This window comes from Sediminihabitans luteus (genome assembly GCF_002797595.1).
GTDB classification, from domain to species: Bacteria; Actinomycetota; Actinomycetes; order Actinomycetales; family Cellulomonadaceae; genus Paraoerskovia; species Paraoerskovia lutea.
The window spans coordinates 282,378-338,643 of the sequence record NZ_PGFE01000003.1 but is presented as its reverse complement, the minus strand read 5'-3'; the positions used below and the strand labels follow the sequence as shown (position 1 = coordinate 338,643).

General features: G+C 74.3%; 50 protein-coding genes (2 of these 50 only partly in view). 27 read left to right on the top strand and 23 right to left on the bottom strand.

Annotation, left to right across the window (positions count from 1 at the left end; all coding sequences use genetic code 11):
* The 7 genes from CLV28_RS11205 to CLV28_RS11170 all read right to left on the bottom strand — a co-directional run.
* Positions 1-488: the 5' portion of a GNAT family N-acetyltransferase gene (locus CLV28_RS11205; RefSeq protein WP_100423392.1), read on the bottom strand. It extends 52 nt beyond the left edge of the window; 488 of the gene's 540 nt are visible here — the first part of the coding sequence; it begins with the start codon at positions 486-488; its stop codon lies beyond the left edge, outside the window.
* A 61-nt stretch (positions 489-549) separates the two neighbouring features.
* On the bottom strand, positions 550-2,220 hold the full coding sequence (locus CLV28_RS11200; RefSeq protein WP_170062659.1) for a collagen-binding domain-containing protein: 1,671 nt from the start codon (positions 2,218-2,220) through the stop codon (positions 550-552).
* 117 nt (positions 2,221-2,337) lie between these two features.
* Positions 2,338-2,946 (bottom strand): hypothetical protein, encoded by a 609-nt coding sequence (locus CLV28_RS11195; protein WP_100423390.1) that lies wholly within the window; start codon positions 2,944-2,946, stop codon positions 2,338-2,340.
* Between the two features lie 2,338 nt (positions 2,947-5,284).
* Positions 5,285-6,097, bottom strand: a complete 813-nt coding sequence (locus tag CLV28_RS11185; protein WP_157802616.1) for a DUF2306 domain-containing protein — start codon at positions 6,095-6,097, stop codon at positions 5,285-5,287.
* Between the two features lie 87 nt (positions 6,098-6,184).
* Positions 6,185-6,826, bottom strand: coding sequence for a response regulator transcription factor (locus CLV28_RS11180; RefSeq protein ID WP_100423389.1), 642 nt, complete (start codon positions 6,824-6,826; stop codon positions 6,185-6,187).
* On the bottom strand, positions 6,823-8,223 hold the full coding sequence (locus CLV28_RS11175) for a sensor histidine kinase (protein WP_100423388.1): 1,401 nt from the start codon (positions 8,221-8,223) through the stop codon (positions 6,823-6,825). The genes CLV28_RS11180 and CLV28_RS11175 overlap by 4 nt, the downstream gene beginning before the upstream one ends.
* Before the next feature lie 75 nt (positions 8,224-8,298).
* On the bottom strand, positions 8,299-9,195 hold the full coding sequence (locus tag CLV28_RS11170; protein ID WP_100423387.1) for a helix-turn-helix transcriptional regulator: 897 nt from the start codon (positions 9,193-9,195) through the stop codon (positions 8,299-8,301).
* A 101-nt stretch (positions 9,196-9,296) separates the two neighbouring features.
* Here CLV28_RS11170 and CLV28_RS11165 point away from each other — a divergent pair, with 101 nt between their 5' ends.
* The 4 genes from CLV28_RS11165 to CLV28_RS11150 all read left to right on the top strand — a co-directional run bounded on the left by CLV28_RS11165 (position 9,297) and on the right by CLV28_RS11150 (position 14,056).
* Positions 9,297-10,697 (top strand): MFS transporter, encoded by a 1,401-nt coding sequence (locus CLV28_RS11165; RefSeq protein ID WP_100423386.1) that lies wholly within the window; start codon positions 9,297-9,299, stop codon positions 10,695-10,697.
* A 74-nt stretch (positions 10,698-10,771) separates the two neighbouring features.
* Positions 10,772-11,653 (top strand): aldo/keto reductase, encoded by an 882-nt coding sequence (locus tag CLV28_RS11160; protein WP_100423483.1) that lies wholly within the window; start codon positions 10,772-10,774, stop codon positions 11,651-11,653.
* A gap of 45 nt (positions 11,654-11,698) precedes the next feature.
* The gene (locus CLV28_RS11155; RefSeq protein ID WP_203968034.1) at positions 11,699-12,721 is read left to right on the top strand and encodes a zinc-binding dehydrogenase; all 1,023 of its coding nucleotides are present in this window, start codon (positions 11,699-11,701) and stop codon (positions 12,719-12,721) included.
* 255 nt (positions 12,722-12,976) lie between these two features.
* A complete protein-coding gene (locus CLV28_RS11150; protein WP_211281470.1) occupies positions 12,977-14,056 on the top strand; it encodes a Fic family protein in 1,080 nt (359 codons plus the stop codon).
* Between the two features lie 28 nt (positions 14,057-14,084).
* Here CLV28_RS11150 and CLV28_RS11145 read toward each other — a convergent pair whose 3' ends face one another.
* On the bottom strand, positions 14,085-14,945 hold the full coding sequence (locus CLV28_RS11145; RefSeq protein WP_100423383.1) for a 3-hydroxyacyl-CoA dehydrogenase family protein: 861 nt from the start codon (positions 14,943-14,945) through the stop codon (positions 14,085-14,087).
* 121 nt (positions 14,946-15,066) lie between these two features.
* Between CLV28_RS11145 and CLV28_RS11140 the strand changes: the two genes are divergently transcribed.
* Positions 15,067-15,696 (top strand): TetR/AcrR family transcriptional regulator, encoded by a 630-nt coding sequence (locus CLV28_RS11140; protein ID WP_157802615.1) that lies wholly within the window; start codon positions 15,067-15,069, stop codon positions 15,694-15,696.
* On the opposite strand, the gene CLV28_RS11135 is transcribed toward CLV28_RS11140, so the two are convergent.
* A complete protein-coding gene (locus CLV28_RS11135) occupies positions 15,672-16,034 on the bottom strand; it encodes a VOC family protein (protein WP_100423382.1) in 363 nt (120 codons plus the stop codon). The genes CLV28_RS11140 and CLV28_RS11135 overlap by 25 nt on opposite strands.
* A 196-nt stretch (positions 16,035-16,230) precedes the next feature.
* Positions 16,231-16,650, bottom strand: a complete 420-nt coding sequence (locus tag CLV28_RS11130) for a (R)-mandelonitrile lyase (RefSeq protein WP_100423381.1) — start codon at positions 16,648-16,650, stop codon at positions 16,231-16,233.
* Positions 16,651-16,883: 233 nt separating this feature from the next.
* Between CLV28_RS11130 and CLV28_RS16335 the strand changes: the two genes are divergently transcribed.
* The 6 genes from CLV28_RS16335 to CLV28_RS11100 all read left to right on the top strand — a co-directional run bounded on the left by CLV28_RS16335 (position 16,884) and on the right by CLV28_RS11100 (position 22,648).
* On the top strand, positions 16,884-17,801 hold the full coding sequence (locus CLV28_RS16335) for a cold-shock protein (protein WP_100423380.1): 918 nt from the start codon (positions 16,884-16,886) through the stop codon (positions 17,799-17,801).
* A gap of 322 nt (positions 17,802-18,123) precedes the next feature.
* Positions 18,124-19,977 (top strand): molecular chaperone DnaK, encoded by a 1,854-nt coding sequence (gene dnaK, locus CLV28_RS11120; RefSeq protein ID WP_100423379.1) that lies wholly within the window; start codon positions 18,124-18,126, stop codon positions 19,975-19,977.
* Positions 19,974-20,627, top strand: a complete 654-nt coding sequence (gene grpE / locus CLV28_RS11115; protein ID WP_100423378.1) for a nucleotide exchange factor GrpE — start codon at positions 19,974-19,976, stop codon at positions 20,625-20,627. The genes dnaK and grpE overlap by 4 nt, the downstream gene beginning before the upstream one ends.
* Positions 20,628-20,749: 122 nt before the next feature.
* Positions 20,750-21,745 (top strand): DnaJ C-terminal domain-containing protein, encoded by a 996-nt coding sequence (locus tag CLV28_RS11110; protein ID WP_100423377.1) that lies wholly within the window; start codon positions 20,750-20,752, stop codon positions 21,743-21,745.
* A 42-nt stretch (positions 21,746-21,787) separates the two neighbouring features.
* Positions 21,788-22,204 (top strand): heat shock protein transcriptional repressor HspR, encoded by a 417-nt coding sequence (locus CLV28_RS11105; protein WP_280522696.1) that lies wholly within the window; start codon positions 21,788-21,790, stop codon positions 22,202-22,204.
* A 135-nt stretch (positions 22,205-22,339) separates the two neighbouring features.
* Positions 22,340-22,648, top strand: a complete 309-nt coding sequence (locus CLV28_RS11100; RefSeq protein WP_100423375.1) for a DUF1540 domain-containing protein — start codon at positions 22,340-22,342, stop codon at positions 22,646-22,648.
* Positions 22,649-22,728: 80 nt separating this feature from the next.
* On the opposite strand, the gene CLV28_RS11095 is transcribed toward CLV28_RS11100, so the two are convergent.
* Complete coding sequence (locus tag CLV28_RS11095; RefSeq protein ID WP_100423374.1) at positions 22,729-23,493, bottom strand: hypothetical protein; 765 nt, start codon at positions 23,491-23,493, stop codon at positions 22,729-22,731.
* Between the two features lie 268 nt (positions 23,494-23,761).
* Here CLV28_RS11095 and CLV28_RS11090 point away from each other — a divergent pair, with 268 nt between their 5' ends.
* The gene (locus CLV28_RS11090) at positions 23,762-28,435 is read left to right on the top strand and encodes a sigma-70 family RNA polymerase sigma factor (protein ID WP_100423373.1); all 4,674 of its coding nucleotides are present in this window, start codon (positions 23,762-23,764) and stop codon (positions 28,433-28,435) included.
* A gap of 46 nt (positions 28,436-28,481) precedes the next feature.
* On the opposite strand, the gene CLV28_RS11085 is transcribed toward CLV28_RS11090, so the two are convergent.
* The 3 genes from CLV28_RS11085 to upp all read right to left on the bottom strand — a co-directional run bounded on the left by CLV28_RS11085 (position 28,482) and on the right by upp (position 30,875).
* Positions 28,482-29,177 carry an NAD(P)H-binding protein gene (locus CLV28_RS11085; protein WP_100423372.1) on the bottom strand — a complete coding sequence of 232 codons (696 nt, stop codon included), beginning with the start codon at positions 29,175-29,177 and terminating at the stop codon, positions 28,482-28,484.
* 61 nt (positions 29,178-29,238) lie between these two features.
* Complete coding sequence (locus CLV28_RS11080) at positions 29,239-29,955, bottom strand: winged helix-turn-helix domain-containing protein (RefSeq protein WP_157802614.1); 717 nt, start codon at positions 29,953-29,955, stop codon at positions 29,239-29,241.
* Positions 29,956-30,239: 284 nt separating this feature from the next.
* Entirely contained in the window at positions 30,240-30,875 is a 636-nt protein-coding gene (upp, locus tag CLV28_RS11075; RefSeq protein WP_100423370.1) for a uracil phosphoribosyltransferase, read from the bottom strand.
* A 107-nt stretch (positions 30,876-30,982) separates the two neighbouring features.
* Between upp and CLV28_RS11070 the strand changes: the two genes are divergently transcribed.
* From CLV28_RS11070 to CLV28_RS11055, 4 genes are all read left to right on the top strand, one after another.
* Entirely contained in the window at positions 30,983-31,603 is a 621-nt protein-coding gene (locus CLV28_RS11070; protein ID WP_373314230.1) for a nucleoside deaminase, read from the top strand.
* Between the two features lie 80 nt (positions 31,604-31,683).
* Complete coding sequence (locus CLV28_RS11065) at positions 31,684-33,090, top strand: hypothetical protein (protein ID WP_100423369.1); 1,407 nt, start codon at positions 31,684-31,686, stop codon at positions 33,088-33,090.
* A gap of 84 nt (positions 33,091-33,174) precedes the next feature.
* A complete protein-coding gene (locus CLV28_RS11060; RefSeq protein ID WP_100423368.1) occupies positions 33,175-34,449 on the top strand; it encodes a molybdopterin-dependent oxidoreductase in 1,275 nt (424 codons plus the stop codon).
* Positions 34,449-34,901 carry a hypothetical protein gene (locus CLV28_RS11055; RefSeq protein WP_100423367.1) on the top strand — a complete coding sequence of 151 codons (453 nt, stop codon included), beginning with the start codon at positions 34,449-34,451 and terminating at the stop codon, positions 34,899-34,901. The genes CLV28_RS11060 and CLV28_RS11055 overlap by 1 nt, the downstream gene beginning before the upstream one ends.
* Positions 34,902-35,102: 201 nt before the next feature.
* On the opposite strand, the gene CLV28_RS11050 is transcribed toward CLV28_RS11055, so the two are convergent.
* Entirely contained in the window at positions 35,103-35,672 is a 570-nt protein-coding gene (locus CLV28_RS11050; protein ID WP_100423366.1) for a helix-turn-helix domain-containing protein, read from the bottom strand.
* Positions 35,673-35,748: 76 nt separating this feature from the next.
* On the opposite strand from CLV28_RS11050, the gene CLV28_RS11045 reads away from it, so the two are divergent.
* Entirely contained in the window at positions 35,749-37,443 is a 1,695-nt protein-coding gene (locus tag CLV28_RS11045) for an FAD-dependent oxidoreductase (protein WP_170062658.1), read from the top strand.
* 293 nt (positions 37,444-37,736) lie between these two features.
* Here CLV28_RS11045 and CLV28_RS11040 read toward each other — a convergent pair whose 3' ends face one another.
* Entirely contained in the window at positions 37,737-38,387 is a 651-nt protein-coding gene (locus CLV28_RS11040; RefSeq protein ID WP_100423364.1) for a hypothetical protein, read from the bottom strand.
* Positions 38,388-38,634: 247 nt separating this feature from the next.
* Between CLV28_RS11040 and CLV28_RS11035 the strand changes: the two genes are divergently transcribed.
* Positions 38,635-39,723, top strand: coding sequence for an OmpA family protein (locus CLV28_RS11035; protein WP_100423363.1), 1,089 nt, complete (start codon positions 38,635-38,637; stop codon positions 39,721-39,723).
* Complete coding sequence (locus tag CLV28_RS15560) at positions 39,720-40,352, top strand: hypothetical protein (RefSeq protein WP_157802613.1); 633 nt, start codon at positions 39,720-39,722, stop codon at positions 40,350-40,352. Before CLV28_RS11035 ends, CLV28_RS15560 begins: the two co-directional genes overlap by 4 nt.
* Before the next feature lie 2 nt (positions 40,353-40,354).
* Here the strand turns inward: CLV28_RS15560 and CLV28_RS11025 are convergent, their stop codons facing one another.
* From CLV28_RS11025 to CLV28_RS11015, 3 genes are read right to left on the bottom strand one after another with little or no spacing between them, the layout of a single operon-like run.
* A complete protein-coding gene (locus CLV28_RS11025; RefSeq protein ID WP_100423362.1) occupies positions 40,355-41,008 on the bottom strand; it encodes a methyltransferase domain-containing protein in 654 nt (217 codons plus the stop codon).
* Positions 41,005-41,784 carry a TIGR04282 family arsenosugar biosynthesis glycosyltransferase gene (locus CLV28_RS11020; RefSeq protein WP_100423361.1) on the bottom strand — a complete coding sequence of 260 codons (780 nt, stop codon included), beginning with the start codon at positions 41,782-41,784 and terminating at the stop codon, positions 41,005-41,007. The genes CLV28_RS11025 and CLV28_RS11020 overlap by 4 nt, the downstream gene beginning before the upstream one ends.
* Positions 41,781-42,482, bottom strand: coding sequence for a glycosyltransferase family 2 protein (locus tag CLV28_RS11015; RefSeq protein WP_100423480.1), 702 nt, complete (start codon positions 42,480-42,482; stop codon positions 41,781-41,783). The genes CLV28_RS11020 and CLV28_RS11015 overlap by 4 nt, the downstream gene beginning before the upstream one ends.
* A gap of 155 nt (positions 42,483-42,637) precedes the next feature.
* Here CLV28_RS11015 and CLV28_RS11010 point away from each other — a divergent pair, with 155 nt between their 5' ends.
* A complete protein-coding gene (locus tag CLV28_RS11010) occupies positions 42,638-43,390 on the top strand; it encodes a response regulator transcription factor (RefSeq protein WP_100423360.1) in 753 nt (250 codons plus the stop codon).
* Positions 43,387-44,544 carry a sensor histidine kinase gene (locus tag CLV28_RS11005; RefSeq protein ID WP_100423359.1) on the top strand — a complete coding sequence of 386 codons (1,158 nt, stop codon included), beginning with the start codon at positions 43,387-43,389 and terminating at the stop codon, positions 44,542-44,544. Before CLV28_RS11010 ends, CLV28_RS11005 begins: the two co-directional genes overlap by 4 nt.
* Positions 44,545-44,554: 10 nt before the next feature.
* On the opposite strand, the gene CLV28_RS11000 is transcribed toward CLV28_RS11005, so the two are convergent.
* Complete coding sequence (locus CLV28_RS11000; RefSeq protein WP_100423358.1) at positions 44,555-45,352, bottom strand: DUF899 family protein; 798 nt, start codon at positions 45,350-45,352, stop codon at positions 44,555-44,557.
* A 163-nt stretch (positions 45,353-45,515) separates the two neighbouring features.
* On the opposite strand from CLV28_RS11000, the gene CLV28_RS10995 reads away from it, so the two are divergent.
* Entirely contained in the window at positions 45,516-45,935 is a 420-nt protein-coding gene (locus CLV28_RS10995; protein WP_100423357.1) for a hypothetical protein, read from the top strand.
* Here CLV28_RS10995 and CLV28_RS10990 read toward each other — a convergent pair.
* Complete coding sequence (locus CLV28_RS10990; RefSeq protein ID WP_157802612.1) at positions 45,877-46,653, bottom strand: HipA domain-containing protein; 777 nt, start codon at positions 46,651-46,653, stop codon at positions 45,877-45,879. The two genes, CLV28_RS10995 and CLV28_RS10990, sit on opposite strands and share 59 nt — an antisense overlap.
* 8 nt (positions 46,654-46,661) lie before the next feature.
* Positions 46,662-47,729, bottom strand: a complete 1,068-nt coding sequence (locus tag CLV28_RS10985) for an NAD-dependent epimerase/dehydratase family protein (protein WP_100423479.1) — start codon at positions 47,727-47,729, stop codon at positions 46,662-46,664.
* A 104-nt stretch (positions 47,730-47,833) separates the two neighbouring features.
* Here CLV28_RS10985 and CLV28_RS10980 point away from each other — a divergent pair, with 104 nt between their 5' ends.
* The 3 genes from CLV28_RS10980 (at position 47,834) to CLV28_RS10970 (ending at position 50,622) form a co-directional block, all read left to right on the top strand.
* Positions 47,834-48,724 (top strand): MerR family transcriptional regulator, encoded by an 891-nt coding sequence (locus CLV28_RS10980; protein ID WP_100423355.1) that lies wholly within the window; start codon positions 47,834-47,836, stop codon positions 48,722-48,724.
* Positions 48,721-49,752, top strand: coding sequence for a transglutaminase domain-containing protein (locus CLV28_RS10975; RefSeq protein ID WP_100423354.1), 1,032 nt, complete (start codon positions 48,721-48,723; stop codon positions 49,750-49,752). Before CLV28_RS10980 ends, CLV28_RS10975 begins: the two co-directional genes overlap by 4 nt.
* 63 nt (positions 49,753-49,815) lie before the next feature.
* Positions 49,816-50,622, top strand: coding sequence for an S-methyl-5'-thioadenosine phosphorylase (locus tag CLV28_RS10970; protein WP_100423478.1), 807 nt, complete (start codon positions 49,816-49,818; stop codon positions 50,620-50,622).
* A gap of 189 nt (positions 50,623-50,811) precedes the next feature.
* Here the strand turns inward: CLV28_RS10970 and CLV28_RS10965 are convergent, their stop codons facing one another.
* Positions 50,812-51,672 (bottom strand): Sir2 family NAD-dependent protein deacetylase, encoded by an 861-nt coding sequence (locus CLV28_RS10965; protein ID WP_100423477.1) that lies wholly within the window; start codon positions 51,670-51,672, stop codon positions 50,812-50,814.
* 264 nt (positions 51,673-51,936) lie between these two features.
* On the opposite strand from CLV28_RS10965, the gene CLV28_RS10960 reads away from it, so the two are divergent.
* Complete coding sequence (locus tag CLV28_RS10960; RefSeq protein WP_100423353.1) at positions 51,937-55,674, top strand: right-handed parallel beta-helix repeat-containing protein; 3,738 nt, start codon at positions 51,937-51,939, stop codon at positions 55,672-55,674.
* Positions 55,675-55,909: 235 nt separating this feature from the next.
* Positions 55,910-56,266: the start of a glycosyl hydrolase family 18 protein gene (locus CLV28_RS10955; RefSeq protein ID WP_100423352.1), read on the top strand. It continues 1,380 nt past the right edge of the window; 357 of the gene's 1,737 nt are visible here — the first part of the coding sequence; its start codon is at positions 55,910-55,912; its stop codon lies beyond the right edge, outside the window.

Sequence of the window (56,266 nt, the reverse complement as noted above, 5' to 3'; positions counted from 1 at the left end):
ATCTTGAGGTACCGGGGCGCGAGGCCGATCTGCTCGAAGCCGTTCGTCGCGAGCACGCGCTGCGACCCGGCGTTGTGCACGAGCGTCGCCGCCTGCACCCGGTGCAGGCCGAGGTCGTCGCGCGCGACCCGCAGCGCGACGCCCACGGCCGCCGTCATGATCCCGCGGCCCTGCCGTTCGCCGTCGACCCAGTACCCGAGGTGGGCGTTGCAGAACGCGCCCCGGACGACGTCCACGAGGTCGACCCGACCGACCACCGCGTCGTCCGCGGCCAGCACGAGCGGGACGGCGGTGCCGGCGTCGTGCGCGGCGAGCGCCGTCCGCAGCCGTTCCGCCTGACCCTCGGGCGTGAAGAACTCGGCCGGGCGCTCGGGCTCCCACGGGGCGAGGTGCGTGCGGTTGCGGACCAGGGCCGCGGCGAGCGCCGTGGCGTCGTCGGGCGCGGCGAGGCGCAGGACGACGCCGTCGGTCAGCCGGGCGGGGAGCACCGGGTCAGCCTAGGCGCCCTGCGGGCGGGCCGACGACGGCGCGTCGTCGGCCCGCCCGGACTCAGCGGCGTCGCAGGCGCAGCAGCACCGCACCGGCTCCGACGAGCAGGAGCGCGGCCACGAACGGCACGAGCGGCGTGCTGCCCGTCCAGGGCAGGCGGTCGACGGTCGCGCCGAGCACCTCGGTCGACGGCGTCGGCGTGGGCGTCGGGGACGGCGTCACGCTGGGCGTGGGCGTGGGCGTGGGCGTGGGCGTCGGGGTCGGCGTCGGCGTGGGGGTCGGCGTGACCGGGGTCGCGGTGTTCGTCAGCGCGACGTCGACGACGTCGTCCGCGTCGAGCGTGAACGTCACGGCGCCGTCGGCGTCGGGGGTCGCGCTCGTGCCGTCGACGGTCCACGTCGGGTCGCCCCAGGTGACGTCGTCGATCGCGGGGAACGAGGGCTCCGAGATCGTGACCTCGGCGCCGTCGGTGAGCCCGTCGACCTCGGTCGGCTCGCCCACGGTCACGGTGAGCTCGCCCTGGTCGGTGCCGTCGACCGCGTAGTCGACCGTGAACTCGGTGCCGGCGGGCACGGACGACGCGGCGTCGCCCGCGAGCGACTTGGTCACGCTGAACCCTGCGGTCGGGGTGACCGTGCCGCACGGGATCTGCGCCGTGAAGAGGTACGAGTGGATCTCGCCGCCGGTCACGACGAGGTTGTCCGCGACGACCTGACCGTTGAGCGGGGCGGCGTTCAGCGTGAGGTCGGCGTTCGGGGCGTAGATCGACCCCTCGACCTCGGTGCCCGAGCCGTCGACCGTCACCGGGCCGTCGATCGCGGAGAGGTCCCACATGATGTCGTCCGCGTCGTCGGTCGGGTCGTCGAAGACCTTGCCGGTGATCGAGGTGGTCCCGGCCGGGACCTGGACGATCAGCGGGGTGTCGTCGGAGGGCTGGACGTCGCCGGCGATCTGGATCTCGTGGGCGCCCGCGATGTCGGCGTAGTCGACGACGTTGGGTCGGCCGTCCTCGAGCGGCTCGAGCACGACGCGGTCGCCGACGTCCTCCTGGACGCCCACCTGGTGCGCGGTGCCGCTCGGGACGAGGTCGGCGAGGCACTGGTCCGCCGCGCCCTGGTCGTAGCCCTGCTCGACGTACCCGGCGACGCTGTCGAGGTCGGTCGCGATCGTGTCGGCACCCTCGGGCCAGGGCTGGTTCTCGGCGTCGACCAGCGGGCCCTGCTCGGTCGAGCCGGCGGTCGTGTACCGGACCCAGCCGGCGCGCTCGTAGCCGTCGAACGCGGGGTCGCCGTCCACGATCTTGAGGTAGCCCGCGAGCTCGTCCTCCCGGCCGGCGGGGACGCCGGTGTCGGTGACCTGGACCGCTCCCGAGTCCTGCGTGAACGTCCCGGCCAGCACCCGCGTCGGGTCGCCGTCGACCGTCGGGATGGTGTAGTCGGCCGTGCCCGCCATGGCGTGCATGACCTGGTACGCGCCGCCGTCCTCGGGTGCGATCGTCAGGTCGCCGCCGACGGCGATGGTGCCCTCGAGCTCCTGGTTGAGCAGGTCGGCGTCGGTCCGGGCGTACACGGTGTAGCCGCCGGCGAGGTCGAACGGGTTGACGGCGGACGTCGCCGGGCCGGCGTCGTCGGCGGCCCAGGCGGCCGACGGGGCGGCGAGGGCCGCGAGCGTGAGCGCGGTGGCGGGGAGGAACGCGGCGGCGCGGGCCGTGCGCGAACGGGTGTGCAACATGCAGAGCCTCGGATCAGGTAGTGAGACTTTCAACTTACCGACCTTGTGGTAAGGAAAGTGCGTGCACGGCCGGGTGAACCCGTGCATCGTGACTCGACTCACACGTCGCCGCGGTGCTCAGCTCGTGGGGATGTCCTCGGTCGTGAGGACCTCGCGCGTCACCGCGTCGAGCACCACGATCGACCCCGACGCCCACGACGGGTCCGTCGCCGTCGCGTTGCCCGGCAGGTCGGTCCAGGCGTCGAGCGCGTCGCACCCGGCGCGGTCGATCCCGCCGAGCACCGTGCCGTCGTCGGTGAGCACCTGCACGGTCGCGGGGTGCGCCGCGACCTGGGACGGCCACTGCTCGGCCGGGAGCGGGGCGCCGTCGTCCCCGGTCGGCACCGCCGAGAACCAGCCCGCGACAGGACCCGGGCCCGCGTCGAGCACCTGCGGGTCCCCGCACGTCGTCACGACCACGCCACCGCCGAGGGGCTCGTCGGCGGCAGGGTCGACCGTGACCGTGGCGACCGGTGTCAGCGCGGGGTCGAACGAGTTCCAGTACGCGGTCGTCGCGACGGCCACGACCGCCACGAGCGCCGTCCCGACGCCCGCGACCAGCGCGACCCGCCGTGCGCGCGAGGTCTCGGGACGGTCGGACGCCGGATCCCCCGAGGCGTCGTCCGCGCCCGGGGCGTCGTCGTGCGCCTCGTCGAGCACGGTCATCAGGTCGGTGTCGCGGTCCATCACGAGTCCTTCGGAACAGGTCCCGTGCCCTCCTGGACCACACCGCGTGGACGCGCCGGAACCAGCACAGACTGCCACACCCGTCGGGGCGCTCGGCACGCCGCCGGCTCCGTGCGCGTCCGGCGGGCGGGACGCCGTTCGTGTCGAGCACAGGGATCGCTACGCTCGCCCCGCACCACACGACGAGGCGGCCGGACGGGCCGCCGCGCGGGTGCCGGACGACGAGGGCGGCGAGCGTGGCACGCAGGGGCGGCAGCACGAGATGGGCGAGCACGATCCGACGAGGGATCGCCGGGCTGCTCGGGGCGGGCGTGCTCGCGACGTCCCTCGTCGTCGCCCCGGCGGCCCAGGCCGCCGACGGCGTCGGTGAGACGTCGACCAGCCGGTTCGTCGTCTCTGCCGACGGCTCGCCCGTGCGTGCGACCGTCACGACGACCATCCGCAACACCACGCCCGACCAGGGCAACCGGTACTTCTTCTGGACGAGCTGGGGGATCCCCGTCCCCGCGAACGCGAAGAACGTGCGCGCGACCAGCGGCGGGTCGGCGCTGACCGTGACGACCGAGGGCTCCGAGGACCCGGCGACGGCCTACGCGACCGCGACGTTCTCGGCGCTGCGGTACGGCAAGAGCCGCACGATCGAATGGACGTACGACATCCCCGGGGCCAAGCCCCGCTCCGACGACTTCACGCGCGTCGGGCCCGGGTACGCGACCTTCGCCGCGCAGGGCACGGGTGACCCAGGGAACACCCGCGTCGAGGTGGTCGTGCCGTCCGGGATGACCTTCGACACCAGCGACGGAGAGTTCTCGAAGAAGTCCTCGGGCGGGCGGACGACGTACACCGCGACCGACCAGACGTTCGACGGCGGGATCTGGGCCGCCGTCGCGGCGAGCGACCCGGCGGGCGCGCAGGTCGGCAAGGTCACCGTCGGCGACACGACGATGTCGATCCTCAGCTATGCGGGCGACAAGGCGTGGCGGGACTTCGTGACCGACGGGGTCACGGAGGGCCTGCCCGCGCTCGAGGAGGCCGTGGGCCTGCCCTGGCCCGGCGGTGCCAAGCGGATCCGGGAGGACTCGACGCCGCTCGTGCTCGGGTACGGCGGCTGGTTCGACTCCGACGAGCAGGAGATCGTGATGTCGGAGGAGCTCGACGACCTCCTCCTCTTCCACGAGCTCAGCCATGCCTGGCTCAACGAGACGGCGCTCACCGACCGCTGGATCTCCGAGGGGCTCGCCGAGACGGTCGCGATGCGCGTCGTCGACGCGCAGGGCGGCAAGGCCGAGACCTGGCCCGCGCCGTCGCGCACGAGCGCCGACGCGATCCCGCTCTCGGAGTGGTCGTCCCTGCACCTCGGCACCCAGGACGCGGACACCGAGGCCTACGGCTACGCCGCGGCGCACACCGCGGTCGACGCGCTCGTGGGCGACCTCGACGACGAGGCGTTCGCGCAGGTCGTGTCCGCCGCCGTCGAGGGGGAGAGCGCGTACGACGCCGGCGAGAGCATCGCCAACAAGGGCGTGACCGACGAGCGTCGGTTCCTCGACCTCGTCGAGGCCGGCACGGGCACCACGGAGGCCGACGAGGTGTACCGCACGTGGGTCGTCGGACGCGGCGACACCACGCAGCTCGACGCCCGGGCCGAGGCACGCGAGGAGTACGCGGTGCTCGACGAGACCGACGGCGCCTGGCTTCCGCCGGTCGGGCTGCGCGCCGCCATGACGTCGTGGAAGTTCGACGTCGCGGGCGAGGCCTTCGCGGACCTCGACGGCGCGGCCGCGGCGGCACAGGACGTGCAGGCCGCCGCAGCGGCCACCGGCACGCCCGTGCCCGCCGCGATCCGCGACGACTACGAGCGCGCCGACTCCGCGGCCGGATACCGGCGGCTCGGCAGCACGTTGCCCGAGGCCGCGGAGGCCATCACCCTCGTGGGGACGGTCTCCGCGACCGTCGCGGCGAGCAGCGACCCGCTGACCGAGCTCGGCGAGATGACGCTCTCGCTCGACGCGACCACCGAGCATGCCCGCGAGCTGCTCGCCGACGGCGACGTGTCGGGGGCTGCCACGACGGCGCAGGGCGCGACCGACCGCGCGGCGCTCGCCCTGTGGGTCGGGCTGGGGGTCGTGTTCGTGATGCTCGCGCTCCTCGTGGGGATCGTGCTGCTGGTGGTCGTGCTCGTCCGGCGCGGCCGCCGACGCCGCGCCGCGGGGCCCGGTGCGCCCGGTGGGTACGGCGCGCCCGGCGGGCACGGCACGCCCGGTGCGTACGGCCCGCACGGGGCGTACGGAGCACCGGGCCCGATCGCGAGTCCCGGCCCCGGCGGCGCGCCCGGGCCCTACGGGACGATCGTCCCCAGTGCCGGGCCCGTGCCCGCGCCGGCACCGGCGCCGGCACCCGGACCAGCGCCGGTGCCCGCCCCTGCCGTCGCGCCCGTCGCGGCACCGGCGCCGACCCCGGCGCCCCCACCGCCTCCGCCCGCGCGCATCGACGTCTGACGCCGCACGAGCAGCTCGGCGACGATCAGGTTCGGCACCCAGCACAGGAAGGGCACGATCACGTACGCGCGGTCGAACGCGACGGCCGGGTCGAACGACTCGCCCTCGACGAGGGCCTGGGCGGCGATCAGGACGCCGGTCCACAGGCGCAGCGTCACCGCGGCGAACGTGAGCGCGAACGCGCGCGTCATCCACCGACGGTGCGCGGCGACGTCGTGCACCATCGCGGCCTGGACCCCGCGCCACGTCGTCCACAGCCAGAGCGCGCCGAGGCCGCCGAAGCCGAGCGTGCCCACGAGCCCTGCCTGGTTGAACGGTGCGATCACGAGGCTCGCGGTCCCGGCCACGGCGATCGCGCCGGCCACGACCCGACCCATGACGCGGTGCACGTGCGGGCGTCGGCGGCGCAGGCGCGGCCACAGCTGGACCGGGCTCAGCACGAGAGCGAGACCGCCCGCGACGACGTGCGCGTAGAACGCGACCCGCACGAGGGCGGGCGCGTCGACGTACCCGCGGGCCACGCCCGCGTCGTCCGCGGCGAGGTCGGCGAGCGACGTCGTCAGGTACGGCGTGACCGCGACGGCGGCGATGGCGAGGCCCACGAGCGTCGCGGTGACGGGCCAGGCCCGGCGGTCCTTCTTCGGTGTCCCCATGCGCCCATTGACCCAGCCGGGGCGGACGCCGGGCATCGGGGACGACCCTGGTCGTGACCCCGGTCCGTACCCCGGCCGCGCTCGGGGTCAGCCCACGATCCCGCTCTCGTAGGCGGCGATGACGAGCTGCACCCGGTCACGGCAGCCGAGCTTGCGCAGCACCTCGGACACGTGGGACTTGACCGTCTGCTCGCCGATGAACAGCGCGGCGCCGACCTCGGCGTTGGACAGACCGCGCGCGACCGCGAGCAGCACCTCGGTCTCGCGCGGCGTGAGCGCGTCGAGGCCGGGGGCCCGGGTGCGCGGCGCGCGGGCCGCGAAGTCGCCCACGAGGCGTCGCGTGACGCTCGGGCCGAGCAGCATCGAGCCGTCGGCGACCATCCGCACGCCCTCGACGAGCCGCTCGGCCGTGGTGTCCTTGAGCAGGAACCCGCTCGCGCCGGCCCGCAGCGCGTCGTACACGTACTCGTCGAGGTCGAACGTCGTGAGGATCAGCACGCGCGTGCCGGGGTGCTCGGCGCAGATGCGCGCGGTCGCGCTGATCCCGTCGAGGCGGGGCATGCGGACGTCGACCACCGCGACGTCGGGCGAGGTGCGCTCGACCGCGGCGATCAGCTCGACCCCGTCCGTCGCGGTCGCGACGACCTCGAGGTCGTCGGCCGAGTCGAGGATCGCCGCGAACCCGTGCAGGACGACCGGCTGGTCGTCGGCGACCACGACGCGGGTCATGCGTCGGACGTCCGTCCGGTCGCGTCCTGCCCCGGGTCGGTGTCGGTCGCGGACGACGCGACGCTGCCCGCGCCGTCCGCCGGCGGGCAGGGGAGCGCGACCCGCACGACGAAGCACCCGTCGAGCGTGCTGGCCTCGACCGTGCCGCCGAGCGCCTCGACCCGCTCGCGCATGCCGAGCAGCCCGCGTCCGGGCGTCGGTTCGCCCGTCGTGCGCGACGCGTTGACGACCTCGAGGCCGACGTGGTCGTCGTCGCGCGAGAGCCGCACGTGCGCGACCGCCCCGGGGGCGTGCCGGCGCGCGTTGGTCAGGGCCTCCTGCGCCGCGCGGTAGAGCACGTAGCCCTGCGCGCTCGGGACGTCGTCGCACGCGCCCTCGAGCTCGACCTGCTGCCCGGCCGAGCGCGCCTGGTCGACGAGCGCCACGATCTCGCACGCACCGGGCTGCGGGGCGCGCGCGCCGTCCTTCTCCGTCCGTTGCAGCACCGCCAGCACCTGGCGCAGCTCGTCGAGGGCGCTGCGCGCGTCGGTGGCGATGAGTGCGAGGACGGCCCGTGCGTCCTCGTCGAGGTCGGGGTGGACGAACGGCGCGGACTCGGCGCGCACGGCCACGAGCGACACGTGGTGCGCGACGACGTCGTGCAGGTCGTGCGCCAGGCGCGCGCGCTCGGTGGCGAGCGACTCCACCTCGAACGCCCGACGTGCGGTCGCGGTCGCCTCGGCCGTGCGCCGGCGCGATCGGGCCCCTGCGCCGATCGCGGCCGACGTCGTCACGACCGCGACGACCGCGATCAGGTAGAACGACGTGGTCTTCACTGCATAGTCGAACGTGCCGTCGGACGCGCTGACCATGCCGATGGGGGTGCTCGCCTCGACCCCGCTGAACGCGTACGCGACGGTCACGGCGACCGTCGCCGCGAGCGGGACGAGAGCGCGCCGCACGCCCTCGAGCGACGCGAGGACCGTGACCATGAGCAGGCCGAGCCACCATCCCCACACGAAGGTGCCGACGAGCGGGATCATGACGAACGGCCACGACGCGAGGAGGGCCGCGACGAGCGGCCGTCGACGCGCGAGGAGCACCGCGACGACCGAGCTCAGCGAGCCGAACCACGACAACGGCGCGACCCACGAGTCGAACCTCCAGGGACTGTGCGACGCGAAGTCCCCCAGCCAGCCCCCGACCCCCGACATCGTGAAGACTGTCCCGGTGTAGTCCGTGACCTCGATCTGCGGCAGGCCGACCGGGGTGATCGCGAGGAGGACGAGCAGCGCGAACGCGAAGATCACCGAGACCGCCCAGCGAGGGCCGATCAGGGCGAGCACCCAGGCGGGCGTCGCGAGCGAGGTGCGGGTGTCCGGGGCGGGCGGAGCCGTGGGGGCTATGGTCGTGGTCACGGGACGATCCTCCCGCAGCGGCCGTGTCGCGCGGCACCGTCGTCCGGGTGGACGCAGGTCCCCCGTGCGGGGGAGTCAGTCGACGCGAGCACCCTCCGCCGACGTCGTCGCGGCGAGCGACGCGAGCAGCGTGAGACCGTCCGCCGACGGCGAGCCGGGCACGGCGGTGTAGACGTTCATCTGGAGCCCGGGGTCGGCGGGGAGCTCGAGCGCCTCGTAGCCGAGCTCGAGCGATCCGACCGCGGGGTGGTGGAACACCTTGGTCCCCGTGCGGTGCAGGCGCACGTCGTGCGACGCCCACAGGCGACGGAAGTCCTCGCTGCGGGTCGAGAGCTCGCCGACCAGGTCGGTGAGGCCGCGGTCGTACGGGTTGCGGCCGGCCTCGGCGCGCAGGATCGCGACCGCGTCGTGCGCCATGCGGTCGGCCGCGTCGCCCCAGAACCGCGCGGCACCCGCAGGGTCGAGGAACTGGAACCGCGCGGTGTTCACGGGACGCTCGGGCGAGCGCGTCGGCGAGTCGTAGAGCGGCGCGTACAGGGCTCGGCCGAGAGGGTTGGCGCCGAGCACGTCGAGCCGTCCGTTGCGCACGAACGCCGGCGCGTCCAGCGCGTCGAGGATGCGCTGGACCGTGGGACGCAGCACCGCGGGCGGTCGCCGGCGCGCCCGGGAGCGGGCCGCGCCCGAGGCGTTGGCCGCGCGCGCCAGGTCGAACAGGTGACCGCGCTCGGCCTCGTCGAGCTGCAGCGCGCCCGCGAGCGCCTCGAGGACCTCCTCGGACGCGCCCGCGAGGTTCCCGCGCTCGAGGCGCGTGTAGTAGTCGACGCTCACGCCCGCGAGCATCGCGACCTCCTCGCGGCGCAGGCCGGGCACGCGCCGGTGGTTCCCGCCGTACGCGGGCAGGCCCGCCTTGTCGGGGGTGAGTCGCGCACGGCGGCTCGCGAGGAACTCGCGCGTCTCGGCCTTCAGGTCCATGCCGTCGACGGTACGTCCGCCCGCGTCGTCGTGGGAGGTCCTGCCGGTACCCGGCACGGCCGGGACTCCCGCCCGGCCGTGCGTCGTCGTCCACTGGAGACATGTTCAGCGCACCCTCGACCTCATCGCCCGACGCTGCCGACCGCACCTCTGCGGGCCAGCCGTCGGCGTCCGCCCGCGGCACGACCGCGGTCCTCGCGATCATCCTCGTCGGCTACTTCATGGTGATCCTCGACAACTCGATCGTCATCACCGGCCTGCCGCACATCCAGGCCGAGCTCGGAATGTCGTCGGGGGCGCTCGCGTGGGTGCAGGACGCCTACCTGCTCACGTTCGGCGGGCTCCTGCTGCTCGGGGCGCGCGCGGGTGACGTGCTGGGCCGGCGGCGGACGTTCGTGCTCGGGCTGGCGGTGTTCACGCTCGCGTCCGTCGCGGTCGGCCTCGCCCCGACCGGGGCGTGGCTCGTCGGGGCCCGCGCGGTGCAGGGCGTCGGGGCCGCGGTGCTCGCGCCGTCGACCCTGGCGCTGCTGACCGCCACGTTCCCCGAGGGTGCCGGGCGCAGCCGCGCCACGGCCGCCTACGGCGCGGTCGCGGGGATCGGCGCGAGCGTCGGGCTCGTGGTCGGCGGCCTGCTCGCCGACCTGGTCTCGTGGCGGGCCGGGTTCCTCGTGAACCTGCCCATCGGCGTGGTGATGCTTGTCGCGGGGCTGCGCGCGCTGCCCGAGACCGAGCGCCGGCCCGGCCGCGTCGACGTCGCCGGGTCGTTGCTGGCGACCGCCGGCCCGGCAGCCCTCGTGTACGGGTTCGTGCGTGCGGGCGAGGTGGGGTGGTCGGACGCCGTGACCGTCGTCGCGCTCGTGTCCGGCGTCGCGCTGCTGGCGTGGCTGGTCCTGGTCGAGCGGACGGCGGCCCAGCCGGTCCTGCCGCTGCGGTTGTTCACGAGCCGCGAGCGCGTCGGCGCCTACCTCGCGAGGCTGCTGTTCATCGGCGCGATGATGGGCTTCTTCCTGTTCACGAGCCAGTACCTGCAGGACGCGCGCGGGTTCACGGCGCTCGCCGCCGGGATCGCGTTCTTCCCGATGACGATCGTGAACTTTGCCGTCGCGCTCGCCGTGCCGCGCCTGCAGCGGCGGTCGAGCGGGCCCGCGCTGCTGGTCGTCGGGCTCGCGCTCGCGGTCGTCGGCATGGGATGGCTGAGCACGATCGACCCGTCGACCTCGTACGCCGTGGGCGTCGCGCTGCCCATGACGCTCGTCGGCGCGGGGCAGGGGCTCGCGTTCGGGCCGTTGACCGCCTCCGGAGTCGTAGGTGTCGACGCCGCCGACGCGGGCGCCGCCTCGGGTGCCGTCAACGCCTTCCACCAGCTCGGCGGGGCGCTCGGCACGAGTCTCGTGCTCGCGGTCGCGGCGACCTACGCGGGTGCGATGTTCGCCGGGACCGTGCTGCTCGTCGCGGCACTGGTCGCGGCCGTCGTCCTCGTCCTGCCGACGACGCGTCGATGAGCCAGGCTGGGCGAGCGGGGTACCAGCAGGGTCTGTCTCGTCCGTCCGTCCGTTCCTACCGTGGAGGCATGACCATGATCCCCACCCTCACCCTGAACAACGGCGTCGAGATGCCGGCCCTCGGCTACGGCGTCTTCCAGACGGCGCCCGAGGAGACGGTCGCGGCCGTCGAGGCAGCGCTCGCGGCGGGCTACCGGCACGTCGACACCGCAGCCGCGTACGGCAACGAGCGCGAGGTCGGCGAGGCGATCCGTCGCTCGGGCGTCGACCGGGCGGACCTCTTCGTCGAGACGAAGGTGTGGATCAGCGACTACGGGTACGACGCGACGCTGCACGCGTTCGACAAGAGCGCGGCCAAGCTCGGCGTCGACCAGATCGACCTGCTGATCCTGCACCAGGCGCTGCCGGGCCGGTTCGACCTGACGGTCGACGCCTACCGGGCGCTCGAGACGCTGCTCGCGGACGGCAAGGTCCGCGCGATCGGCGTCAGCAACTTCATGCCGGACCACCTCGACGGGCTGCTCGACGCGACGGACGTCGTCCCGGCGGTGAACCAGGTCGAGGTGCACCCGTACTTCCGTCAGCCCGCGGTGCTCGCGGCCGACGCCGCGCACGGGATCGCGACGCAGGCGTGGTCGCCCATCGGCGGCATCACGTTCTACCGCGACAGCGGTCACACGAGCACGCTGCAGGACCCGACGATCGTCGGTGTCGCGCAGGCGCACGGCGTGACGCCCGCGCAGGTCATGCTGCGCTGGCACCTGCAGCAGGGGCGCTCCGCGATCCCGAAGTCGGTCACGCCGCACCGCATCGCCGAGAACCTTGCCGTGACGGGCTTCGAGCTGGGCGAGGGCGACCTCGCCGCGATCGACGCGCTCGACACGGGCCGCCGCGGCGGGCCGGAGCCTGAGGACGTGACGCTCGAGTCGTTCGGGCGACAGATCCCCGAGGCCTGATCCCACCACCAGCCCATCCACCCCCAGCGAGAGGTATCACCACCCATGCGAGCAACACTGATGTACGGCGCGGGCGACGTCCGCGTCGAAGAGGTAGCCGAGCCCACGATCCAGGCGCCGACCGACGCGATCGTCCGCGTGACCGTGGCGTGCGTGTGCGGCTCCGACCTGCACCCGTACCGGTCGAAGAAGGCCGGCGAGCGTGGCACGCCGATGGGCCACGAGGCCGTCGGCGTGATCGAGCAGGTCGGTGCCGACGTGCACGACGTCGCGGTCGGCGACCTCGTGGTCGTGCCGTTCGGCTACTCGGACAACACGTGCGCGATCTGCCGCGACGGGTTCCAGACCGCGTGCCCGCACGGCGGGTTCATCGCGGGGGCGCAGGCCGAGCTGCTGCGCGTGCCGCAGGCCGACGGCACGGTCGTCACGGTCCCGGCGGACGTCGACCCCGCGCTCCTGCCGTCGCTGCTCACGCTCTCGGACGTCTACCTCACCGGGTACCACGCGGCGTTCATGGCGAAGGTCGCGCCGGGCAAGGTCGTGACCGTGATCGGTGACGGCGCGGTCGGGCTCTCGGCCGTCCTGGCCGCGCGGCAGATGGGTGCCGAGCGGATCATCCTCATGGGCCGGCACACCGTGCGCACCGACCTGGGGCGCCGCTGGGGTGCGACGGACGTCGTCGCGGAGCGTGGCGAGGAGGGCGTGGCGAAGGTCCTCGAGCTCACGGGCGGCGAGGGGTCGCACGTCGTGCTCGAGGCGGTCGGGCACATGCCCGCGTACGAGCAGGCGTACGGCGTGGTGCGTGCGGGCGGTGTGATCTCGCGCGTCGGCGTGCCCCAGTACGAGCAGGCTCCGGTGGGCTTCGGCTCGCTGTTCGGCAAGAACGTCACGCTCAACGGCGGGCCCGCGCCCGTGCGCGCGTACATCGAGGACGCGATCCCGCTCGTGCTCGACGGCACGATCGACCCGGGTGCGGTGTTCGACGCGGAGGTCTCGCTCGACGACACCGCCGAGGGCTACCGCCTCATGGACTCGCGCGAGGCGCTCAAGGTGCTGGTGCGCCCGTGATCCTCGGCGGGCCTCCGCGTGGGACGTGACGGCGACGACGGTGTCCGCGGTCGCGGCATCTGAGAACTCCGCACACGCCTTTCTTATCACTTGTGCGGTAAGTGATAAGTTCTGAGTGTGGAGAGTGATCAGATGCGATGGCCGGCGCTCTCGAGCGAAGCGCTCGAATGGCGCTCGACCCGCACGGGCCTGAGCGGTCGCCCTCCTGCGCGCACGTACGTCGCTGCGCTCGTCCCCTCGATCGCGAGCCTCCCGGTGGAACTGCCTCCAGGTCTTGACGCTCGTGCTGGCGAGGCGTCACGCGAGATCGCACGGTTCGACGCCGAGCTCGGCGGCGAGCTGGCGCCGTTCGCGGCCGTCCTCCTGCGCAGCGAGTCCGCTGCGTCGTCCAAGATCGAGCGTTTGACCGCCTCTGCCCGTCAGATCGCCATGGCGGAGCTCGGGGCCGCGAAGTACGGGTCCAACGCCCCGAGCATCGTCGCCAACACCCGGGCGATGGGCGCGGCGCTCGCGCTGTCGCGCCGGCCCGACCAGGACGCGATCCTGGCGATGCACGAGGCGCTCATGGCCGCCGACGACCCTGAGCAGGCCGGTCGTTGGCGCACCGAGCAGGTCTGGATCGGGGGCGCGGACCACTCGCCGGCCGGGGCCGACTTCGTCCCCCCGCACCACGAGCGCGTGCCCGGTGCGATCGCCGACCTGGTCGCGTTCATCGCCCGCACCGACGTCGCGCCGCTCGCCCACGTCGCGATCGCGCACGCCCAGTTCGAGACCATCCACCCCTTCACCGACGGCAACGGCCGCACCGGACGGGCGCTGGTCCACGCGATGATGCACGGCTCTGGCCTGACGCGGAACGTCACCATGCCCCTGTCGGCGGGCCTCCTGGCAGACGTCGAGAACTACTACGGGGCGCTCGACGCGTACAGAGAGGGTCGCCCGGAGGTCCTCGTCGACCAGTTCGTCCGCGCGAGCACCCGTGCTGTCGACAACGGGCGCCGACTGGTGCAGGACGTTCGCACGATCCGCGCCGAGTGGGACGAGCGGATCCAGGTCCGGCGAGGCTCGCGCACGTACGACGTCGCGGACCTGCTCACGCGGCAACCGGTCGTGAACGCGAAGACGTTGGCGGCCCAGCTGGGGATCACCGCCTCCAACGTCCGTCGACACATGGACGCGCTCGTCGAGGCGGGCGTCGTCGTCGAGACCCGGGTCCATCGCAACGGCGTGATGTGGTCGGCGCTGCAGGTCCTGGACGCGCTCGACGACTTCGCGGAGCGTGCAGGCAAGCGCCGGGCGGGGTACGGGGTCGCCGCGCCGCTCCGGGAGCCCTGAGCCACACCCTCGGGGCGCCCGCGGACGCTCAGCGGTAGTCGTAGAAGCCCGAGCCGGACTTCACGCCGAGGTTCCCGGCGTCGACGTACTCGTGCAGCAGGCGCCGAGGGCCTTCGGGCAGGTGCGGGTTCTCGTCGGCGTAGTGGTTCTCGATGTCGAGGACGACGTCGAGGCCGACCTGGTCCATGAGGCGGAAGACCCCGAACGGCACGCCCAGGTTGATCGAGAACATCTGGTCGAACTCCTCGGGGGTCGACACGCCCTCCTCGATGATCGCCAGGGCCTCGCGCTTCATCGCGGCCCAGAACCGGTTGAAGATGAACCCGGTGCTCTCGCGGCGCGCCTCGAACGGGAACACCCCGTAGGCGGGCAGCTCCTGCTTGAGCAGCTCCATGACCTCGGGGGCGGTCTCGCCGTCGCTCATGAGGTCGACCGCGTTCTGCACGGGCGGCATGTAGAAGTGCATGTTGAGCGCGCGTGCCTTGTTCGTGAGGCCGTCGACGAACAGGCGCGAGGCGTACGACGACGAGTTGCTCGCGAGGATCGCGTCGGCCGGCGCGACCTGGTCGAGCTCGGCGAACAGCGGGCGCTTGAGCTCGAGCCGCTCGGGGATGGCCTCGACGACGAGCCAGGCGTTCTCGACGGCCTCCGCGAGGGACGCGACGCCGACGACGGTGCCCGCGGTCGCGTCGTCACGCGACTCGACGAGGCCGGGGAGGGTCTGGGCCACGTAGTCGAGCGCGGCTGCGCGGACGTCGTCCGACAGGTCGAAGATGCGCACGGTGCCGCCGCGCGTGGCGAACATGAGGGCGATCCGGCGGCCGAGGGTGCCGCCACCGACGACGGCGACGGGTCGGTTGGCGATGTCGGTGGGCAACGAGGTGGTCACGATGTGCTCCTTGACGTGCGGAGCCCGTGCCGGGGGTGGGGCACGCGGCTGCTTTCAATACACAATATACTCAGTACACTTCGTATTCAATATGCCGTGCACCCGTCGGACGGAGACCACCGTGCAGGACGACGCCCAGGACCGACCCCTGCGGAAGAAGACCGAGACCCGTGCGCGCCTCGTCGCCGCGGCGGCCGAGCTGTTCGCCGAGAGCGGCTCGACGAACGTGACCGTGGGCGCCGTCTGCGACCGGGCAGGGTTCACGCGCGGCGCGTTCTACTCGAGCTTCACGGCCGTCGACGACGTGTTCTTCGCGCTCTACGAGCAGCAGAACGAGCTCGTGCAGGCGCGGCTCGCGGCGCTCGTCGACGACACGGCCGGCGCGGCCCGCTCGGTCGAGGAGGACACCGCGCGGATCCTCGACGCGCTGCCGGCCGACCGCGAGTGGTTCGCCGTGCGGGCGGCGTTCGTCGCGCAGGCCGCCCACCGTCCCGACGTCGCGGCGACCCTGCGCGAGCACGCCGAGCAGCTGCGCGAACGGCTCCAGCCGCTGCTCGTCGGCCTCGTCGAGCGCGACGGCCGACGCCTGCGCGTCGCCCCCGAGGCGTTCGCGCGCGCCGTGATCGCGGCGCACGTCGGCGCCGTGAGCCAGGGCGTGCTCGCGCAGGACGCGCGGGCGTTGCGCACCGACACGGTGCGGGGGGTGCTGCTCGGGCTCACCGAGCCTCAGACGTCGGTGGTGCCCTCGTAGAGGCCGATCACGTTGCCGTCGGCGTCCGCGATCACGGCCCACCAGCTCGTGGCGGTGATCTCGTCCTTCTCCATGAGCACCTTCGCGCCGAGCTCGCGGGCCTTCGCGAGCGTCTCGTCGATCGAGTCGACCTCGACGTAGCTCCGGGGCTGCGTGAACCCGTCGCTGCGCGGGGCGAGTCCGCCGCCGCTGATCTTGTTGGGGGCCTGCCACATCGGGTAGCCCTCGAAGCCCGGCACCTCGGCGATCTGCCAGCCGAACAGGCTGCCGTAGAACGCGGACGCAGCCTTCGCGTCGCTGACCGGGATGTCGATGTGCGTGATGTCTCCGTGTGCCATGACGCCTCCGCCGGGTCCGCGGGCGCGGGTCGCCCGCTCGTCCGAGGCTAGGACTCCCCGGCGGGCGGCACCACCCGACGTGGTCGGGTCGGACGTCGCGCGGTCGGGCGGTCCCTCCGCGAGCGTCACGTTCTGGCCCGTTCCGACGCTCAGGAGAGGGCCGGAACGTGACGCTCGCGTGGCGGTGCGGCAGCGGTCAGGACGCGCGCGGTGCGCCGTACTCCGCGTCGGTCACGTGCTCGCCCCAGACGGCGGCCTCGTGCTCGTCGTCGACCTCGTTGATCGCGACGTGCACCATGAGGCGCTCGGGCGTGGCGCCGTGCCAGTGCTCCTCGTCGGGCTCGATGAACACGCGGTCGCCGGGTCGGATCACCTGGACCTCGCCGCCGCGGCGCTGCACGAGCCCGACGCCCTCGGTCACGAAGAGGTTCTGCCCGAGCGGGTGCCGGTGCCACGCCGTGCGAGCGCCCGGCATGAAGTGCACGACGCTCGCTAGCACGCGCGACGGCGGCGCGGGCGTCGCCGCGGTGTCGACGTAGACGTCGCCCGTGAACCACTCGGGCGAGCCCTTGGCGGTCGCGGTGCTCTCGGCGGTCGAGCTCTGGACGTACTGCATGAGGCTCTCCTTCGACGTGGGGTCTCGTTCCACGGTAGGACCGGGTCTGGGCGTGTGGGAGGCCCTGCCGGTGCCCCGCTCGGGCGTCCCGTCGCGGGAAGCCCTCCGCGAGGGTCACGTTCTGGCCCGTTCCGATGCTCAGGAGGGGGCCGGAACGTGACGCTCGCAGGATCGAGGCGCTCACGTCGGGGACACTGGGAGTCAGCAATGTCTTTCGACGCAAGGAGCTCGCCGTGCCCCAGGGAACAGTCCGATGGTTCGACGCCGACCGAGGGTTCGGCTTCATCGACCGCGGGGACGAGGCCGAGGACCTGTTCGTGCACGCATCCGAGATCGTCGGCGACGACGGCCCGAAGCAGCTCCGCGAGGGGCAGGCCGTCGAGTTCGAGGTGCGTGACGGCGACCGCGGTCCGCAGGCCCGCCACGTCGTCGTGACCGGTGACCGGGCCCCCGACGCACCCCTGGGCGTGCTCGGCACCGTCACCTGGTACGAGCCGACCAAGGGGTACGGCTTCGTGACGCCCGACGACGGCCGCGACGAGGTCTTCGTGCACAGCTCGGTCATCGTCGGGGGCGGCGTCGTCTCCGAGGGGCAGCGGGTCGCGTTCCTCGTCGTCGACGGCGAGCGCGGCCCCCAGGCCGACCACCTGCTCCCGCTCGGGGCCGAGGCCGCGCGCTCGTCGTCGGACGGCGCGGACGGCACCGTGTCCTGGTACGAGGACGCCAAGGGCTTCGGGTTCATCGCGCCCGACGGCGGCGGCGCGGACGTGTTCGTGCACGTCAAGGAGCTCGGCGGCGGGCTGACCGAGCTCGCCGAGGGTGCGCGCGTGACGTACTCCGTGGTCGACGGCCCCAAGGGTCCGCAGGCGCGCGACGTGCAGGTCGTGGGCGGCGGACGCGCGGGCTCCGACCGTGGCCGTCCGGGTCGCCCCGGGGCGTCCGGGCCGGTGCGCGGGGGAGAGGGCACCGTCGCGCGCTACGACGCCGACCGCGGGTTCGGGTTCATCACGCCCGACGCCGGCGGCGCGGACCTGTTCGTGCACGTGTCGGTCGTGCGGGGCGACGAGACCCTGGAGCAGGGCGACCGCGTGCGCTTCACCGTGCGCCAGAGCGACCGCGGGCCCCAGGCCGACCGCGTCGAGCACATCTGAGGCTTCATCCTGCGAGCGCCACGTTCTGGCCCCGACTTCTTCCGAGGATGGGGCCGGAACGTGGCGCTCGCGGCGTGTCACGCCGGGTGCGGGCCGGAACGTGTCTCTCGCGGCCAGCGCCCCTCGCCCCGGGAATACCTCCGCCGTGAGCGAAGTTGAGCCACATAGACTCAAGTTCAGACCCTCCGGGCTTGCATCGAGCAGACGGCGGTCGTAACTTGAGTGAAGCAGACTCAACCGGCCCGACCGGGGCCAGCGCGCGGCGTCCGCCACCGCGCACCCGGGCCACGGGCCCTGCACCCGAAGCAATGGAGGCACGAACATGGCACGAGCAGTCGGCATCGACCTCGGCACCACCAACTCGGTCGTCGCGGTCCTCGAGGGTGGCGAGCCCACCGTCATCGCGAACGCCGAGGGCGCCCGCACGACCCCGTCGGTCGTCGCGTTCTCCAAGACGGGCGAGGTGCTCGTCGGTGAGGTCGCCAAGCGTCAGGCGGTCACGAACGTCGACCGCACCATCTCGTCGGTCAAGCGCCACATGGGCACGGACTGGACGCACGAGATCGACGACAAGAACTACAGCGCGCAGGAGATCTCGGCGCGTGTGCTCGGCAAGCTCAAGCGCGACGCCGAGGAGTACCTGGGCGAGCCCGTGACCGACGCGGTCGTCACGGTCCCCGCGTACTTCAACGACGCCGAGCGCCAGGCCACCAAGGACGCCGGGCAGATCGCGGGCCTCAACGTGCTGCGCATCGTCAACGAGCCCACCGCGGCCGCGCTCGCGTACGGCCTCGAGAAGGGCAAGGAGGACGAGCTCATCCTCGTCTTCGACCTGGGTGGCGGCACGTTCGACGTCTCGCTCCTCGAGGTCGGCAAGGACGAGGACGACTTCTCCACGATCCAGGTCCGCGCGACGTCGGGCGACAACCGCCTCGGCGGCGACGACTGGGACAACCGCATCGTCGAGCACCTCATCAAGCAGGTGAAGAACAACTCGGGCGTCGACCTGTCGAAGGACAAGATCGCGCTGCAGCGTCTGCGCGAGGCGTCGGAGCAGGCCAAGAAGGAGCTGTCGTCCGCGACCAGCACCAACATCTCGATGCAGTACCTCTCGATGAGCGAGAACGGCCCGATCCACCTGGACGAGAAGCTCACGCGTGCGCAGTTCCAGCAGATGACGCAGGACCTCATCGACCGGACCAAGGCGCCGTTCCACGCGGTCATCCGCGACGCGGGCATCTCGGTCGGCGACATCGACCACGTCGTGCTCGTCGGCGGCTCGACCCGCATGCCCGCCGTCTCCGAGGTCGTCAAGGAGCTCACGGGCGGCAAGGAGCCCAACAAGGGCGTCAACCCGGACGAGGTCGTGGCCGTCGGTGCCGCGCTCCAGGCCGGCGTCATCAAGGGTGAGCGCAAGGACGTGCTGCTCATCGACGTCACGCCCCTGTCGCTCGGCATCGAGACCAAGGGCGGCGTGATGACCAAGCTCATCGAGCGCAACACGGCCATCCCGACCAAGCGCAGCGAGGTCTTCTCGACGGCCGAGGACAACCAGCCCTCGGTGCTCATCCAGGTGTTCCAGGGCGAGCGCGAGTTCGCGCGCGACAACAAGCCGCTCGGCACGTTCGAGCTGACCGGCATCGCGCCGGCGCCGCGCGGCCTGCCGCAGATCGAGGTCACGTTCGACATCGACGCGAACGGCATCGTGCACGTCTCCGCGAAGGACCGCGGCACGGGCCAGGAGCAGTCGATGACCATCACGGGCGGCTCGGCGCTGCCCAAGGAGGACATCGACCGCATGGTCAAGGAGGCCGAGGAGCACGCGGCCGAGGACAAGGCGCGCCGCGAGGAGGCCGAGACCCGCAACCAGGCCGAGTCGTTCGTGTACTCGACCGAGAAGCTGGTCAACGAGAACAAGGAGAAGCTGCCGGCCGAGACCGTCACCGAGGTCGAGACCGACATCGCGGCCGTCAAGGCTGCGCTGGAGGGCGACGACGCGGAGGCCGTCAAGACCGCGCACAGCACGCTCCTGGCCTCGGCGCAGAAGATCGGCGAGGCGCTCTACGCGCAGGAGCAGGCCGCCCCGGCCGACGCCCCCGCGGGTGACGCGCCGTCTACGGACGACGAGGACGTCGTGGACGCCGAGATCGTCGACGACGAGAAGGACGCCAAGTGACGGCCGAGGACGAGCGCCCCGAGGGCGAGCCGTTCCACTTCACCGACAAGCGCAAGGTCGACCCGGAGACGGGAGCCCCCCGCGAGGGGGGCACCCCGGCCCCGGACGCCCCGGCGTCGGACGACGCAGCCGCGGCCGCGTCGTCCGGCACCCCGGACGACGGCGTGGACCCGCTCGAGGCGCTCGACTTCGAGCCCGAGGGCGAGGCGTCCGAGGACGCCGCGGTGCTGGCCGCCAAGGCCGAGGCCGCGGAGCACCTCGACGCGCTGCAGCGCGAGCGGGCGAGCTTCACCAACTACCGCAACCGTGCGGTCCGCGACAACGCCGCGGCCCGCACGCAGGGCACGCAGGACGTCCTCGCGGCGCTGCTGCCCGTGCTCGACGACATCGAGCGCGCACGGCAGCACGGTGAGCTCACGGGTCCGTTCGTCGCGATCAGCGAGAAGCTCGACGGGGCGCTCGCCCGGTTCGACGTGGTGCGGTTCGGCGAGGTCGGCGAGGAGTTCGACCCGACCGTGCACGAGGCGCTCATGCACTCGACGGACGCCGAGGCGACCTCGACGACCGTCAACATCGTGATCGAGCCGGGCTACCGGATCGGCGAGAAGGTCGTGCGCGCGGCGCGCGTCTCGGTCGTCGGCCCGGAGTAGTCCGCACCACGGCGGTCCGCGCCGGCCCGGGACCCCCGGGCCGGCGCGGGCCGTCGGCGCACGGCATCACGAGCAGCAGCATTACGAGCAGCATCACCGACGAGCACGAGGAAGGAGACGCCGTGACCGGTCAGGACTGGCTCGAGAAGGACTTCTACGCGGCGCTCGGCGTCGCGAAGGATGCCGACGACGCCGCCATCAAGAAGGCGTACCGCAAGCTCGCCCGGCAGTACCACCCCGACCACAACCCGGGCGACACCGCGGCCGAGAACAAGTTCAAGTCGATCGGCGAGGCGTACGCGGTGCTCTCGGACGCGGAGCAGCGCAAGCAGTACGACGCGATCCGTGCCATGGGCGGCGGCGGCGCACGGTTCGCCGCCGGCGGTCCGGGCGGCGGCAGCGGCGGCTTCGAGGACCTCTTCGGGTCGATGTTCGGCCAGGGCGGCGCGCGTCAGCGCTACACGCAGACGGGCCCCGGCGCGCAGGGCACGGGCGGGTTCGAGGACATCCTCGGCCAGATGTTCGGCGCCGGTGCCGGCGGGCAGACCGGGTTCCGGCCCAACCCCGCCCAGCGCGGGCAGGACGTCAACGCGTCGACCACGATCACGTTCCGGCAGGCCGTCGAGGGCTCGACCATGGAGTTCGACGTGCAGGGCCGCAAGGTCCGCGCGCGCATCCCTGCGGGCGTCAAGGAGGGGCAGAAGATCCGCCTCGCCGGCAAGGGCCGCCCCGGCACGGGCGGCGCCCCCGCGGGCGACCTCACCGTGACGGTGCACGTCGGCGCGCACCCCGTCTTCACGATGGAGGGCCTCGACCTGCGCATGACCCTGCCGGTCACGTTCGCGGAGGCCGCGCTCGGCGCGACCGTCGAGGTCCCGACGTTCGACGGCGCGACCGTCAAGGTCAAGGTGCCCGCGGGCACGTCGTCGGGCAGCGTGCTGCGCGTCAAGGGCCGCGGCGTCGTGACGCCCAAGGCCATCGGCAACCTCAAGGTCGTCGTGCAGGTCGCCGTCCCGCGCAAGCTCTCGGGCGAGGCGAAGGACGCGGTCGAGGCGTTCGCCGCCGCGACGGCCGACGACGACCCGCGCGCCGATCTCGCGGCGCGCGCCGCGCAGTAACCTGCGGGGGACCAGATGATCCGGCGGAGGGAGCAGATCGTGATCGTCGACGACGACGCACCCGTGCTCGCGATCTCCGAGGCGGCGGAGCTCGCGGGCATGCACCCGCAGACGCTGCGGCAGTACGACCGCCTCGGGCTGGTCTCGCCGCGACGCGCGATCGGCCGGGGCCGGCGGTACTCGCGCCGCGACGTCGGGCGCCTGCTGCAGGTCCAGCAGCTCAGCCAGGACGAGGGCATCAACCTCGCCGGGATCAAGCGGATCCTCGAGCTCGAGTCGCAGGTCGAGCGCCTGGCCTCGCGCCTCGAGGCGCTCTCGGCGCGCGCCGAGACGGGGACCCGGGTCTTCACCGCGGGGGTCAGCGGCGACGTCGTCGTCGTCCCCCGCGGACGGCGCGTGCGACGTGAGTCCGCGGGCGGGTCGCTGGTCCTGTGGCGGCCCCCGTACGACCCGCGCTGAGCCTTTTCCGCAACGCGGGTATTGCGTAAATAGCATTTGCATCAATGCATTTCGGCAAGGCTTCCCTTGCTATACATGAATGCGTTTCCGGGATTACGGTGGACGGGTTGACCCGACCGAACCCAGGAGGAACGCATGAGCGCGATGACAGATCTGCCCGTGGTCTCGGAGTGTTCGATCGACGGCTGCGGCTACAACCACGACCACGGCTGCCACGCCGGCGCCGTCACGATCGCGGGCACGAGCGGCGACGCCTCGTGCGCGACGTTCATCCCGCTGAGCACCAAGGGCGGCCTCGACAAGGTCGTCGCCCACGTCGGCGCTTGCCAGCGCGGCGAGTGCGTGCACAACGACAACCTCGAGTGCGCCGCCTCGTCGATCCGCGTCGGGCCGGGACAGCAGTCCGCCGACCACGCCGACTGCCTGACCTTCGCGGTCGCCTGACACCCGCGACGTAGCCTGCCACGAAGCCCGCCACCCTGCGAGGGTCGGCGGGCTTCGTCGTGCGGGCGTCCGCCCGCGGCTCAGCGCGCGAGCTGGTCGAGCAGCAGCTCCGCGCCGCGGTGGGTCGAGGGCAGGGGCTCGACCCAGACCCGTGGGGGGCGTCGCAGCACCGCGGTGAGGCCGAGCGCGTGCGCGGTGGCCTCGATGTCGCGGCGCACCTGCTCGGTCAGCGCGGTCGCGTCGGCGCGCGTGCACAGGAGCACGTAGCGACCGCCACCGAACGCCGCCGCGGGTCGGCCCGCCGCGGCGTGCAGGAGCGCCCTGCCGACACCGGCCTCGCGGGCCGCGCTCTGCCACGGTCGCACCTGCGAGACGGCGACGTCGACGACCACGAGGCAGTGCGTCTGCGTCGCGTGCGGCCCACCCCGGGCGCGTGCCCGCTCGTAGGTCTCCCCGAGCCGGGCCTGCAGGTACTGCGTCGTCGCGAGGCCCGAGGCCGGGTCGCGTACGGTCGTGGCCGCGGGAGCCTGCTCGGTCCCGGTGACCCACCCGGTGCTCAGCGCGCGCAACGTGCTCGTGTCCACCGACGCGTCGAGGCAGCGGAACAGGCACGTCGCGTCGTCGATGGTCTCCCCGATGCCCACGCCCGCGAGGGCGCGCGCCTCGCCGAGCCGCTCGGCTGCGGGCACCGTCGGGCGTCCGTCGAGCACCGCCTCGGTGAGGGCGTCGACGGCCGGGTGGTACCAGTCCGAGGGGCGGAGCCACACCGTGTCCGACGAGCGGGCGCGCCACTGCTCGCGCACGCTCTCGGCGTCCGCCGCACGGCGGCCGAAGGTCAGGTCCATGATGATGAGACGCGCAAGGTCCTTGAGAATGACGCGGTTCGACCGCGGAGAACGGGTGAAGTCTCGAACGGGTGTGGGAGAAGTGTCCCAGGATCCCGCGGTGCACGACGGTCGTTGCGATCTCGTGACATTTGTCGGGTGAATTGCGTGATTCGTTCGACGCCTCGTCGATAGTATGCCCTGACGGGTTGCGCGCTTGTGGCGTACCTCATACGGAACCCGCACGGGTGGGGTCCGACGACGACGGCAGTGATCTCAGGGCGGGCACATGGAGCAGGTCGACACCGGAGCGCTGGACTCGACCGAGAGCGACGCCGAGCTGATCACCGCGGTCCGCGCGGGCAGCACGGTCGCCTTCGGGGAGCTCTACGCACGGCACGCAGGGGCGGCGCTCGCCGTCGCGCGCCAGTACGTGCCGCGACCGGCCGATGCGGACGACGTCGTCTCGGACGCGTTCGCGCGCGTGCTCGTCGTGCTCCAGGGCGGCGGCGGCCCTGACGTCGCGTTCCGCGCCTACCTCTTCACCGTCGTCCGCCGCCTGTCGTACGACGCGGCCAAGGGAGCGCAGCGCTCCCGGCCGACCGACGACGTCGCGACGTTCGAGTCCGCGTTCGGCCCCATGGCCTCGACCGAGGACCCGACGCTCGAGGGGTTCGAGCGCTCGACCGTCGCGCGCGCGTTCGAGAGCCTGCCCGAGCGCTGGCGGTCGGTGCTCTGGTACTCCGAGGTCGAGAGCATGACCCCGGCACAGATCGCGCCGATGCTGGGCCTGTCCGCGAACGGCGTCGCGGCGCTCGCCTACCGCGCGCGCGAAGGCCTGCGCCAGGCGTACCTCCAGCAGCACCTCGGCTCGCCGCCCGCCGCCGACTGCGAGCTCACCAACGGGCTGCTCGGCTCGTACGTGCGCGGCGGCCTGGCCAAGCGCGAGACCGCCAAGGTCGACGCGCACCTCGAGACGTGCGACGAGTGCCGCGGGATCGTGCTCGAGCTCGGGGACGTCTCGCACGGCATGCGCGGCGTGATCGCGCCGCTCGTGCTCGGCGTCGGCGCCCTGGGTCTCGCGGGCACCGCGCTGCCCGTGGGCGGGACGATCGCGGCGGCCGGCGCGGCAGCCGCGTCGAGCGCTGCAGGGTCCGGCGCTACCGGCTCAGGCGCTGCCGGGTCGGGCACGACGGCGACTGGCACTGCGGGAGCAGGTACCGCGGGAGCCGGTACCGCGGGGACGGGCACTGCGGCGTCGGGCACTGCGGCGTCGGGCACTGCTGCGTCGGGAACGGCCGTGACCGGGACCGCCGCCACGGCGGGCGTAGGAGCCGGCGCGGCAGGCACGGGCGCGGCGGCCGGCGGGGTTGCGGCGCTCACCGGTGCGGGCGCGCTCGGCACGGGTGCCGCCGCGACGGGGCTCGCGGCGTTCGTCGCCGCAGCACCGGCGGCAGCGGTCGCCCTCGCGGTCGGTGCCGTCGCTGTCGTGGGCGCCGGGGTCGTGGGCGTGGTCACGCTCGTGGGCAAGGACGAGCCTCCCGCCGTCACCGAGCCCGCCCCGACGCGGACGACGCCGGGCGGGGACCCGGCGGTGACGCCGTCCGCGGTCGCCGAGGTACCGACGACGGCCCCCGGCGCGACGGCCGCGCCGTCGACCGACCCGACGTCACCCACGACCATCCCGGCACCGGTCGAGCTGCCGATCGCGGACGCGAGCGCTCCCGACGCGGCGGCCCCCGTCGTGCCGGCGGCGCCCGTCGCGCCCGTCGACGGGACGGGCTCGACCCCCGGGACCGGCACGGGAACGGGCACCGGTGGCGGGACCGACGGTGGCACCGGCGGGACGCCCGTCGTCGTGCCGACGACCGCCCCGCCCGTCCTCGCGCCGAACGTCGTCGTGGACACGCCCGACACGGTCCAGCTCGTCGCCCGCGTGGACACCCCCGTGCAGGTCGGCGCCGAGAACGAGGGCACGGCGGTCGCCGAGGGCGTGACCATCGACGTCGTGCTGCCCAAGGGCGTCGACGCGACGAGCACCTCGGTCGGCGTGTTCGCGGTCCCGCAGGTGCTCGACGCCGCGGCGCTCGCGTGCTCCGACCCGCGCACCCCGAGCGACGCGGCCCTCGCCGCGGCGGGCGCCCGGATCGTCTCGTGCGACATCGGCGACCTGGCTCCGGGCGAGCGCAAGGACGCCAAGGTCACGGTGCGCGCCCAGTCGGGCGGCCGGTACCAGTTCGGTGCGACGGCGTGGCGCAAGGGCGCCGAGCGTCCGCCGTTCGTGTGGGTGCCGTGGGTCGACGTGCCGAACTACGGCGGCGAGCTCGCCGTCGCGGTCGGCGCCCCGAGCGCGACCCTCGCCAACCCGGGGGCGGCGCGCTTCACGCTCGACGTCACGAACACGGGCGACACCGAGGTCTCCGCGGTGACCACGACGTTCGACGTCCCCGCGGGGGCGCAGGTCACGAGCGCCGAGGGCGCCTTCGCGTGCGAGCAGTCGGGCACGACCGCGACCTGCGTGGCCGCGACGGCTCTCGCGGCGGGGGAGCGCGCCGAGGGGGCTTTCGCCCTCATGACGACGACGCCCGAGGACGTCCCGGCCGGGCGTCTCACGCTCCGCGGCACGACGACGGCGACGGGCGCGCGGTCCGACGTCACGAGCACCGCCGACGTCACCGTCGCGGCGCCGTGGTCGGGCGTGAGCGCGGGCGTCGGGACGCTCGTCGCGCAGTGCACCGCGGGCACGCCCGGCACGGCGACCCTGAGCCTCGACTACCGCAACGACACCGACCAGCCCGTCGCGGCGACCCTCGTCGGGCCCCACGGCAGCGGCCGTGCCGTGAGCCTCCCGATCGGTGGGTCGGCGAGCGGCGAGACCGCCCTGATGGTCACGGACGGCCTGCGCCTCGCGGGCGGCTCCGCGGCCGTGCGGCTCGCCGCGACCGTGACCGACCCGGTGGGCGGCGGCACGCGCACGGTCACCCGCGCCGACGACGTCCCCGCCGGCACGTTCGGCGCGCTCGACTGCTACGACCCGGCCTGGGACGACGTGACGGCCACGGCGCGGACGATCGAGAAGGACGGGTCGGTCGCGGTCGAGGTCACGCTCACGGACGACCGTCCCGCGGGGCTCGAGCCCGCGCACGGCACGCTGACGGTCGGCGGGGCGAAGGCCGTCGAGGTCGAGGTCGCCGCGGGCGGGACCGCGCGGACCGTCGTCGACCTCGGGACCCGGGCCACGGCCGCGGGGGCCGCGGTGCTCGACCTCGCGCAGACCGCGGACGACGCGGCCGGCGCAGGTGGCGAGCCCGGCCGCTACACGACCACGCTGCGGCCCGCCTATGGCGCGCTGTACGTCCCGGACTGGTCCGGGCAGACGACGGTCACCGCGGTGTGCTCGGCCGGCGAGGTGCAGCTGCACGGGACGTTCGTCAACCGCAGCGACCGCGCCATGGACACGCGCCTGACGTCGACGCTCGGCGGGTACCTCGAGTCGCTGACGGCGGCGCGGGTCGCACCGGGGGAGAGCGCGAGCTACGTGATCGCGACGGGTCGCGCGAGCGTGACCGCCGGGGTCGCCCAGGTGCGCCAGTACCAGTGGGTCGCCGAGACCGGTCGCGGGTACTCGAACCTGCTGCCCGGCGCGTACGACGCGATCGACTGCGGGCCGTGGACGGCGCCGCAGGACGTCCCTGCCGCGGTGTGCACCGACGACGGGTTCGTGGCGATCGTCGGCCGCGTCGAGAACACCTCGTCGGCCGCGATCGGCGTGCAGATGCTCGCGGACGTGCCTGCCGGCGACGGCACCACCCACCTCGAGACCGAGGCGATCCCGCTCGACCCGGGCGCGACGTCCGAGCTGCGGCTCGAGACGTCGCTACGGAGCCTGCCCGCGGGCCAGGCGGTCGAGCTGCGGCAGTGGCTGCGCAGCGACCCGTCGACGTCGCTCGTCACGGGGACGCAGACCATCGCGGACGCGCTCGACTGCACGCGCGTCGACCCCCGCGCCACGATCGCGCAGGGCGCCGACCGCTACGACGCCGACGCCGCGAAGCCGTGGGGCGCGAGCGTGCGGACCGTGACGGTCGCGCTCGACAACTCCCGCTCGAACGTCCCGGTGACCTTCACCGTGACCGGCCCGGGGGTCGCACGCGACGCCGGCACGGTCGAGGTCGCGGCGGGCGCGACGAGCGCGGTCACGGCCGACGTCGTCACCACGACGAAGGCGTCCTACGACGTCCGCGCCGGCAGCTGGTCGACGACGGTCGCCGTCGACGGCCGCACGCCGGCCTGCGCCCCCGGGTGGCGCTACTGGAGCACCTACGAGGCGGGCGACACGGCCTCGCTCGTGGGGTGGAACTTCGTCGCCGTCGACCGCACGCTCGGCGCCTGGAGCTGGATCGCGTGGCGCGCGTACGAGAAGTGCAGCACGGGCGCGGCGGCGACCCCGCCGATGACCCCGACGGACGGCGTGCGGAGCCTGCTCGCCGACACGCCGACCAAGGAGACGCCTGCGGCAGACACCACGCAGGCCCCCGGGCCCGACGGTTCTACGGGTGACGGTGCGGCGAACGACGGTTCCGCTGACGACGCCGCGAACGGCGGTGCCGCGGACGAGCCGTCGTCGAGCGCGACGTCGGTCACGGGTGAGGGTTCGTCCTCGGAGGAGTCCTCGTCGGAGAAGTCCTCGTCAAAGGAGTCGTCGTCGAAGGCGCCCTCGACGCAGGACTCGTCCTCGCGGGCGGGCGACGCGCAGGGGCCGAGGGACCGTGCGACGTCCTCCCCGGCCACGACGAAGCGCGGTCAGACGTCGTCCCCGTCGCCCACGGGGACGACGGGTACGTCGACGGAGTCGTCCTCGCGGTGGTCGAGCCCGGCGCCGACGTCGACGCACTCGTCACGGTCGGGTGGTGGCGACCGCGGGACGGACTCGTCGCGCACGCCGTGGTGGCTCCGGCACTGAGGCCGCGGTCGCAGGGCCGTCCTCGCCCGCGGCCGGTGCGCCGCCCTCAGTGGTCGGCGTCACGCACCGCGGCCGGGATCGAGCGGTAGACGGCGTCGTCGACGCGGGTGGTCCCGGCGAGCACGTCGACCGTGACGCCGGCGGTGCGCGGCTCGTGCAGCACCTCGGCGACCACGAGCGCGACGTCGTCGCGGCTGACGTCGCCACGGCCCAGGTCGGTGCCCATCGTGACGGTGCCGGTCGCGTCGTCGTCGGTCAGGCGCCCGGGGCGCAGGATCGTGAGGTCGAGCGTGTCGCGGGCGAGCAGGTCGGACTCGGCGGCGGCCTTGGCCTGCAGGTAGGCGAGGAACACCGCGTCGACGCCGGCCGGTCGCGCGCCCCCGCGGACGCTCTCGACGCCCATCGACGAGATCAGCACGTAGCGCCGCACGCCGGCGATCTCGGCAGCGTCGGCGAGCAGCACCGCACCCGCACGGTCCACGGTGTCCTTGCGCGCGGCGCCGCTGCCCGGGCCGGCGCCCGCGGCGAAGACCACGGCGTCGGCGTCGGTCAGGATCGACGCGAGGGTCGGGGCGTCGTCCTGCTCGAGGTCCATGAGGGCGACCTCGGCGCCGAGGTCGGTGATGTCCACGATCTGGGAGGCGGAGCGCACGAGCCCCACGATCGAGTCCCCGCGCTCGTTGAGGGCGCGCGCGAGGCGGCGACCGATCTGTCCGTGGGCTCCAGCGATGACGACGCGCATGCACAGAAGGTAGCCGCGGGCAGGGTTCCCCGCGCGCCGGGCGTCGCCCGCGTGGCGGGCGTCACGCGGCCTGGAGCACGACCTCGGTGTGCGGGTCGAGGCCGTAGCCGACGCCGCGGACGGTGCGGATCGTCGAGAGCCCGAGCTTCTCGCGCAGCCGGCGCACGTGCACGTCGAGCGTGCGGGTGCCCGCCTGGAGCGTCTCGCCGCCCCAGACGACGGCGAGGAGCTCGGCACGCGTGACGACGCGGCGGGAGTGCTCGGCGAGGTGGGTGAGCAGCCGGAGCTCGCGCGCGGTGAGGGTGCGCTCGGCGCCGTCGACCCGCACGGTGCGGGCGGTGGTGTCGATCTCGACGCGCGGCACGGGGGTCAGGGCGGCGAGGCGGGCGCGGAACGCGTCGATGCTCTCGGCCGTGCCGGCCTCGTGCGCGGGGGCATCGGCGAACGCGAGCGACGTATAGGTCTCGGCCCCGGGGAGCTCGTCGCGGGCGAGGTCGCGGAGCGTCTCGGCGAGGCCCGCGAGCTCGGTCGCGGTCGCGCCCTCGGGGGTGTCGGGGCTGCCGACGTAGAGCAGGAACCCGGAGCGCGGGGACGAGTGAGCGGGCGGGGCGGTCGCGCGGTCCGCGGCAGCGGGGAGGTTCGTCGCGCGGGCCGCGGCGGTGTGGGCCGCGGTGGGGTGAGCCGTCGTGCTGTGGGCCGTGCTGGTGTGAGTCGTGCTGGTGTGAGTCGTGGAGCTGCGGGCCGTGGTGCGCGGACGGCGGGTGGTGAGCGTGGTCATGCGGGTCTCCGGGTGCATCGACCGCGAGCGGGGCTCTGCGGCGCCGACGTGCGGTCGGCTGGGGCTGTCAGGGCTGGGGCTTCAGGCCTGACAACACATGCACACGGGCATGCCGAGCTGCGTGCCGGGAACGGCAGCGCGGGGGCTCGACAGCGTGATCACGGGACGAGCATGGCACCCCGCGACGCTCGGTGCCAAGAGTTGGTCGTGCGACATCTCACGGATCGGGACGATGTGACGTCCCCGGCGTCTCGCGGGGCGGGACCCGGCGCTCCGGGCGTCGGTCAGACGATCCCGTAGAGGCGGTCGCCCGCGTCCCCGAGACCCGGCACGATGTACGCGTTCTCGTCGAGGCGCTCGTCGATCGCCGCGACCACGAGCTCGCAGTCGACGCGCTCGCCGACGGCCGCCCGCAGCACCTCGACGCCCTCGGGCGCCGCGAGCAGGCACACCGCGGTCACGTGCCTGGCGCCGCGCTCGAACAGGTACTCGATCGCCGCGACCAGCGTGCCGCCCGTCGCGAGCATCGGGTCGACGAGGAACACGTGCCGGCCCGTCAGGTCGTCGGGCAGACGGTTCGCGTAGGTGACCGCCTCGAGGGTCTCCTCGTCGCGCTGCATCCCCAGGAACCCGACCTCGGCGGTGGGCAGCAGGCGCGTCAGTCCGTCGAGCATCCCGAGCCCGGCCCGCAGGATCGGCACCACGAGGGGCCGCGGCTCCGCGATGCGCACACCCACCGTGGGGGCCACGGGCGTCTCGATCGCCCGCGGCTCGGTGCGCACGTCGCGCGTGGCCTCGTACGCCAGCAGCGTCACGAGCTCGTCCACGAGGAGGCGGAACGTCGGGGACGGTGTCCGACGGTCTCGCAGGACGGTGAGCTTGTGGGCGACGAGGGGGTGGTCGACGACGTGGACGCGCATGCCATCACGGTACCCGCCCGAGGCGCGGCGCGACCGTCAGGGGACGGTCAGCCGGACGTGACGTCCCCGACGCGGCGGGCCGGGGGAGCGTCTGGGAACCTGAGGGGGTGACCCAGCCTCCGGCGTCCGACGCCGACCCTGTGCGCCCTGACCCTGTGCGCCCCGACCACCGGCAGCCCGACCACGGGACCCCGACCGGGCCCGGCCTCGCCCTGCCCTGGGCCGACGGCACGTTCCCGCCCGTCGGGCTCGGCGCGCGCACCCAGGTGTACGGCGCGCTCATGGGCATGGCGCTGCACGAGGCGAGCCACGCGCTCGCGTCGGACGACGTGCCGGTCGGCGCGCTCGTCGTCTCGCCGCAGGGGACGCTGCTGGGCGTCGGGCGCAACCGGCGCGAGGAGGGCGGCGACCCGACCGCGCACGCCGAGGTGCTCGCGATCCGGCAGGCCGCCGCGACGCTCGGCAGCTGGCGGCTCGAGGGCTGCACGCTCGTGGTGACGCTCGAGCCGTGCGTCATGTGCGCGGGGGCGATCATGCTCGCGCGTGTCGCGCGCGTCGTGCTGGGGGCGTGGGACCCGAAGGCGGGGGCGACGGGCTCGGTGTGGGACGTCGTCCGCGACCGTCGCAGCACGCACCGCGTCGAGGTCGTGGGCGGGGTGCGCGAAGACGAGTGCGGCGCGATGCTGCGCGACTACTTCGCGACGCACCGCGACGGGACGCGCGAGTGAACGAGCCCGACGCGAGCGTCACGTCCAGGCCCCTTCCGGGCCGGGGGGAGGGGCCAGAAGGTGACGCTCAGGGAAGGTCCGTGGCCCCGCGCGGCCAGCGGGCCGCGGTGCTCGCGGTCGTCGTGGTCGCGGTCGCGCTGCCGCTGCTGACCCTGTGGGGCGCCGCGCTCGACGCGCGCGGCGAGGTCATGCTCGCGGGCGCCGCGATGCCGTTCGTCGGGACGTTCCACCTCGACGCCGGACCGTGGACGGGCGTCGCGGCCCTGGTCGCGGCCGCCGTCGTCGCGTGGGGTCCGCGCGCCGCCACGACCTGGCGCTGGCGCCCCCTGCTGCTCGCCGCCTGGGCCGCGACGCTCGCGTGGACCGTCGCGCTCGCCGCGACCGCCGGGTGGTCGACCCTCACCGCGCCGCTGCTGCACGAGCAGGACTACCTCGCGGCCGTCCCGGACGTCGCCGCCGACCCCGCCGGGTTCGTCGCGACCCTCCAGGACGACCCCGTCGCCTACCCCGTGCACGTGCGCGGCCACCCGCCCGCGTTCACGCTCCTGCTCGCGGGCCTCGACCGCCTCGGCCTCGGCGGCGCGGGCTGGGCCGCCGCGCTCGTGATCCTCGCGGGCACCAGCGCCGTCGTCGCCGTCGCGATCACGCTCCGCGCGCTCGGCGCTGAACGCACCGCCCGCCTCGCCCTGCCCGCCGTCGTCCTCGCACCCTCCGCGCTGTGGGTCGCGACGTCCGCCGACGCGTTCTACGCGGGCGCCCTCGCGTGGGGCGTCGCGCTCCTGGCCATGGCCTCGCGGCTCGGACCCGATGGGCGGACGCGCGGACGGTGGGCGCTCGCGGTCGCCGCGGGCGTCGTCCTGGGCGCGGCGCCGTTCCTGTCGTGGGGCCTCGCGCACATGGCGCTCGTGGTGCTCGCGGTGCCGATCGTCACGCGCCGGTGGGCGCCGACCGTCGTCGCCGGGGCGGTCGTGCTCGCGAGCGTCGTCGCGTGGGGGATCGGCGGGTACTGGATCTGGGACGGGCTCGCCGCGACGCACGAGGCGTTCACGCGCGGCATCGCCGACGCCCGCCCCTACCTGTACTTCGTCGTGGCGGACGCCGCGCTGCTGGCCGTGCTGATCGGCCCGGCAGGCGTGGGCGGCCTCACCCGGTGGCGCGAGCTCGACCGCGGCACGCGCTGGCTCGCGGGCCTCGCGCTCGCGACCGCCGCGGCCGGGGCGCTCGGCGGGTTCGAGAAGGGGGAGGTCGAGCGCATCTGGCTGCCCGTCGCGTGCTGGGTCGTGCCCGCCGCGGCGGCCCTCGCGACGCGTCCCGTGACGGGGCGAGCCGGGCGGTCCGGCACCACGGTGGCGGACGACGTACCGGCCGGGTTCGCGCCGACCGACGACCTCCCGCGCCCGGGCTGGGCGGGCACGCTGCGGTGGTGGCTCGTCGCGCAGGCACTCGCCGCGCTTGCGATCGAGACGTTCGTGCGCACCGCCTGGTAGTTCCACGCCGGGCCGACCACCCCGTCAGCCGACCGTCAGGCGCCACGCCCGGCACCGTCGTCCGACCCTGCCTACCCTCGGAGCATGGGACTGCCCCGACCTCCGACGCCGGAGGCCTTCCGTTCGCCGATCCACGACGAGCGCGTCGTCGCGCGTGTCGGGGTGTGGCTCGGCATCGCGTTCGTCGTGGTGTTCGTGACGGGACTCGTGTCGCACTTCCTGCAGAACCCGCTGCCGTGGATGCCGCTGCTGCCCGAGCCGTCGTGGGGCTACCGCGTGACGCAGGGCGTGCACGTCGCGGCCGGTATCGCGTGCCTGCCGCTGCTGCTCGCGAAGCTCTACGCGGTCTACCCGGCGCTGTTCGAGTCGCCGCCCGTCAAGAGCCCCGCGCATGCGCTCGAGCGGGCGAGCGTGGCACTGCTCGTCGCGTCGTCGATCTTCCAGCTCGTCACGGGCCTGTTCAACGTCTTCCAGTGGTACCCGTGGGCGTTCTCGTTCGTCGCCGTGCACTACGCGACGGCCTGGGTCGTGATCGGCTCGCTCGTGATCCACGTCGGGGTGAAGCTGCCGATCATCGTGCGGGCCCTGCGTACCCGGATCGTCGACGGCGAGATCGTCGACGAGGGCAGCGTCGTGCCCGCCGGCACCCTCGGGGTGGACGTCGTCGCCGCGGCCGGGATGGACGGCCAGCTCTCGTCCGTGCCGGACGGCGAGAACGTCGTCCTGCCCGTGCCCGACGCCGACGGGTCGGCGGCCACGCGTCGAGGCTTCCTCGCGGGGGTCGCGGTCACGGTGCTCGGGCTGACGGCGCTGACCGTCGGGCAGACCGTGCGACCCCTGGCGCCGCTCGCGGTGCTCGCACCGCGCGACCCGCGCGTCGGGCCGCAGGGGCTGCCCGTCAACAAGACCGCCGCGGCGGCAGGGGTGAGCGAGACGGCCGTGGACCCGGCGTGGGTGCTGCGCCTCGAAGGTCCGGGCGGCACGCGCGAGCTCGACCGTGCGGCGTTGCTCGCGATGGACCTGCACGAGGCGGTGCTGCCGATCGCCTGCGTCGAGGGCTGGAGCGCGACCGCACGCTGGGAGGGTGTGCGGGTGCGCGACCTCGTCGCGATGGTCGGCGCGCAGGAGACCGCCGACCTCGCGGTCGAGAGCCTCCAGCAGGGCGGCTCGTACAGCCGGTCGGTGCTGCAGCACGAGTACGTCGCGCACGACGACACGCTGCTCGCGCTGCGCCTCGACGGCGAGGACCTCGACGTCGACCACGGGTTCCCCGCGCGGATCATCGCGCCCAACCGGCCCGGGGTGCTCCAGACCAAGTGGGTCGCGCGGCTTTCCGTGATCGACGGGGGCGCGGCCTGATGCGCGAGTACGACGCGACGCCGGCCTCGACCTCGCGCGGCCAGGCCGCGCTGCGGTGGGTGCTGTGGATCGGCGGTGCCGCGCTGCTCGCCTTCGGGGTGCTGACCGCCCTCACGACCGTGCCCTCGACGAGCCAGCGGATCAACGTGCTGCTCTGGCTCGCGGGCGGGGTCGTGGTGCACGACGCCGTGCTCGTGCCGCTCGCGCTGCTCGTCGGGGTCGTCGTGCTGCCGCGCGTGCCCCCGAGCTGGCGGCCCGCGCTGCGCGGCGGTCTGCTCGCGCTCGCCGTGCTCGGGATCGTCGCGGTCGCGCTGGTCGCGGGCGCCGCGACGCGCGCGAACCCGTCGGTCGTGCCGCAGGACGTCGGCGCCGCGCTCGCGCTCGCGGGCATCGTGCTCGTCGTCGGGGTGCTCGTCGGGATGTTCCTGGGCGGGGCGCGGCGGCCACGCTGAGGCGCGGCGTCCGGGCTGCGCGGTCGCCGCGGTCGCGCCCACGGGCCGTCCTGCACCCGAGCGCCACGTTCCGGCCCGTTCGTGCGCGTGGGACGGGGCCCGAACGTGGCGCTCGCGTACGTGAGGGCCGGAACGTGGCGCTCGGACGGGGCCCGAACGTGGCGCTCGCGCACACGCGAGCCGAGCGCCCCGGCCCGGGGCTCAGCCGAGGTGGATGCGCTCGCCCTGGGGACTCACGATCGCGAGCAGCTCGACCGTCGCCGCGCCGTCGCCCGACGCGAGCGCGTGCGGCCTGCGCGTGTCGAGCTCCGCGGCCTCGCCGGCCCGCACGAGCGTCGTCACGTCGTCGAGCTGGAGGCGCAGCACGCCGGCGAGCACGTAGACCCACTCGTAGCCCTGGTGTCGGCGGGTCGTGAGCGGTGCGTCCGGGTCGTGCGGCGGCAGGATCATCTTGAACGCGAGCACCTCGCTGCCCGGGTGGGTCAGCGGCACGTACACCATGCCGTTGCGGCGCACGGGTCGAGGGTGCACGCGCGGGTCGCTCACGGCGGGCGCCCCGACGAGGTCGTCGAGCGGCACCCGGTAGGTGCGCGCCAGCGGCAGGAGGACGTCGAGCGACGCACGCCGCGCACCCGACTCGAGGCGCGAGAGGGTGCTGATCGACAGCCCGGTCTCGGCCGCGACCTCCGCGAGCGTGCGACCGCGGTGGCGGCGCGTCTCGCGCAGTCGGGGGCCGACGTCGGCCAGCACGGCGTCGAGGTCGTCGTCCATGGCACTCCTCATTCCCGGGTTTGCGGAAGTCGCAAACATGATTGCACTCGTCGCGCGCGCTCGCGAGAGTGGCGGCATGGACACCACGCGCCCCGCGGCCGACCAGCCAGCACCCGACCACACCGCCCCCGCGCCGTCGTCCGCGACCACGCCCACCCCCACGAGCGATACCCCGTGGGACGTCGTCGTGATCGGTGGCGGCAGCGGCGGCCTGAGCGCCGCGCTGACGCTCGTCCGCGCTCGCCGCCGCGTGCTCGTGCTCGACGCCGGAGCGCCGCGCAACCGCTTCGCGGCGCACATGCACGGCGTGCTCGGCCACGACGGGCGGTCGCCGCTCGCGCTGCTCGCCACGGGACGCGACGAGGTCGCGGGCTACGGCGGCGTGATCCGCACGGTCCAGGCGACCGGCGTCCTCCGCGACGGGGACGCGCTCGTCGTCACGAGCGACGACGGCGCGACGCACCGCACCCGTCATGTCGTGGTCGCGACCGGGCTGCGCGACCGGCTCCCCGACGTCCCGGGCCTGCGCGAGGAGTGGGGGCGCGGCGTCGTCTCGTGCCCGTACTGCGACGGGTTCGAGGTCGCGGACGGGCGGATCGGCGTCCTCGCGACCGGGCCGGGCAGCCCCGCGCAGGCCCAGCTGCTGCGCCAGTGGTCGGCGCGCGTCGTCTACCTGACCGGGGAGGTCGGCCTGCCGGACGACGCCACCCGACGCGCGCTTGACGCGCGCGGTGTCGAGGTGGTCGAGGGCGTCGTCGAGCAGATCTGGGCGGGTACGGACTCGGCCCTGTCGGTCCGCGTCGCGGGCCGGACGATCGACCTCGACCGGCTCTTCACCGCACCCACGTTCGAGCCGCTCGACGACGTGCTGCGCGGGCTCGGCGCCGAGCGCGCCGACACGCCGTGGGGGTCGTTCGTGACCGTCGACGCCGCGGGGCGCACGAGCGTCGACGGCCTCTGGGCCGTCGGCAACGTCGTCAACCCCGCCGCGACCGTGCCCGTCGCGATCGGCGCGGGCGCGTTCGCCGCGGCGATGCTCAACCACGACCTCGTGGAGGACGACGTCCGGCGGGCTCTCGCGGTCGCCGACGTCGAGGCCGGGGCGGCTGCGGCCGGCGTCAGGACCACGGGCGGGAGCGCGGCGTCCGACAGCTTGAGCACGCCGAGCGAGGCTTTCTGGGAGCAGCGCTACCAGGGCACGGACCCGGCCTGGGGGAGCCGACCGAACGCCGCGCTCGTCGCGGTGCTCGGAGACCTCGGGCTGACGCCGGGCCGCGCGCTCGACCTCGGGTGCGGGCACGGCGGAGACGCGGTGTGGCTCGCGCAGCAGGGGTGGGACGTCACGGCCACCGACGTGTCGGCGACGGCCCTCGCGCGCGTCGACTCCGCCGCGCGCGCCGCCGGGGTGGACGCGCGGGTGACGACCGCACGGCACGACCTCACGCGCACCCTGCCCGACGTCACGGTCGACCTCGTGACCGCGAGCTACTTCCAGACGCCGGTCGAAGGCGTCGTGCGCGAGGACGCACTACGGCGCGCCGCCGCGAGGCTGACGTCGGGCGGGCACCTCGTGCTGGTCGACCACGGGTCGGTCGCCCCCTGGTCGTGGGACCAGGACGCCACGTTCCCGACGCCCGACGAGCTGGCGCGGACGCTCGGGATCGCCGACGCCGAGGTCGTGCTCGCCGAGGCTCGGCGGCGCGTCGCGTCAGGCCCCGAGGGGCAGCAGGCCGAGGTCACGGACACGGTCGTGGTGCTGCGCCGGGCGTAGCGGGAGCGCGGCGCGGCCGGATCCGCGGGGTGCGCGTTCCGTCCCGCGTGCGACCCGACGTGTGTGCGTCCCGCCTCGCGATCTCGAGCGTCACGTTCTGGCCTGCTCGTGAGCTCGGGAGTGGGCCAGAACGTGACGCTCGGGGGGTTGAGGGCAAGAACGTGGCGCTCGGAGGGGCCGGAACGTGGCGCTCGGGGGGTTGAGGGCCGGAACGTGACGCCCGGAGGGGCCGGAACGTGACGCTCTGGCGCTCTGGCGCTCGGGCGCGCGGAGAGCCCAGGCCTCCGCGCGACTCAGAGCGTGCGCAGCGCCACGACGACGAACACCCCGATCGACACGGGCAGCGCGACCCGGATCACGCGCTCGACCACGTCGAGCAGCGTGCCCGCGGCCCCGCCGCGAGCGACCGCGAACTGGTGGACCGCCCACGTCCAGCGGAGCGTCGCGTACGAGCTGGTGAGGTAGTACCTGTCCCACATGCGGCGCATGAGCGTCCGGGCGTCGGTCCCGGGCTTCCAGGCGTCCGCGGTGAGCGGGATCGCGACGACGAACCCGAGCGCTGCGACCACGACGCGCAGGCCGAGCGCGAACGCGACCACCACGAGCGGGGAGAGCAGCGCGTCCAGGTACTGCGTCGGCGTCGTGAGCCGCGCGAACGCCTCGGCCGTGAAGTCGCCGTTGACCCACGCGATCGTGAACCCGACGAACAGCAGCGGGTACACGATGCGGCGCAGGCAGCGCAGCACCAGGAGCGCGATCGGGTCGAACGCGCCGGGTCGCAGCACGAGGGACGGCTCGATCTGCCGCGCCGGGGCTGCGCTCGTCGGCGTGGTGCCGTTTTGCGGGACGGCGGTCGGCGCGGTGCCGTTCTGCGGGACGGCGGTCGGCGCGGTGTCGCCCTGCGTGGTGCCGTCCTGCGCGGGCCCGACGTCGAGGCTGACCATCAGGTGATCGGCCCGGCGACGACGGTCCCCTGAGCGACGGACGCGACGTGCGTCGTCCGACGGGTCGTGGGCGCGTCGTCCGCGCGGAGGATCGGGGGCATGCGCGTACAGTACGCGGAGCCGTCGGCGAGTCACGAGCGGGGCGGCAGCCGCCCGCGGACGGACGGGCCGCGACGAGGCACGAAAAGACACCCGGCGGGGTGGGGGCGAAGGGGGAACGGCCATGGGTCGAGCAGCAAGGTTCACAGTGCCGTCGAGAGGCACCGCCACGCTCGCGCTGCTCGCCGTCGTCCTGGTGGCGGCGCCGGCGGCTCCGGCGGGCGCGGACGACGGCGGGATCGACCTCGCGCACGGCACGGTGCTGGTCGACGGCACGGAGGTGCCCCTGCAGGGGAGGTTCGCGTACCCGACGTTCGGCCTCGCGGAGGACCCCGTGATCCGTGGCGTCGTGCACGGCGTCTACCGGGTCGACGGTGCGACGGCGCTGTACTACTCGCTCGGCGAGGACACGGTGGGCATGGGCTTCGGCGAGGCGAACCCATTCCCGTCCGACATCCAGGAGGCGTCAGTCTACGGCTACAACATGGCGTCGTCGGTCGAGCTGGTCGACGTCGGGACCTTGCAGGGCTTCCGGCCGCTCGTGGTCGACGGCCAGGCGCTGACGTCGTCGTCCACGGACCTGGAGGCGGGGCCGGGCCAGCTCGTCGTCGCGTGGGCGCTGTTCCCCGAGCTGCCCGAGGGCACGACGACGGTCGACGTGCAGATCGGTCGGGGCGCGGTCGTGGCGGACGTGCCGGTCGGCGACGGCGCGCTCGCCCCGGTCGTCCCCGAGGCGGCTCCGGTGCTGGGGACGGGGTGGCCCGCGCTCGCGCCGTCCGACCAGGTCGGGGCGGCCGACCCCGCTGCGTCGACCTTCGACCTGGCCCGCCGCACCTCGGACGTCGAGGGCGTCGCGCAGTCGGCCGAGACGGCCGAGGAGGTCGAGGTCACGCTCGACGCGAACGTCCTGTTCGACAAGGGGTCGGCGACGCTCTCGTCGGCGGCCCGGTCGACGCTCGACGACGTCGCCGCGGACATCGCGGCGCGCGGGACGGGCACGGTCGTGATCACCGGTCACACCGACTCCGACGGCAGCGACGCCGACAACCAGGTGCTCTCCGAGGACCGTGCCGACGCGGTGCTCTCGGTGCTCGAGCCGGCGAGCGGGGACGCGGTGACGTTCACGACCGCCGGCAAGGGCGAGAGCGCGCCCGTGGCGAGCAACGCCACGCCCGAGGGTCAGCAGGCGAACCGTCGCGTGACGGTCGTCTACTCCGTGCAGGGGGACGCACGATGAGCGCGCGCAGGGGCACCGTCGTCGTGAGCGCGATCGCGGTCGTCGCGACCCTCCTGGCCGGGTGCACGGGCGGCGATCCGACCCCCGACGCCTCGTCGTCGGCGGCGAGCGCCACGCCGTCGGCCACGGCCCCGCCCGAGGTGTCCGCAGCCGAGGTCGCGGACGATCTGTTCGGGGCGGGAGTGCCGACCGCCGTCGGCTCGACCAGCGGTGACGTGGAGGGCGGTGGGGGCAAGACCGGGGCCGTCGACGCCGAGGTCTACGCGGTCGACGCGTACGCGGACCGCACGCTCGTGAGCTTCGGCCTGCGGTCGGGCGACGGGGAGCTGACCGTCGCGGCGTTCACCTTCACGGGACCGCAGTGGAGCTTCGACTACCTCGAAGGGTTCGCGGTGGTCGACCCGACGACGCAGGAGCGCCTCGAGGCCTACGTGGACACGAGCACGGAGGGCGCCGGAGCGGCGCACGAGACGTGCTCGCTCAAGCCCAAGACGCTCGGCCCGGACTTCTACCCCCAGACCTGCCTCCTGCCGCCGCTCGACCCGGCGACCACGGCCGTGACGGTCGAGATCCCGAACCTGCCCCCGATCGACGACGTGCCCGTGACCCGGCACGACGCGGGGGAGTGACCTCAGGGCCGGCGCAGCGCCAGGACGGTGCGCCCGCCCAGGTGCCACTCCTCGGCCACGTGCAGTCCCGCGCGCGCCGCGACCGGCACGAGCGCGGTCGCGCCGAGCCGCGCCCACGGCATGGGGTGGCTCTCGCGTCCGTCGGGCGTGCGCAGGACGACGGGTGCGACCTCGTCGACCGTGGCGTCGGGGTCGGTCTCGACGACCACGAGCCCGCCGGGCACCACGAGCTCGCGGCAGCGCGCGAGCAGCGCCCGCGGGTCGCCGCCGATCCCGATGTTGCCGTCGGCGAGCAGCGCGGTGCCCCACCGGCCCTCGCCGGGCAGCGGGCGCTCGACGGCCCGCCGCAGCGCGAGCGCACCCCGCGAGCGCGCCTCGTCGACCGCGCGCCGTGAGACGTCGATGCCGAGGCACGCGACGCCGCGCCGGCTCAGCGCCGCCGCGAGGCGCCCCGGCCCGCAGCCGATGTCGAGCACCGGCCCCACGCACCGCGCCACGAGCATCTCGTCGACGTCGGACGGCGGCGCCGACCACGTCGAGACGTCGAGCAGGCGCACCTCGTCACCGCCCACGGCCAGCACGGGCGCCCCGCTGAGGGCCTCCTCGTACAGCGAGATCGGGTGGACGCGCCGCACGTCGCCGTCGGTCGCGGTCATGCGTCGGGCTCCTCGGACGGGGCCGCCGCTCCGAGGTCGCCCGCTGCGAGGTCGTCCGCCGCGTCGTCCGCCCGGTGCCGGGCCGCGGACGCCGTCGGGGCGGGTTCGCCCGTGGCCGTGGCCCAGGCGGTCGCGAAGCGCGTCCCGGGTGCGGCGTGCGCGACGGCGCGCGCGTCGTCGGGCAGGTCGACGTCGCGCAGCGTCGGGAGCAGCGTGACGCGCAGGCCGAACTCGCGGAGCCGGTCGAGCTGGGCCTGCCCGGTCGTGTCGGTCGACATGGGGATGCCGTGGAACACGGAGTCGTAGAAGTGCCGGTCGCCGCGCGGCAGGCCGATCGCCCAGAACCCGCCGTCGTCGGCGAGGCCGAGCACCGCGTCGGCGCCCGTGAGGTCGACCGCGCCGAGGTCGAGGCCGTGACCGCCCTCGCCCCGGGCCGCGAGCTGCGGGGTGTCCATGCCGACGAGCAGGATCGGCCCCTCGTGCTCCTCGGCGGTCGCCGCGAACGCCGCCGCGAGCCGCCGGTCCAGGCCGCCGGTGACCTGGTGCAGCACGTCGAAGCCCGACGGCACCCAGGTGCCCGGGTCGCCGTCGAGCACGAGGACGCGCGCGACGTCCGGCACCGCGAGGACCGCGTCGAACGTGTCCTCGAGCGCGGCGCGCGCGAGGTCCGCGGCCTGCTCGGGCGTGAACTCGGCGTGCAGGCGCGTCTTCGACCGCCCCGCGACGGGCTCCTTGGCGAGCACCACGACGGTGCGCGCGGGTTCGCGGGCGCTCATCGGGCCAGCACCTTCGACATGTCCTGCACGGCGCGCCACACGCCGAGCGGCGTGCCCGTGACCTTCGAGCGGCCCACTCGCTGCACGTACGGCACGTCGACCTCGGCGACCCGCCACCCGGCGTCCGCGGCCCGCACGACCATCTCGAGCGGGTAGCCCGAGCGGCGGTCGCGTAGGTCGAGCGCGAGCAGCGCCTCGCGGCGGGCCGCGCGCATCGGGCCGAGGTCGTGCAGGACGACGCCCGTGCGGCGCCGCGTGCGGCGCGCGAGCACCCGGTTCGCGAACCGCAGGTGCCACGGCCACGCGCCGCGCGCCGCGTCCCGGCGGCCCAACACGAGGTCGGCGGCGCCGTCGAGCACCGGGTCGAGCACGCGCGGCAGGTGCGCCGGGTCGAGGCTCGCGTCCGCGTCCATGAACGCGACCACGTCGGCCGACGACGCGCTCAGCCCTGCGTGGCAGGCCGACCCGAAGCCCTTGACCTGGGCCTCGACCACGCGCGCGCCGTGCGCGCGCGCGACGTCCGCCGAGCCGTCCGTCGAGCCGTTGTCGACCACGATCGCGCGGACGCCGTCCGGCAGGCGGGGCAGCAGCCAGGCCAGTCCCTCGGCCTCGTCGAGGCAGGGCAGGACCACGTCGATCGTCGTGGTGCGCGCGGGCCGCCCGGGGGCAGGGTCGCGCGTCGTCGCAGGGTGCGTCATCCCTCGACCGTACGAGGGCGCGAGGTTGCTCGCCCGGGATCCGGCGTCGCGGTCGGCTGACGGTTCGCTGACGAGCACGCCCACCACGCGCCGAACGGCCCGTACCAGGCCGCGACCCGCGGCACCGCCCCGGGCGGGGCGCCTAGCATGACCTCATGCCCGCCAAGGTCCTGGTCGTCGACGACGACGCGCTCGTCGCCACCGCCGTCGCCGCGCACGTGAGCGCCGCCGGCCACGACGCGCGCCACGCGCCCGACGCCGTCGAGGGCGAGCGCGAGTGGCGCACGTGGCGGCCCGACGTCGTCGTGCTCGACGTGCGCCTGCCCGGCCGCTCGGGCCTCGACCTGCTGCGCCGGCACCGCGAGGACGGCGACGGCACGCCCGTCGTGCTGCTGTCCGGGCTCGGCACGGTCGACGACCGGATCGTGGGCCTCGAGGTCGGCGCCGACGACTACCTGACCAAGCCGTTCGACGCGCGCGAGCTCGTGCTGCGCGTCGAGGCCCTGCTGCGGCGCGGCACCGTGCATGTCGAACCCACGCCCTCGCGCATCGAGCTCGCGGTGCCCGGCGGGGCGCTCGCCGTCGACGCCTCGGACCGCAGCGCGACCACGACACGCGGCGACGACGTGCGGCGTGTCGAGCTCGCCCCGCGCGAGTTCGCGCTCCTGCAGTTCCTCGCGCTGCACCCCGGGCGCTCGTTCAGCCGCCGCGAGTTGCTGCGCCGCGTGTGGGGGTGGGACTTCGGCGACGACTCGACCGTCATGGTGCACGTGCGCCGCCTGCGCGCCAAGCTCGAGACCGACCCGTCCGACCCTGCCGTTCTCGTCAACGTGCGCGGCGCCGGGTACTGCCTCGCCACGGACGACGCCGCGACGGACGCCGTGCCCACCGAGGAGGCCGCGCCGTGAGCGACCTGCAGTTCATGGGCCTGGTGACCGTGGTCGCCGCCGTCGTCGTGGGCGGGCTCGGGATGTTCCTGGTGCACCGCGCGCGCCGGTGGTCGCTCGTCGCGGCGCTCGTGGTCGCGGCCCTCGTGCCGTTCGCGGCCGTCGTCACGGCGGTCGCGGTCAACGTCGACCAGATGTTCCTGTCGTCGCACGACGCCGACGTCATCTGGTTCGTGCTCGGCGTCTCGTCGCTGCTCGCGCTCGTGCTGGCCGTGATCCTCGGCCGCGCGGTCGGGCACGAGCTGCGGCGGGTCGCGGACGACGCACGCGCGCTCGCGAGGTCGGCCGCGGGGACGTCGTCCGGCACGGGCACGGGGGGCAAGGACGCCGGGGCCAAGGAGCGCGCACCGCTCACCGCGGAGCTCGCCCACCTCGCCGCCGAGCTCGCCGAGACGCGCGACAACCTCGCGGCGGCCCGCGCCGCCGAGCGCGCGGCCGAGGACTCGCGCCGGCAGGTCGTCGCGTTCGTGAGCCACGACCTGCGCTCGCCGCTCGCGGGCATCCACGCGGCGTCGCAGGGGCTGCGCGACGGCGTGTTCGCCGACACCGACGCCGCGCTCGACGGCATCGAGTCGGCCGTGCAGCGCATGGCCCGCATGATCGACGACCTGACCGAGCTGTCGCGCCCCGACGCGACGGCGCCCGCGCCCGCGTCGACCGGCGGGTTCACGCAGGTCGACCTCGCGGCCGTGGTGCGCGACGTCGTCGCGCACGTCCTGCCCGTCGCGACCGACGCGGGGGTCGAGCTCGTGGCGGACGTCGCGCCCGACGTCCGCGTCACGGGCGACGCGGGCGACCTGGGCCGGCTGCTCGACAACCTCGTGAGCAACGCCGTCCGCTCGTCGGACGCCGGGGGGCGGGTCCGCGTCGCGGTGTCCCGGGTCGAGGGCGCGGCGCGGCTCGTGGTCGAGGACACGTGCGGCGGCATCCCGGCGCACGAGCTCGCCCTCGCGCGTGAGCCCGGGTTCCAGGGCGCGGGCGAGCGCGTCGGGTCGAGCGGGCTCGGGCTCGCGATCGTCGACCAGGTCGTCGAGGACCACGCGGGGCGCGTCGAGATCGGCTCGACCGGCGTGGGGTGCAGCGTCGAGGTGCGGATCCCCGCGCTCGAGGGCTGAGGCCCGTACGTCAGTGGTGCTCGCCCGTGCGTCCGAGGGTCGTGACCGGCGTCGCCCCGGGGCGGCTCCACTGGGCGGCCGGGCGACCCGTCGGTCCCCAGGTCGGGTTGTCGTCGGAGTCCTTGCGCCAGAACCAGCCCGCGCCGTGCCCCTCGGGCCAGCCGTCGGGCGAGTCCTGCCAGTCCTCGCGTCGACCGTGCGCCGTCAGGTCGAGCAGGGCGAACGTCGGTGTGAGGAGCTCGGTGCCGCGGCCCGTCGTCTCGTAGGTGAGGAACACGCGGTCGCCGTCACGCACGAAGCAGGTGATCGAACCCATGTCGCTCCCGATCACGCCGTCGACGTCGCGCACCGAGTACCAGGGCTCGGTGTAGCCCATGAACTCGACGAACGGGGCGACCTCGTCCCACGCGCCCGTGGTCACGACCGCCCACGAGACGCCTGCGGCGTTGAGGTAGACGGAGCTCTGGAAGTGCCATGCCGACAGGGTGCAACCCTCGCACTGGCCCTGGTGAGGGGCACCGTCGTGCCACATGTGCTTGTAGACGACGAGGTCCTCGCGGCCCTGGAACAGCGACAGGAACGGGACCGGGCCGTCCGCGCCGACGGCCTCGACCGTGCTGTCGACCTCGACCATGGGCAGCCGGCGCCGCTCGGCCGCGAGGGCGTCGCCCTCGCGCGTGTGGGCCTTCTCGCGGACCAGGAGCTCGTCACGCGCGGTCTGCCATGTCTCCAGGTCGACCACCGGCGGCAGGTCCGTCCGTGGCTGCTCGCGGGGCACTGCGTCGGGTGCGGTCGGGGTGCTCGTCATCGTGCCCTCCGTGGTCTGGTCGGTCGGGTGGTCTCGGGGTGCAGACCGCGTGCTGCGGCAGAACTCATCGGTCGAACCTCGGCGACGAGCCCGCTGCTCCCGGATGCAACCCGCTACGGTCGACCCCAGCAGTCCGTGGGGGACGGCGCAGTCAGGGGGAGTTGTGGTCGAGCTCGGATACGTGGTGCTGCTCGGGGTCGCGGTCGTGGTCCGTGTGATCGGTCGGTCTCGGGCGAAGGTCGCGAGGTTCGCGACCGCCGCCATCCTGCTCGCAGGGCTCTCCGCGATCACGATCGTGTCGGGGGCCGTCGTGGGTGCAGGGTCGGACGGCAGCGTGCTCTCCGTGGTGCGCGAGGGGATGCCCGTCGATGACGGGCGTCTCGGCGGCGACGGCGTCACTTTCGACACCGCCCACGCCGTCTACGTCAGCAGCAGGAACCAGGTGATCGTGGCTGCGGCGCTAGGGGCCGCGGCCGTCGTCGCGGTGATCGCTGCCGTCGTGCTGCTCGTGCGCGGGCTGAAGGTCAGCGAGAGTCCCACCGGCGCTCCGGACCTGTTGAGCCCTGAGTCTCGAGCTCGCTGACGAACGGCCGGGTCACACGGCCGGCCTCGCGAGCGCTGCAATCAAGGCCGGTGAGCGTCCGTTTCGCCAGGGCTGCGATTCGCGGGAGAACGTCCTCCCTGAGCATGGTCGCGCCGACGGCCCTCGGCGGCAGCTCGGCGACCGCATCGGCGAAGCCCTCGGGAATGGATGCGGCGAGCTGCCGCACAGCACGACGGACCTGCTCGGGGTCGAGACCGACAGCCCGCGCGAGACGTTCCCAGTGCTTGGCCTCGACCTCGCCGAAGCGTCGCTCGCCTCCGATCGACATGGCGGTGCGGGTCCAGGGCAGTCGGCCCGCGGAGTCCGCGATGAGCCCGGTTGCGACGTCATACAGCGGTGCCATACGCGCGGTCGGGCCGACGAGCAGGAGCGAGTAGTTCTTTGCGTGAGCGTCGGGGGCGCCGAGAACGTAGTTGCCTATCACCGCCCGGACAAACCGGTCGAGCGAGTCGTCGTCGGTCGCGGAGCGGAGACGGGCGGCGATCCGTGCCACGCCAGGACCGCCGTCAGCCTCGTACTTCTTGGAAGGGTCGAGGCCGAACGTCTGGACCAGGTCTTCCTGGTGGATCCGGCGGACCGTCCCGTCGGGCGTCGTGAGGCGGTCGTACCGCGTGACGACGATCGCGGGCTGATCGGCGAACTCGCGGTACTCGGTCTCAGTACCGCGACATTCGGAGAAGGTGCAGTACTGGAACATTGCCATGGTCAGGCGGGCGCCGCCACGAGCTCCCCGATGCCCTCGCGCAGCCCGATCCGCGCGCGCCACCCGAGCACCTCGGCCGCCCGGTCGCTCGACGCGGTCACGTGCCGCACGTCCCCGGCGCGGTACTCGCCCGTCACGACGGGTGCGGGGCCGCCCATGACGTCGGCCAGCACCTGCGCCATGCCGCCGACCGTCGTGACCGTGCCCGAGCCGACGTTCAGCGGGGTCACGCCCGGCCCCGCCGGGTGCGCGGCGGCGAGCGAGACCGCGGCCGCGACGTCGTCCACGTGCACGAAGTCCCGGCGCTGAGCACCGTCCTCGAACACGCGGGGCGCGCGGCCGTGCGCGAGCTCGGAGCGGAACAGCGACGCGACGCCCGCGTACGGGGTGTCGCGCGGCATGCCGGGGCCGTACACGTTGTGGAACCGCAGGGCGGTCGCGGTGCCTCCGGTCTCGCGCGCCCACGCGGCGAGCAGGTGCTCGCCGTGCACCTTGGTCGCGGCGTACACGTTGCGGGGGTCGAGCGGGGCGTCCTCACCCACGAGGCCTGGCGCGAGCACGGCGTCGCAGCGCGGGCAGCGGGGGTCGAAGATCCCGGCGTCGAGGTCCTCGACCCGTCGCGGACCGGGCGCGACGACGCCGTGCTCGCCGCTGCCCGCACCTGTACAGACGTACCTGCCCTCGCCGTACACGACCATCGAGCTCGCGTAGGCGACGTGCGGCACCCCCGCGGCGGCGACCGCCCGGATCAGCACCGCGGTGCCGAGGTCGTTCGACGACACGTAGTCGTCCACGTCGGCGATGTCGACGCCGAGGCCGACCTTCGCGGCGAGGTGCACGACCGCGTCGACACCGTCCAAGGACGCCGTGACCGCGTCGAGGTCGCGGACGTCGGCCCGGACGAGCCGCGCGCCGTCGGGCAACGTCGTGGCGGCGTCGCTGACAGTTCCGGACGCGTGGACGTCGGGCCGCAGGCTGTCGAGGACGACGACGTCGTGCCCGGCCGCGGTCAGGGCGCGCGCGGTCGGCAGGCCGATGAACCCGGCGCCGCCCGTGAGGAGGATTCGCATGCCGACCACCCTGCCCCGCGGCGCGACGGCCCGCACCCGGCCCGGCGTCGTCCGCCACGAACGATCGGCTGACGGTCGCCCGCGGCTGCGGCACAATCGGCACGGTGACCGACGGCAGCAGGGGCGAGGGCGCGACCGACGGCATGATGACGCGCGGCGAGATGGCGCACGCGTCCGGCCTGAGCCCCAAGGCCCTGCGGCTCTACGACGCCAACGGGCTGCTGCACCCCGCCCGCGTCGACCCCGCGACCGGCTACCGGTACTACGCCCCGGCCCAGCTCGACGCGGCACGCACCATCGCCGCCCTGCGCCGGCTCGACATGCCGCTCGCGCGCGTCCGCGAGGCGCTCGCGTGCGACCCGTCGGCGCGCACGGAGCTCCTCCTCGCGTGGTGGGACGAGCGGCGGACGGCGCTCGCGACCGGCCTGGTCACCGTCGAGAGCCTCGTCACGCAGCTCGGGGACGACGCCGGGCCGGGTACCGCGTCGGGCGACCTGCGCGTGCAGGAGCGCACCGTGCCGGAGCGCACGGTCGCGGCCGTCGCGTTCCGCACGACCCAGGCCGAGCTCGTGCCCCGGTTCACCGCCGCGGTGCTGGACGTCCGGACGGCGCTCGCGCGCGGCGGGGCCACGTTCGGGACCGAGTTCTGGGTGGTCTACCACGGGGTGCTCGAGGCGCCCGACGCGTACGTCGAGGTGTGCGTGCCCTACACGGGCGCGGCGACCCCGACCGGCGCCGTGGTGCTGCGCGCCGAGCCCGCCGGCCGGGAGGCGTTCGTCGAGATCGGCGCGCAGCGGTGCGCGTTCCCGCAGATCCTCGGGGCGTTCGGGTCGGTGCGCGCCCACGCGCGCGAGCGCGGCGGCACGGTCGGGCCGGCCCGCGAGATCTACCCCGTGCCCTGGTCTGACGACGGGCACGTCGCCGACGTCGCCGTCCCCCTCGGGGGCACGGTGCTTGACCCTGCCCCTGGGGCACGCCCGAGCCTGGGGCCATGACCGCTCCCGAGCTCCCTGTGCCCGCACCGAGCCGCATGACGACCCACGCCCCGACCCTCGCCGGCTACGCCACGCACAGCCCGTACTCCGACCCCGGTCGGCACCGGGCGCTCGTCGCGGCGCTCTCGCCCGACCCGCTCGCGATCCACCGGTCGGCGTGCGCCGTCGTCGTGCACTACCGCGCGGGCGACCCGGTGCTCACGGACGAGCAGCGCACCGACATCGACGGCCGGTGGCTCGAGACCACGCTCGACCGGGCCGTGGCCCGGCGCCCGGGCCCCCTCGTCGTGGCGCGCGAGGCCGCCCAGGAGGTCGCGGGCTGCTGCCGCGACCACACGCTCTTCGCGCTCGGGGTGCTGCGCGAGCACGGGGTGCCGGCCCGCTCGCGCGTCGGCTTCGCCGGGTACTTCGTGCCGGGGTTCCACCACGACCACGTGATCGCCGAGCGGTGGGACGGCGCGCGCTGGGTGCGGTTCGACCCCGAGCTGACCCCCGGTGCCGACTGGGACTTCGACGTCCAGGACGTGCCCGTGGGCGTGGGGTCGCCGTTCGAGACCGCCGCGGAGGCGTGGCGCGCGATCCGGGCGGGGGCGGCCGACCCGTCGTCCTACGGGGTGGACCCGGCGATGCCGGCGCTCGGCGGCCAGGACTTCGTGCGCGACTACGTGCTGCTCGAGGTCGCGCACCGGCACCGCGACGAGACGCTGCTGTGGGACCTGTGGGGGCCCATGCTCTCGGTCGACCTCGTGCCGCGCGACGTCCTGCCCGCGCTCGGGGAGCAGCCCGGCGCACGGATCGGCGGGCCCGCGTTCGACGTGCTCGTGGACGAGCTCGCCGCGCTGCTCGTCGCCGCCGACGCGGGGGAGGGCGACGCCGCCGACGAGCTCGCGCGGCACTACGCGAGCGACCCGCGGCTGCGCCCACGGCGTCGCGTGATGACCCTCTCGCCGTCCGGCCGCGCGGGCGTCACCGACCTCGAGGCGCGCACGACCACCTGGCTCGGGCACGCCCCGCGAACGATCGGCTGACGGTCCGCCCTGCGCGTGCGCGCGCACGTGCCGGGCACCGGCCACGGTGCCAGACTCGCCGCCATGAGCGAATCACCCATCGGCATCATCGGCGGCTCCGGCTTGTACTCGCTGCTCACGGACCCGGAACCCGTCGAGGTCGAGACCCCGTTCGGGTTCCCGTCCGAGCGCCCACAGCGCGGGACGTTCGGCGGCAAGGACGTCGTGTTCCTGCCGCGCCACGGCGCCGACCACCGGCTGCCGCCGCACCGCATCAACTACCGCGCGAACCTCTGGGCGCTGCGCGCGCTGGGCGTGCGGCGCGTGCTCGCGCCCTCGGCCGTGGGAGGGCTGCTGCCCGAGCTCGCGCCGGGCTCCGTCGTCGTCCCCGACCAGCTGATCGACCGGACGTGGGGGCGCCACCACACGGTGTACGACGAGGTCGGGCCGGTCGTGCACGTCGGCTTCGCCGACCCGTACTGCCCCACGGGCCGCGCGACCGCGCTCGAGGTCGACGCGCCGTCCGCCCTGACCATGGTCGACGGCGGGACGATGGTCGTGATCCAGGGGCCGCGGTTCTCGACGCGCGCCGAGTCGCGGCGCAACGCGCAGGACGGCGGCACCGTGGTCGGCATGACCGGCGCGCCCGAGGCCTCGATCGCCCGCGAGCTCGCGCTGTGCTTCACGTCGCTCGCGCTCGTCACGGACTCCGACGCCGGGGTCGACGCGGCCACCGCGGTCTCGCACGCGGCCGTGCTCGAGGCGTTCGCGGCGAACGTCGGGCACGTGGGGACGCTGCTCGCGTCGGTCGTCGCGGCGCTCCCGGACGACGCGGACTGCTCGTGCCGGCACGCGCTCGACGGGCTGACGCTACCGTTCGAGCTGCCGTAGCGGGCGCGGGGCGCGCCGCCTCCGCGAGCGTCACGTTCTGGCCCGTTGGTCGCCAGGGTGACTCCGCGAGCGTCACGTTCTGGCCCCCTCCGAGCCCGCGGATCGGGCCGGAACGTGACGCTCGCGGGCTTAGGGGCCGGAACGTGACGCTCGCGCGCCACAGGGCCCGAACGTGACGCTCGCGCGCACCTACAAGCGCGCGGCGAGCTCCGTGAGCGCCTCCGAGACCCCGGCGTCGACCGTGAGCGTCGCGAGAGGGTCGCCGCGGGTCGCGCCCCGGTTGACGATCACGACGACCTTGCCGTCCTTGGCGGCCCGGCGCACGAACCGCAGGCCGCTCATGACCGTGAGCGACGAGCCGGCGACGAGCAGCGCCTCGGCGTCGTCGACCATCGCGAACGCCCGGTCGACGCGCTCGCGCGGCACGTTCTCGCCGAAGTACACGATCTCGGGCTTGAGCACCCCGCCGCAGAACTCGCAGGGCGCGGGCCGGAAGTGCGCGGTGGTCTCGATGACGGCGTCGGCGTCGGGCGCGATCTCGATGTCCTCGACCTTGCCGATCGACTCGACGAACCCGGGGTTGAGCGCATCGAGGCGCTCGGCGAGGTGCTCGCGCGAGATCACGCGCGAGCACTGCAGGCAGATGACCCGGTCGTAGCGCCCGTGCAGGTCGATCACGTTCCGCGAGCCTGCGTCCTCGTGCAGGAGGTCGACGTTCTGCGTGATGATGCCGCGCACGATCCCGCGCTCCTCGAGGCGCACGAGCGCCAGGTGCCCGGCGTTGGGGTGCGTGCGGCGCACGTGCTGCCACCCGACGTGGTTGCGCGCCCAGTAGTGCCGCCGGAAGTCCGGGTCGCCCACGAACTGGTCGTACGTCATGGGGTTGCGCGGGGGCGAGTCGGGGCCGCGGTAGTCGGGGATCCCGGAGTCGGTCGAGACACCGGCCCCGGTCAGGACCGCGAGGGTGCGCCCGCGCAGCAGCTCGATCGCCTGGTCGAGCGTCCCGCGCGCCACGGGGGCGTCCGGGTCGGGCAGTCGCGGCGTCTGCATGCGGGCCACGGCCGCGGACGCCGGGGTGAGGGGTTCGCGCGGCAGGTCGGGTCGGTCGGTGGGCACGACATCGAGCGTACGACGGCGGCGCCGCGGTGCGCGCTCGGGCGCAGGCTGCCCGCGCCGTCCTCCCCGAGCCCCACGCACGGGCCGCCGACGAGCGCCAGACCTTGACGTGGGAAAAGGCTTACCGTAGGTTGACGCGAGAAACCGGTTTCTCGCAGGGTTCGACGACGAGCCCGGCGCATCTCAACGAGGAGATCCATGACACCGACAGGCGCAAGGGCCCGCACGCTGCTGGCCGTCCTCACGGCCGCGGCGCTGACCGCGACCTCGGCCGTGACGGCGGTCGCCGCCGGCCCGGCCACGGCGCTCGACGCGAGCTCGCTCGCCGTCGGCGACATCGCCGCCGACACCCCGGTCGGCGACTTCACGATCCGCGCGACCGACGCGAAGAAGGTCACGGTCGACGCGAGCGACCGCACGTCCGACCGCGGCGACGTCTACACGCAGCGCATCAAGCTCAACGGCTCCGGCGCCGCGACCAACCGCTCGCTCGCGTTCACGGTCGACGAGGCCGCCGAGGTGCTCGTGCACACGCGCAGCGGCAGCGGCACGAGCGACCGCGCCCTCGCGCTCTACGACTCCACGGGCGCGCTCGTCGACTCGGTGCCGGCGCTCGCGGACGACGCGGGCGTGCCCATCGCGACCGAGACGCTCGACGTCCCGGCGGCGGGCTCGTACTGGATCGGGTCGCCCAGCTCGGGCGTCAACGTCTACTACGCCGAGGTCACCGACGGCAGCACGGTCGACCGCGCCCCGTGGTCGTCGGTCGCCGCACCCACGGTCGACGCCGTCGCGCTCGACCCGACCGACCCCTCGCGCCTCGTCGTGAGCTACACCGGCCTGCTCGGCACCGACGGGGCCGACGTCGCGCACGCCGTCCTGCTCGACGCGGACGGCGCGGTCGCGGACCGCGCGTTCACCGCGACCGACGGGGACTCGGGCACGATCGCGCTGACGCCGCCCGCCTCGGGCACGTACGCGGTGCAGGTCAGCCTGACGCGCTCGGGCGAGGCGGACGCGATCGTCTCGGCGCAGGCCGACGCGGGCGCGTTCGCGCTGCCGCTCGTCGGCCCCGAGATCAGCGGCGCCCTGACGACCGCCGTCTCGGGCGGCAAGGGCACGGTCACGGTCGACTGGGCCGCGACGCCCGAGGCCGAGACCTACACGGTCGAGACGAGCACGGACGGCGTCGACTTCACGACCGCCGTCGACGGGGTCACCGGCACCACGGCCGAGGTCACCGGGCTCGTCACGGGCGCGACGTACCAGCTGCGCGTCGTCGCGCACCGCGGGGCGGACTCCGCCACGGGCGCGCCGTTCGAGGTCGCGGTCGCGACCGAGGTCGAGCGCTGGAGCACGACCGAGGTCGGCTCGAACGCCAACAGCGGCGGCGGGGTCACCGACAACGGCGACGGGACGATCACGTTCGACGCGAAGGCCAGCTCGACCAAGCTCGCGTCGTCCGAGGACGGGTTCCAGTACTTCTACACCAAGGTCGACCCGACCACGGAGAACTTCACGCTCGACGCCACGTTCCGGGTCGACGACGCCTCGACGAAGGACAACCAGTCGGGCTTCGGCATCCTCGCCGTCGACTCGATGGTCCCGGGCTCGGGGTCGGACAGGTACTTCAACTCGGCGGGCGCGCTCGTGACCCGCTACGGCGAGGGCACCGCGACGATCACCGACGGCATGCCCGGCGGGCGCTTCGTCGAGGGCTACACGGGCGCGACCGACGACGCGACCGCGGGAGCCCGCGACTCGAGCGACTCGCAGGTCTTCGACCCGTCGTACCGGTCGGACGTCGCGGGCCCGAAGTTCGCCACGGGCGACGTCTACGACCTCACGCTGCGCCGGTCGAACACCGGGTTCCACGCGATCTGGCACCGCACGGGCGCCGACGGCACCGAGGACCTCGAGGTCATCGACTACGACCCGGACATGCTGCTGCAGCAGGACCCGGACGCGTTCTACGTCGGCATGGTCGCGGCCCGCAAGATCGTCGTGACGGTCACCGACTGGGACTTCACGACCATCGCGCCCGAGGACGACGAGCCCGCCCAGGACCCTCCGACGACGTACGTCCCGGCCTCGCTCAAGGTCGACGTCACGTCGACCACGCCCGAGGACTCGATCGACGTGCCGCTCGTGTCGACGATGTACGGCACGGGACAGATCCTCGACGCCGCGGGCGAGGTCGTCGTCGACGACGTCGCGCTCGCGCCGGGGGAGCGGGTGCTCGTGCCGCTCGCGCTCGAGCCGGGCGAGAACCGGTTCACCGCGCGCCTGCTGCCCGACGCGGAGCAGCCGCAGCTCGGCGAGTACGAGGCGATCGAGTCGACGGACCCGGTCGACGTCCCGCTGACGTTCACGGTGCGCTCGTACGGCGAGCCCGGGCAGTCGATCCGGGTCGCCCCGGACGGCACGCCCGACGGTGACGGCACGGCCGCGTCGCCGCTCGACCTGCACACCGCGGTCGCGTTCGCGCAGCCGGGGCAGCAGATCGTGCTCGCGGGCGGCACGTACACGCCCACGCGCGCGGTCGTCGTGCCGCGCGGTCGTGACGGCGAGCCGGACGCCCCCGTGACCCTCATGTCGCAGCCGGGGCACCGGGCCGTGCTCGACCTGTCGCAGTCGCCCGACGGCGGCCTGCGCCTGCGCGGTGACTGGTGGCACGTGTACGACCTCGAGATCACGCGCTCGGGCGACAAGGCCAAGCCGATGCTCATCGAGGGCAACCACAACGTGGTCGAGCGCGTCGTCTCGCACGACAACCAGGACACGGGCATCCAGATCTCGGGCTCGTCGACCGAGCCGCCGTCGATGTGGCCGTCCGACAACCTGGTGGTCTCGTCCGAGTCGTACAACAACGCCGACCCGGGCGGCAACGACGCGGACGGCTTCGCGGCCAAGCTCACCGTGGGCGAGGGCAACGTGTTCCGCGACTCGATCTCGCACCACAACATCGATGACGGCTGGGACCTGTACGCGAAGTCGACGACGGGCCCGATCGGCACGGTCGTGGTCGAGGACTCGGTCGCGTACGACAACGGTCGCCTCCTGGGCGACGACCCGCGCACGGGCGAGGGCAACGGGTTCAAGCTCGGCGGCGAGTCCATGCCGGGCGACCACCTGCTGCGCAACGCCGTCACGTACGGCAACCTCGGCACGGGCGTGACGTCCAACTCGGGCCCGGACGTGCGGCTCGACGCGGTGACCTCGGTCGACAACGACCGCGGCGTCCGCCTCGAGACCAACGCGAAGTCGACCGACTACCGGGCGACGGGCGTGCTCTCGTGGCGCAACCCGTCGGCGGACCTGCTCGCGCTCGTGCAGGCCGACACGTCGCTGCTGACCGACCCGTCGAACTACTTCGACGGGACGACGGCGGACGCCGCGGACGGCCGGCCCGCGTCGGTCGACGAGAGCTGGTTCGTCTCGACCGACGCCGAGGGGCTGCGGCCGACCATCGCGGCCGACGGCTCGGTCGACATGCACGGGCTCTACGAGCTGACGGACGTCGCGCCGTCGGGCACGGGGGCGCGGTTCGCCGCGAACGACGACCCGACGGTCATCGAGGTCCTGCCGCCCGTGACGGTCGCGCTCACGAACGTGGTCGCGCCGTCGCTCTCGGGCGACGCGGTCAAGGGCGGCACGCTCACGGCCGACCCGGGCGAGTGGTCGCTCGACGCGACGTACTCGTACCGCTGGCTGCGTGACGGCCGGCCGATCGCCCGTGCCGACGACGCGACCTACAAGGTCAAGCAGGCCGACACCGGGCACGCCCTGTCGGTCGAGGTCACCGCGACGGCCGACGGCGCCGACCCGGTGGTCGCGGTCTCCGCGGCGGTCGAGGTCGAGAGCAAGAAGTCCTGGGTCGAGACGGTGATCGAGCAGATCGTCGACTGGATCGCGCGGCTGCTCGGCCGCGGCTGACGCCTCGAGAGCCCCGTCCCCGATCAGGGGGCGGGGCTCTCGCGCGCCCGGGGTCGGACGGCGGCCCCGCGGTCGGACACCGAACGCGCGGTCGGTCCAAAATGCGACACGCCGCGTAAATAGTTCGTTAAGCGTCTAGTCGAACCAGGGTGTGGTGGGTAAGGTGAAGGAGACCGAACAAACACCCCCTCCGGGCGAGTGTCCGGCCCGGACGAAGAGCAACGAGGCCTTCTTCATGACCCCACGTCACCCCCGCCGCGGGGCGGCCGTCGCGCTTGCCGCGACCGTCGCGATCGCAGCATCCGCACTGGCCGCCCCCGCGGTCGCCGCACCGGCACCCGCCGCCAAGGCCCCCGTCGTCGACGGTCCGGCCGAGATCAACGGGTTCCGCTCCGTCGGCTACTTCCAGGCGCACGCTCCCAACCCGGAGGGTCGCAACTACCAGGTCGCCGACATCATCCGCTCGGGCGCGATCGACGACCTCACGCACATCAACTACTCGTTCGGGAACGTCACGACCGACCTCGTCTGCGACATCGTCGACGTCGAGGGCGAGGGTGACCCCGAGAACGACTTCACGCGGACCGTCTCG

Excerpts from the sequence above, each read along its gene's own strand:
- CLV28_RS11200 (WP_170062659.1), bottom strand. The coding sequence starts at position 2,220 with ATGTTGCACACCCGTTCGCGCACGGCCCGCGCCGCCGCGTTCCTCCCC.
- CLV28_RS11195 (WP_100423390.1), bottom strand. The coding sequence starts at position 2,946 with ATGGACCGCGACACCGACCTGATGACCGTGCTCGACGAGGCGCACGAC.
- CLV28_RS11185 (WP_157802616.1), bottom strand. The coding sequence starts at position 6,097 with ATGGGGACACCGAAGAAGGACCGCCGGGCCTGGCCCGTCACCGCGACG.
- CLV28_RS11180 (WP_100423389.1), bottom strand. The coding sequence starts at position 6,826 with ATGACCCGCGTCGTGGTCGCCGACGACCAGCCGGTCGTCCTGCACGGG.
- CLV28_RS11170 (WP_100423387.1), bottom strand. The coding sequence starts at position 9,195 with ATGGACCTGAAGGCCGAGACGCGCGAGTTCCTCGCGAGCCGCCGTGCG.
- CLV28_RS11165 (WP_100423386.1), top strand. The coding sequence starts at position 9,297 with ATGTTCAGCGCACCCTCGACCTCATCGCCCGACGCTGCCGACCGCACC.
- CLV28_RS11160 (WP_100423483.1), top strand. The coding sequence starts at position 10,772 with ATGATCCCCACCCTCACCCTGAACAACGGCGTCGAGATGCCGGCCCTC.
- CLV28_RS11155 (WP_203968034.1), top strand. The coding sequence starts at position 11,699 with ATGCGAGCAACACTGATGTACGGCGCGGGCGACGTCCGCGTCGAAGAG.
- CLV28_RS11135 (WP_100423382.1), bottom strand. The coding sequence starts at position 16,034 with ATGGCACACGGAGACATCACGCACATCGACATCCCGGTCAGCGACGCG.
- CLV28_RS11130 (WP_100423381.1), bottom strand. The coding sequence starts at position 16,650 with ATGCAGTACGTCCAGAGCTCGACCGCCGAGAGCACCGCGACCGCCAAG.
- dnaK (WP_100423379.1), top strand. The coding sequence starts at position 18,124 with ATGGCACGAGCAGTCGGCATCGACCTCGGCACCACCAACTCGGTCGTC.
- CLV28_RS11100 (WP_100423375.1), top strand. The coding sequence starts at position 22,340 with ATGAGCGCGATGACAGATCTGCCCGTGGTCTCGGAGTGTTCGATCGAC.
- CLV28_RS11095 (WP_100423374.1), bottom strand. The coding sequence starts at position 23,493 with ATGGACCTGACCTTCGGCCGCCGTGCGGCGGACGCCGAGAGCGTGCGC.
- CLV28_RS11090 (WP_100423373.1), top strand. The coding sequence starts at position 23,762 with ATGGAGCAGGTCGACACCGGAGCGCTGGACTCGACCGAGAGCGACGCC.
- CLV28_RS11085 (WP_100423372.1), bottom strand. The coding sequence starts at position 29,177 with ATGCGCGTCGTCATCGCTGGAGCCCACGGACAGATCGGTCGCCGCCTC.
- CLV28_RS11080 (WP_157802614.1), bottom strand. The coding sequence starts at position 29,955 with ATGACCACGCTCACCACCCGCCGTCCGCGCACCACGGCCCGCAGCTCC.
- upp (WP_100423370.1), bottom strand. The coding sequence starts at position 30,875 with ATGCGCGTCCACGTCGTCGACCACCCCCTCGTCGCCCACAAGCTCACC.
- CLV28_RS11060 (WP_100423368.1), top strand. The coding sequence starts at position 33,175 with ATGGGACTGCCCCGACCTCCGACGCCGGAGGCCTTCCGTTCGCCGATC.
- CLV28_RS11055 (WP_100423367.1), top strand. The coding sequence starts at position 34,449 with ATGCGCGAGTACGACGCGACGCCGGCCTCGACCTCGCGCGGCCAGGCC.
- CLV28_RS11050 (WP_100423366.1), bottom strand. The coding sequence starts at position 35,672 with ATGGACGACGACCTCGACGCCGTGCTGGCCGACGTCGGCCCCCGACTG.
- CLV28_RS11045 (WP_170062658.1), top strand. The coding sequence starts at position 35,749 with ATGGACACCACGCGCCCCGCGGCCGACCAGCCAGCACCCGACCACACC.
- CLV28_RS11040 (WP_100423364.1), bottom strand. The coding sequence starts at position 38,387 with ATGGTCAGCCTCGACGTCGGGCCCGCGCAGGACGGCACCACGCAGGGC.
- CLV28_RS15560 (WP_157802613.1), top strand. The coding sequence starts at position 39,720 with ATGAGCGCGCGCAGGGGCACCGTCGTCGTGAGCGCGATCGCGGTCGTC.
- CLV28_RS11025 (WP_100423362.1), bottom strand. The coding sequence starts at position 41,008 with ATGACCGCGACCGACGGCGACGTGCGGCGCGTCCACCCGATCTCGCTG.
- CLV28_RS11020 (WP_100423361.1), bottom strand. The coding sequence starts at position 41,784 with ATGAGCGCCCGCGAACCCGCGCGCACCGTCGTGGTGCTCGCCAAGGAG.
- CLV28_RS11015 (WP_100423480.1), bottom strand. The coding sequence starts at position 42,482 with ATGACGCACCCTGCGACGACGCGCGACCCTGCCCCCGGGCGGCCCGCG.
- CLV28_RS11010 (WP_100423360.1), top strand. The coding sequence starts at position 42,638 with ATGCCCGCCAAGGTCCTGGTCGTCGACGACGACGCGCTCGTCGCCACC.
- CLV28_RS11000 (WP_100423358.1), bottom strand. The coding sequence starts at position 45,352 with ATGACGAGCACCCCGACCGCACCCGACGCAGTGCCCCGCGAGCAGCCA.
- CLV28_RS10990 (WP_157802612.1), bottom strand. The coding sequence starts at position 46,653 with ATGTTCCAGTACTGCACCTTCTCCGAATGTCGCGGTACTGAGACCGAG.
- CLV28_RS10985 (WP_100423479.1), bottom strand. The coding sequence starts at position 47,729 with ATGCGAATCCTCCTCACGGGCGGCGCCGGGTTCATCGGCCTGCCGACC.
- CLV28_RS10975 (WP_100423354.1), top strand. The coding sequence starts at position 48,721 with ATGACCGCTCCCGAGCTCCCTGTGCCCGCACCGAGCCGCATGACGACC.
- CLV28_RS10970 (WP_100423478.1), top strand. The coding sequence starts at position 49,816 with ATGAGCGAATCACCCATCGGCATCATCGGCGGCTCCGGCTTGTACTCG.
- CLV28_RS10965 (WP_100423477.1), bottom strand. The coding sequence starts at position 51,672 with ATGCAGACGCCGCGACTGCCCGACCCGGACGCCCCCGTGGCGCGCGGG.
- CLV28_RS10960 (WP_100423353.1), top strand. The coding sequence starts at position 51,937 with ATGACACCGACAGGCGCAAGGGCCCGCACGCTGCTGGCCGTCCTCACG.